57 protein-coding genes (2 of these 57 only partly in view) are annotated in these 57058 nt (G+C 68.0%); 44 read left to right on the top strand and 13 right to left on the bottom strand.

The window, feature by feature from the left end; all coding sequences use genetic code 11:
• The 4 genes from QX204_RS22955 to QX204_RS22940 all read right to left on the bottom strand — a co-directional run.
• Nucleotides 1-861 carry the 5' portion of a potassium-transporting ATPase subunit C gene (locus QX204_RS22955; RefSeq protein ID WP_301902215.1) on the bottom strand. 9 nt of this gene lie to the left of the window's left edge, so the window shows 861 of its 870 coding nt (coding positions 1-861); it begins with the start codon at nucleotides 859-861; its stop codon lies beyond the left edge, outside the window.
• Between the two features lies 1 nt (nucleotide 862).
• Nucleotides 863-2998: a potassium-transporting ATPase subunit KdpB gene (kdpB, locus tag QX204_RS22950; protein ID WP_301902214.1), complete on the bottom strand. Its 2136-nt coding sequence runs from the start codon at nucleotides 2996-2998 to the stop codon at nucleotides 863-865.
• A 1-nt stretch (nucleotide 2999) separates the two neighbouring features.
• On the bottom strand, nucleotides 3000-4670 hold the full coding sequence (gene kdpA, locus QX204_RS22945; RefSeq protein WP_301902212.1) for a potassium-transporting ATPase subunit KdpA: 1671 nt from the start codon (nucleotides 4668-4670) through the stop codon (nucleotides 3000-3002).
• A gap of 83 nt (nucleotides 4671-4753) precedes the next feature.
• A complete protein-coding gene (locus QX204_RS22940; protein ID WP_067449012.1) occupies nucleotides 4754-4837 on the bottom strand; it encodes a potassium-transporting ATPase in 84 nt (27 codons plus the stop codon).
• Between the two features lie 282 nt (nucleotides 4838-5119).
• On the opposite strand from QX204_RS22940, the gene QX204_RS22935 reads away from it, so the two are divergent.
• From QX204_RS22935 to smc, 10 genes are all read left to right on the top strand, one after another.
• The gene (locus tag QX204_RS22935; RefSeq protein WP_301902211.1) at nucleotides 5120-5284 is read left to right on the top strand and encodes a hypothetical protein; all 165 of its coding nucleotides are present in this window, start codon (nucleotides 5120-5122) and stop codon (nucleotides 5282-5284) included.
• Nucleotides 5281-7818: a sensor histidine kinase gene (locus QX204_RS22930; RefSeq protein WP_301902209.1), complete on the top strand. Its 2538-nt coding sequence runs from the start codon at nucleotides 5281-5283 to the stop codon at nucleotides 7816-7818. The genes QX204_RS22935 and QX204_RS22930 overlap by 4 nt, the downstream gene beginning before the upstream one ends.
• A gap of 89 nt (nucleotides 7819-7907) precedes the next feature.
• On the top strand, nucleotides 7908-8615 hold the full coding sequence (locus QX204_RS22925) for a response regulator (protein ID WP_301908083.1): 708 nt from the start codon (nucleotides 7908-7910) through the stop codon (nucleotides 8613-8615).
• A gap of 90 nt (nucleotides 8616-8705) precedes the next feature.
• The gene (locus tag QX204_RS22920) at nucleotides 8706-9149 is read left to right on the top strand and encodes an OsmC family protein (RefSeq protein WP_062986925.1); all 444 of its coding nucleotides are present in this window, start codon (nucleotides 8706-8708) and stop codon (nucleotides 9147-9149) included.
• Nucleotides 9146-9481 carry an acylphosphatase gene (locus QX204_RS22915; RefSeq protein ID WP_301902206.1) on the top strand — a complete coding sequence of 112 codons (336 nt, stop codon included), beginning with the start codon at nucleotides 9146-9148 and terminating at the stop codon, nucleotides 9479-9481. Before QX204_RS22920 ends, QX204_RS22915 begins: the two co-directional genes overlap by 4 nt.
• 31 nt (nucleotides 9482-9512) lie before the next feature.
• A complete protein-coding gene (locus tag QX204_RS22910) occupies nucleotides 9513-10250 on the top strand; it encodes a hypothetical protein (protein ID WP_301902204.1) in 738 nt (245 codons plus the stop codon).
• Nucleotides 10251-11414, top strand: coding sequence for a glutathionylspermidine synthase family protein (locus QX204_RS22905; protein WP_301902202.1), 1164 nt, complete (start codon nucleotides 10251-10253; stop codon nucleotides 11412-11414).
• Between the two features lie 37 nt (nucleotides 11415-11451).
• Entirely contained in the window at nucleotides 11452-11907 is a 456-nt protein-coding gene (locus QX204_RS22900; RefSeq protein ID WP_301902200.1) for a DUF350 domain-containing protein, read from the top strand.
• 87 nt (nucleotides 11908-11994) lie between these two features.
• A complete protein-coding gene (locus tag QX204_RS22895) occupies nucleotides 11995-12489 on the top strand; it encodes a DUF1707 SHOCT-like domain-containing protein (protein ID WP_301902199.1) in 495 nt (164 codons plus the stop codon).
• A 183-nt stretch (nucleotides 12490-12672) separates the two neighbouring features.
• Entirely contained in the window at nucleotides 12673-16305 is a 3633-nt protein-coding gene (gene smc / locus QX204_RS22890) for a chromosome segregation protein SMC (protein ID WP_301902198.1), read from the top strand.
• A 22-nt stretch (nucleotides 16306-16327) separates the two neighbouring features.
• Here the strand turns inward: smc and QX204_RS22885 are convergent, their stop codons facing one another.
• Nucleotides 16328-17248, bottom strand: coding sequence for an NmrA/HSCARG family protein (locus tag QX204_RS22885; protein WP_301902197.1), 921 nt, complete (start codon nucleotides 17246-17248; stop codon nucleotides 16328-16330).
• A 123-nt stretch (nucleotides 17249-17371) separates the two neighbouring features.
• Here QX204_RS22885 and QX204_RS22880 point away from each other — a divergent pair, with 123 nt between their 5' ends.
• On the top strand, nucleotides 17372-18160 hold the full coding sequence (locus QX204_RS22880; protein WP_301902195.1) for a TetR/AcrR family transcriptional regulator: 789 nt from the start codon (nucleotides 17372-17374) through the stop codon (nucleotides 18158-18160).
• On the opposite strand, the gene QX204_RS22875 is transcribed toward QX204_RS22880, so the two are convergent.
• Nucleotides 18144-18533, bottom strand: a complete 390-nt coding sequence (locus QX204_RS22875) for a DUF2237 family protein (RefSeq protein WP_014987060.1) — start codon at nucleotides 18531-18533, stop codon at nucleotides 18144-18146. The two genes, QX204_RS22880 and QX204_RS22875, sit on opposite strands and share 17 nt — an antisense overlap.
• Before the next feature lie 154 nt (nucleotides 18534-18687).
• Here QX204_RS22875 and ftsY point away from each other — a divergent pair, with 154 nt between their 5' ends.
• The 6 genes from ftsY (at nucleotide 18688) to ffh (ending at nucleotide 26745) form a co-directional block, all read left to right on the top strand.
• A complete protein-coding gene (ftsY, locus tag QX204_RS22870; RefSeq protein WP_301902192.1) occupies nucleotides 18688-20112 on the top strand; it encodes a signal recognition particle-docking protein FtsY in 1425 nt (474 codons plus the stop codon).
• Nucleotides 20113-20426: 314 nt separating this feature from the next.
• The gene (locus tag QX204_RS22865; RefSeq protein ID WP_062986933.1) at nucleotides 20427-21773 is read left to right on the top strand and encodes an ammonium transporter; all 1347 of its coding nucleotides are present in this window, start codon (nucleotides 20427-20429) and stop codon (nucleotides 21771-21773) included.
• 5 nt (nucleotides 21774-21778) lie between these two features.
• Nucleotides 21779-22117, top strand: a complete 339-nt coding sequence (locus QX204_RS22860) for a P-II family nitrogen regulator (protein ID WP_056815692.1) — start codon at nucleotides 21779-21781, stop codon at nucleotides 22115-22117.
• Between the two features lie 89 nt (nucleotides 22118-22206).
• The gene (locus QX204_RS22855) at nucleotides 22207-24651 is read left to right on the top strand and encodes a [protein-PII] uridylyltransferase (protein WP_301902189.1); all 2445 of its coding nucleotides are present in this window, start codon (nucleotides 22207-22209) and stop codon (nucleotides 24649-24651) included.
• A gap of 133 nt (nucleotides 24652-24784) precedes the next feature.
• The gene (locus QX204_RS22850; RefSeq protein ID WP_301902188.1) at nucleotides 24785-25099 is read left to right on the top strand and encodes a hypothetical protein; all 315 of its coding nucleotides are present in this window, start codon (nucleotides 24785-24787) and stop codon (nucleotides 25097-25099) included.
• 80 nt (nucleotides 25100-25179) lie between these two features.
• Nucleotides 25180-26745 carry a signal recognition particle protein gene (ffh, locus tag QX204_RS22845; protein ID WP_056811842.1) on the top strand — a complete coding sequence of 522 codons (1566 nt, stop codon included), beginning with the start codon at nucleotides 25180-25182 and terminating at the stop codon, nucleotides 26743-26745.
• A 61-nt stretch (nucleotides 26746-26806) separates the two neighbouring features.
• On the opposite strand, the gene QX204_RS22840 is transcribed toward ffh, so the two are convergent.
• On the bottom strand, nucleotides 26807-27598 hold the full coding sequence (locus QX204_RS22840; RefSeq protein ID WP_062986935.1) for a phosphatidylethanolamine N-methyltransferase family domain-containing protein: 792 nt from the start codon (nucleotides 27596-27598) through the stop codon (nucleotides 26807-26809).
• A 104-nt stretch (nucleotides 27599-27702) separates the two neighbouring features.
• Here QX204_RS22840 and QX204_RS22835 point away from each other — a divergent pair, with 104 nt between their 5' ends.
• The 6 genes from QX204_RS22835 (at nucleotide 27703) to trmD (ending at nucleotide 31834) form a co-directional block, all read left to right on the top strand.
• Nucleotides 27703-28521: a nuclear transport factor 2 family protein gene (locus tag QX204_RS22835; RefSeq protein WP_301902186.1), complete on the top strand. Its 819-nt coding sequence runs from the start codon at nucleotides 27703-27705 to the stop codon at nucleotides 28519-28521.
• Between the two features lie 123 nt (nucleotides 28522-28644).
• Entirely contained in the window at nucleotides 28645-29739 is a 1095-nt protein-coding gene (locus tag QX204_RS22830) for an amidohydrolase family protein (protein ID WP_301902184.1), read from the top strand.
• Between the two features lie 209 nt (nucleotides 29740-29948).
• Nucleotides 29949-30386: a 30S ribosomal protein S16 gene (gene rpsP / locus QX204_RS22825; protein ID WP_301902182.1), complete on the top strand. Its 438-nt coding sequence runs from the start codon at nucleotides 29949-29951 to the stop codon at nucleotides 30384-30386.
• Nucleotides 30386-30628, top strand: a complete 243-nt coding sequence (locus QX204_RS22820; RefSeq protein ID WP_056811833.1) for an RNA-binding protein — start codon at nucleotides 30386-30388, stop codon at nucleotides 30626-30628. The genes rpsP and QX204_RS22820 overlap by 1 nt, the downstream gene beginning before the upstream one ends.
• Nucleotides 30629-31153, top strand: coding sequence for a ribosome maturation factor RimM (gene rimM / locus QX204_RS22815; RefSeq protein ID WP_301902178.1), 525 nt, complete (start codon nucleotides 30629-30631; stop codon nucleotides 31151-31153).
• Nucleotides 31154-31156: 3 nt separating this feature from the next.
• Nucleotides 31157-31834 carry a tRNA (guanosine(37)-N1)-methyltransferase TrmD gene (gene trmD / locus QX204_RS22810; protein WP_301902177.1) on the top strand — a complete coding sequence of 226 codons (678 nt, stop codon included), beginning with the start codon at nucleotides 31157-31159 and terminating at the stop codon, nucleotides 31832-31834.
• Nucleotide 31835: 1 nt separating this feature from the next.
• Here trmD and QX204_RS22805 read toward each other — a convergent pair whose 3' ends face one another.
• Together QX204_RS22805 and QX204_RS22800 are read right to left on the bottom strand one after the other, a co-directional pair.
• Nucleotides 31836-32204: a VOC family protein gene (locus QX204_RS22805; RefSeq protein ID WP_056811825.1), complete on the bottom strand. Its 369-nt coding sequence runs from the start codon at nucleotides 32202-32204 to the stop codon at nucleotides 31836-31838.
• Between the two features lie 402 nt (nucleotides 32205-32606).
• Nucleotides 32607-33452 (bottom strand): helix-turn-helix transcriptional regulator, encoded by an 846-nt coding sequence (locus QX204_RS22800; RefSeq protein WP_301902176.1) that lies wholly within the window; start codon nucleotides 33450-33452, stop codon nucleotides 32607-32609.
• A gap of 97 nt (nucleotides 33453-33549) precedes the next feature.
• On the opposite strand from QX204_RS22800, the gene QX204_RS22795 reads away from it, so the two are divergent.
• The 15 genes from QX204_RS22795 to QX204_RS22725 all read left to right on the top strand — a co-directional run bounded on the left by QX204_RS22795 (nucleotide 33550) and on the right by QX204_RS22725 (nucleotide 49003).
• Nucleotides 33550-35163, top strand: a complete 1614-nt coding sequence (locus QX204_RS22795) for an AMP-binding protein (protein ID WP_301902175.1) — start codon at nucleotides 33550-33552, stop codon at nucleotides 35161-35163.
• A complete protein-coding gene (locus QX204_RS22790; RefSeq protein WP_301902174.1) occupies nucleotides 35163-36776 on the top strand; it encodes an AMP-binding protein in 1614 nt (537 codons plus the stop codon). Before QX204_RS22795 ends, QX204_RS22790 begins: the two co-directional genes overlap by 1 nt.
• A gap of 93 nt (nucleotides 36777-36869) precedes the next feature.
• Nucleotides 36870-38057: an alpha/beta hydrolase family protein gene (locus QX204_RS22785; protein WP_301902173.1), complete on the top strand. Its 1188-nt coding sequence runs from the start codon at nucleotides 36870-36872 to the stop codon at nucleotides 38055-38057.
• A 47-nt stretch (nucleotides 38058-38104) separates the two neighbouring features.
• A complete protein-coding gene (locus tag QX204_RS22780) occupies nucleotides 38105-40489 on the top strand; it encodes a Tex family protein (protein ID WP_301902172.1) in 2385 nt (794 codons plus the stop codon).
• A gap of 27 nt (nucleotides 40490-40516) precedes the next feature.
• Nucleotides 40517-41404 (top strand): hypothetical protein, encoded by an 888-nt coding sequence (locus QX204_RS22775; RefSeq protein WP_301902171.1) that lies wholly within the window; start codon nucleotides 40517-40519, stop codon nucleotides 41402-41404.
• A 145-nt stretch (nucleotides 41405-41549) separates the two neighbouring features.
• Entirely contained in the window at nucleotides 41550-41891 is a 342-nt protein-coding gene (gene rplS / locus QX204_RS22770; protein ID WP_062986944.1) for a 50S ribosomal protein L19, read from the top strand.
• Between the two features lie 107 nt (nucleotides 41892-41998).
• Entirely contained in the window at nucleotides 41999-42742 is a 744-nt protein-coding gene (lepB, locus tag QX204_RS22765) for a signal peptidase I (RefSeq protein WP_301908082.1), read from the top strand.
• Between the two features lie 111 nt (nucleotides 42743-42853).
• A complete protein-coding gene (locus QX204_RS22760) occupies nucleotides 42854-43525 on the top strand; it encodes a ribonuclease HII (protein WP_301908081.1) in 672 nt (223 codons plus the stop codon).
• Between the two features lie 46 nt (nucleotides 43526-43571).
• On the top strand, nucleotides 43572-43877 hold the full coding sequence (locus tag QX204_RS22755) for a DUF2469 domain-containing protein (RefSeq protein WP_011210678.1): 306 nt from the start codon (nucleotides 43572-43574) through the stop codon (nucleotides 43875-43877).
• Nucleotides 43878-43968: 91 nt separating this feature from the next.
• Nucleotides 43969-44325, top strand: a complete 357-nt coding sequence (locus QX204_RS22750; RefSeq protein WP_062986945.1) for a YraN family protein — start codon at nucleotides 43969-43971, stop codon at nucleotides 44323-44325.
• Complete coding sequence (locus QX204_RS22745) at nucleotides 44325-45833, top strand: YifB family Mg chelatase-like AAA ATPase (RefSeq protein WP_301902140.1); 1509 nt, start codon at nucleotides 44325-44327, stop codon at nucleotides 45831-45833. The genes QX204_RS22750 and QX204_RS22745 overlap by 1 nt, the downstream gene beginning before the upstream one ends.
• Nucleotides 45830-47011, top strand: coding sequence for a DNA-processing protein DprA (dprA, locus tag QX204_RS22740; RefSeq protein WP_301902138.1), 1182 nt, complete (start codon nucleotides 45830-45832; stop codon nucleotides 47009-47011). The genes QX204_RS22745 and dprA overlap by 4 nt, the downstream gene beginning before the upstream one ends.
• A 66-nt stretch (nucleotides 47012-47077) precedes the next feature.
• Nucleotides 47078-48001, top strand: a complete 924-nt coding sequence (locus QX204_RS22735) for a tyrosine recombinase XerC (protein ID WP_301902135.1) — start codon at nucleotides 47078-47080, stop codon at nucleotides 47999-48001.
• Nucleotides 48002-48341: 340 nt separating this feature from the next.
• Nucleotides 48342-48707 carry a YidH family protein gene (locus QX204_RS22730; protein WP_301902133.1) on the top strand — a complete coding sequence of 122 codons (366 nt, stop codon included), beginning with the start codon at nucleotides 48342-48344 and terminating at the stop codon, nucleotides 48705-48707.
• A complete protein-coding gene (locus tag QX204_RS22725) occupies nucleotides 48704-49003 on the top strand; it encodes a DUF202 domain-containing protein (protein WP_301902132.1) in 300 nt (99 codons plus the stop codon). Before QX204_RS22730 ends, QX204_RS22725 begins: the two co-directional genes overlap by 4 nt.
• A gap of 103 nt (nucleotides 49004-49106) precedes the next feature.
• On the opposite strand, the gene QX204_RS22720 is transcribed toward QX204_RS22725, so the two are convergent.
• The 3 genes from QX204_RS22720 to QX204_RS22710 form a co-directional block, all read right to left on the bottom strand.
• Entirely contained in the window at nucleotides 49107-49619 is a 513-nt protein-coding gene (locus QX204_RS22720; RefSeq protein ID WP_301902130.1) for a DUF1990 domain-containing protein, read from the bottom strand.
• A 61-nt stretch (nucleotides 49620-49680) separates the two neighbouring features.
• The gene (locus QX204_RS22715; RefSeq protein ID WP_301908080.1) at nucleotides 49681-50163 is read right to left on the bottom strand and encodes a M23 family metallopeptidase; all 483 of its coding nucleotides are present in this window, start codon (nucleotides 50161-50163) and stop codon (nucleotides 49681-49683) included.
• 283 nt (nucleotides 50164-50446) lie between these two features.
• Nucleotides 50447-50698: a hypothetical protein gene (locus QX204_RS22710; RefSeq protein ID WP_301902128.1), complete on the bottom strand. Its 252-nt coding sequence runs from the start codon at nucleotides 50696-50698 to the stop codon at nucleotides 50447-50449.
• Nucleotides 50699-51478: 780 nt separating this feature from the next.
• On the opposite strand from QX204_RS22710, the gene rpsB reads away from it, so the two are divergent.
• The 5 genes from rpsB (at nucleotide 51479) to QX204_RS22685 (ending at nucleotide 55943) form a co-directional block, all read left to right on the top strand.
• The gene (gene rpsB / locus QX204_RS22705; RefSeq protein ID WP_301902126.1) at nucleotides 51479-52369 is read left to right on the top strand and encodes a 30S ribosomal protein S2; all 891 of its coding nucleotides are present in this window, start codon (nucleotides 51479-51481) and stop codon (nucleotides 52367-52369) included.
• 249 nt (nucleotides 52370-52618) lie between these two features.
• Complete coding sequence (tsf, locus tag QX204_RS22700) at nucleotides 52619-53443, top strand: translation elongation factor Ts (protein WP_301902125.1); 825 nt, start codon at nucleotides 52619-52621, stop codon at nucleotides 53441-53443.
• A 168-nt stretch (nucleotides 53444-53611) separates the two neighbouring features.
• Nucleotides 53612-54340, top strand: a complete 729-nt coding sequence (gene pyrH / locus QX204_RS22695; protein ID WP_056811778.1) for a UMP kinase — start codon at nucleotides 53612-53614, stop codon at nucleotides 54338-54340.
• A gap of 49 nt (nucleotides 54341-54389) precedes the next feature.
• A complete protein-coding gene (gene frr, locus QX204_RS22690; RefSeq protein ID WP_056815675.1) occupies nucleotides 54390-54947 on the top strand; it encodes a ribosome recycling factor in 558 nt (185 codons plus the stop codon).
• A gap of 111 nt (nucleotides 54948-55058) precedes the next feature.
• A complete protein-coding gene (locus QX204_RS22685) occupies nucleotides 55059-55943 on the top strand; it encodes a phosphatidate cytidylyltransferase (protein ID WP_301908079.1) in 885 nt (294 codons plus the stop codon).
• Between the two features lie 3 nt (nucleotides 55944-55946).
• On the opposite strand, the gene QX204_RS22680 is transcribed toward QX204_RS22685, so the two are convergent.
• Nucleotides 55947-56324 (bottom strand): LapA family protein, encoded by a 378-nt coding sequence (locus tag QX204_RS22680; RefSeq protein ID WP_301902123.1) that lies wholly within the window; start codon nucleotides 56322-56324, stop codon nucleotides 55947-55949.
• A gap of 101 nt (nucleotides 56325-56425) precedes the next feature.
• Between QX204_RS22680 and rlmN the strand changes: the two genes are divergently transcribed.
• Nucleotides 56426-57058, top strand: partial view of a dual-specificity RNA methyltransferase RlmN gene (gene rlmN, locus QX204_RS22675; protein WP_301902122.1) — the 5' portion only. Its footprint extends 477 nt past the window's final position; the window shows 633 of its 1110 coding nt (coding positions 1-633); it begins with the start codon at nucleotides 56426-56428; the stop codon falls past the right edge of the window.

The raw sequence follows: 57058 nt of genomic DNA, 5'->3' as shown, positions 1-57058 counted from the left end.
GAACGGGTAGCGGGCGTCGAGATCGAGGTTGAGTTCGACGACGTTCACTCGCGGCTCACCGAGGAAACTGAGTGTGCGCCCGTCGGTGTGCGCGTCGAGGATCTCACGGACCTGCGTGGCGGTGATGCCGCGCGTCTTCGCCACCCGCTCGACCTGGATGGCCGCGTACTCGGGGGAGATATGCGGGTCGAGGCCGCTGCCGCTCGCCGTGACCGCGTCGGCGGGCACCGCTGGATCGGCGGAGGCGTCTCCGATGATCGGGATGGTCCGGCCGACCGAGTAGTCCTCACCTTCCTTCGCGCACTCCACGGTGACACCGCGGAACGTGGTGAGGAACGGTTGCGCGGGGCAGAGCTCGTTGACGCTGACCACCTGCACCGGCCGTGACACATCACCATCGGTGTCACGCGGGCCGATCACCGAAAGCACGGAGCCGACACCGTCTTTCGTGCAGAACTGGCGGGTGCCGTCGACCCCCTCACGGTCGCCGACCTCCTTCGAGCGCGCGCACACCGTGGTGAGCAGGCTCGTGCGATCGGCCGAGTCGACGATATCTTCCGGACCGAGGTTGCTCGCGGCGGTGGACAGCGGGTCGTAGCCGTCGCCCGCGGCAGACGGGCGACTCTGGAAGTACTGACCCATCGCCTTGCCGTCGGCGTCGGTGAACGACTGCCCGATCAGGCTGGAACCCACCAGGTCGCCGTCTCGCTCGATGAGCGAGCCGTTGGCCTTGTCGTCGAGCCCGGGCAGCTGCGCGATCGCGAAAACCGCCACGGGATACACGATTCCGGTGATCACGGTCAGCACGAGCAGGGCGCGCAGGGCGGCCAGGTGCTGGCGGATCCAGGTAGACATACGCATTTCAGGACATCCCGGGGAGGAGTTGGACGAACAGATCGATGATCTTGATGCCGAGGAACGGCGCGATGATGCCGCCGAGGCCGTAGATCGTCAGGTTGCGGCTCAACAGCTTCGAGGCATTGCTCGGCCGGTAGTCGACACCGCGCAGCGCCAGTGGAATGAGCGCCACGATGATGATCGCGTTGAAGATGACCGCGGACAGGATCGCCGACTGCGGGCTGGCCAGACGCATGATGTTGAGCGCGTCCAGGCCGGGGAACAGGCCGACGAACAACGCGGGAATGATCGCGAAGTACTTGGCGATGTCGTTGGCGATGGAGAACGTGGTGAGTGCGCCGCGGGTGATCAGCAACTGCTTGCCGATCTCCACGATCTCGATCAACTTGGTCGGGTCCGAGTCCAGATCGACCATGTTGCCCGCCTCTTTGGCGGCCGAGGTACCGGTGTTCATCGCTACGCCCACGTCGGCCTGCGCCAGCGCGGGAGCGTCGTTGGTGCCGTCGCCGGTCATCGCGACGAGTCGGCCACCGTCCTGCTCCTTCTTGATCAGGGCGAGCTTGTCCTCCGGCGTCGCTTCGGCGAGGAAGTCGTCCACGCCCGCTTCGTCGGCGATCGCTTCGGCCGTCAACGGGTTGTCGCCGGTGATCATCACCGTGCGGATGCCCATGCGGCGCATCTCGTCGAAGCGTTCCCGCATGCCCTGTTTGACGACATCCTTGAGGTGGATGACGCCGAGCAGTCGTGGGGTGCCGTCCTTGACCTCACCGACCACCAGCGGTGTACCGCCGGACGCGGAGATGCCGTCGACGATTGCCGAGGCCTGCTCGGGAACCGAACCACCCTGGGCGCGAACCCATTCGATGACGGCGCCGGCTGCCCCCTTGCGCAGTTGGTGCCCGTCGGCGAGGTCGACACCCGACATGCGCGTCTGCGCGGTGAATTCCACCCAGGTGGCACCCGGCAGTTCCCCCGCGCTGCGTTCGCGCTTGTTGAACGTCTGCTTGGCGAACACAACGATCGACCGCCCCTCCGGCGTCTCGTCGGCGAGGCTGGAGAGCTGGGCCGCGTCGGCGAGTTCGTCGTCGAGAATTCCTGGCACCGGAACGAATTCGGCGGCCTGACGGTTGCCGAGGGTGATGGTGCCGGTCTTGTCGAGCAGCAGCGTGTTCACATCGCCCGCGGCCTCCACCGCGCGGCCCGACATGGCCAGCACATTGCGCTGCACGAGGCGGTCCATCCCGGCGATGCCGATGGCCGAGAGCAGTGCGCCGATGGTGGTCGGGATGAGGCAGACCAGCAGCGAGACCATCACGATCCCGGTGATGCCGTGCGCGTCCAGTGCCGAAGTATCAGGCACCCCGGGGCTGTTCGACTTGGCGAAGATCGCCAAGGGCTGCAGCGTGGTCACCGCGAACACGAAGATTATCGTGAGCGCGGCCAGCAGGATGTTGAGCGCGATCTCGTTGGGCGTCTTCTGCCTGCTCGCGCCTTCGACGAGCGCGATCATCTTGTCGATGAAGCTGGCCCCCGGCTCCTGGGTGATCTCGACGACGATCCGGTCCGAGAGCACCGTGGTGCCGCCGGTGACAGCGGAACGGTCGCCACCGGATTCGCGGATCACCGGCGCGGACTCACCGGTGATCGCCGACTCGTCCACCGAGGCGATGCCTTCGACGACGTCACCGTCACCGGGGATGACCTGGCCAGCCTCCACGACGACGAAGTCACCGCGACGCAGTTCGAGCGCGGCGACCCGTTCCTCGACAATTCGCCCACCGGGTGTCCAGTCGGCCAATCGGCGAGCGACGGTGTCGGTCTTGGCTTTTCGCAGGCACTCGGCCTGCGCTTTGCCGCGTCCTTCGGCGACGGCCTCGGCCAGGTTCGCGAAGATGACCGTAAGCCACAGCCAGACGACGATCGCCCAGGCGAAGAAGGTCGGGTCGCCGATCGCCAGGATGGTCGACCACACCGCGCCGATCTCCACGATCAGCATGACGGGGTTCTTCCACAGTGTCCGTGGGTCGAGCTTGCGGACCGCGTCGGGCAGTGAGGTGAGCAGCAGCTTCGGGTCGAGAACGCCCTTGCGCACGCCCTTGGTCCGCGGCGTGACCGGGGATTCGAGTGTGGGAGTTGTCATTTCAGTGAACTCCTTCGGCGAGCGGCCCGAGCGCGAGAGCGGGCAGGAAGGTGAGCGCGACCAGGATCACCGTCACACCGACGACCATGCCGACGAACTGCGGCCGGTGCGTCGGCAGCGTGCCGATCGACGCGGGGGTGGTGCCCTGGCTTGCCAGTGATCCGGCCAGCGCCAGCACGAAGATGATCGGCAGGAAGCGCCCGAACACCATCGCCAGCCCGAGCGCGGTGTTGAACCACTCGGTGTTGCCGGTGAGCCCGGCGAAGGCGGAACCGTTGTTGTTGGCCGCGGAGGTGAAGGCGTACAGCACTTCCGAGAGTCCGTGGGGGCCGCTGTTGAGCATGCTCGCCCGTTGGCCCGGCAACGCCATCGCGACGGACGTGCCGATCAGCACGATCAGCGGGCTCACCAGGAAATAGCAAGCCGCCAGCTTGATTTCGCGCGGGGTGATCTTCTTGCCGAGGTACTCGGGCGTGCGACCGACCATCAGACCGGCCACGAACACCGTGATCACCGCGAGGATCAGCATGCCGTAGAGGCCGGAGCCGACACCGCCGGGCGCCACCTCGCCCAGCTGCATGTTGAACATCGTCATCATGCCGCCGAGGCTGGTGTAGGAATCGTGGAACGAGTTCACCGCACCGGTCGAGGTGAGGGTGGTCGCACCGGCGAAGGTGGCCGAATCGGCTACGCCGAAACGGGTTTCCACGCCCTCCATCGACGCGCCGATCGCGGTCGGCACCGTCCCATGGGCTCGTAGCTGGAAGAAGTTGGTGAGCGTGATGCTGGTCAGGGCGATCGTTGCCATCACCGCCACGATCGCGTAGCCCTGCTTGGTGCTGCCGACCATCCGGCCGAACGTGCGCGGCAACGAGAAGGCGATCACCAGGAGCAGGAAGATCTCCAGGAAGTTCGTCCACGTGCTCGCGTTCTCGAACGGGTGCGCGGAGTTGGCGTTGTAGAAGCCGCCACCGTTGGTGCCCAGCTCCTTGATGACCTCCTGGCTCGCGACCGGACCACCGGTCAGGGTCTGCTGCGCGCCGCCGACGGTCTGGGCGACCTGATCGTGCAGATGGAAGTTCTGGATGACGCCACCGGCGACCAGCACGATCGCGAAGACGAACGCGATCGGCAGCAGGATGCGCAGGGTGCCGCGCACCAGGTCGACCCAGAAATTGCCCAGCTCACCGGTGTGGCGGCGGGCGAAACCGCGCACCAGGGCCACCGCCACCGCCATGCCGACGGCCGCCGAGACGAAGTTCTGCACCGCCAGACCGGCCATCTGTACCAGGTGGCCCTGGGTGGACTCGCCGGAGTAGTTCTGCCAGTTGGTGTTGGTGACGAAGCTGACCGCGGTATTCCACGCCAGCGCCGGGGTCATCTCGGTGCCGGGATCGTCGAGATGCAGCGGCAACGCGCCCTGGACCAGCTGGAAGAAGAACAGCAACAGGATGCCGACGGCCGAGAACGCCAGCACACTGCGGGCGTAGATCGGCCAGGTCTGCTCGACCTCGGGTTTCGCGCCGATGGCGCGGTAGATCAGCCGCTCGACGCGAGAGTGCTTGTCGGCGTTGTACACCCGGAACATGTAGTCGCCGAGCGGGACGTGCACCAGGGCCAGCGTGAGCACCAGGGCCGCCACGAAGGCGATCCCCGCGGTTGTCGTGTTCACCTAGAACCTCTCGGGGAAGAGCAGCGCCGCGACCATGAAGACGGCGACGAGAACGGCCAGGACCAGACCGACAAGGTTCGCGATCACAGCTTCTCCACTCCCCGCTGGATCAGGCCCAGCAGCGCGAAGATCGCCACGGTGAGCACCGTGAACACCACGACAGACATTTCCAACCTCCTTGCGCCCCGAGGTGGAGCACCTAGGCGAGTGAAACGCCGGATCGCGCCTCGGCGTGGCTTCCTTACGACTCCTTAGCGCCGTGGGGCCCGGCCTTTGCGGAATGTTGACGCGCGGGGCGTTCGACGGGTGTGAGGATGCCGTCAAAGCAGGGGCGATACCCGTCAACACTCCGTAAAGATCGAGATCAGGCGATCTTTCCGCAGAGAGAATGGGGCACCGGCTCGCGAAGGGCGCCGCCGGTTCCCTTGTTCACGGAAAGTGAGATCGCGGTGTCTGTAGTGACCCTTGCGGTGATCTTCGGTTTCGTCGGATCGCTGTTGCTGATCCGAGTGCTCGGTCGGCTGAACGCCTCACACGCGCCGATGGTGACCGTCGGTGTGTTGCCGCAGCGTCGGACGGCTGCGGCTCGCGGACACGCGATGATGGACAGGTGAAACGCGGACAACTGCGCATCTACCTCGGTGCGGCGCCGGGCGTCGGCAAGACCTACGCCATGCTCGGCGAAGCCCATCGACGGCTCGAACGCGGTCGCGATGTGGTGGCTGCCGTCGTCGAGACGCACGGACGGACGAAAACCGCGGAACTGCTGGAGGGGATCGAGCGGATCCCACCGACAATGGTCCCCTATCGGGGGACCGAACTGCCCGAACTCGATGTCGCCGCGGTGCTGGCGCGCAAACCCGCGGTGGTGCTCGTCGACGAACTGGCGCACACCAACGCTCCGGGCAGCGCGCACGAAAAGCGGTGGCAGGACATCGAGGAGTTGTTGGCCGCGGGCATCGATGTCATCTCGACGGTGAATGTGCAGCATCTGGAGAGCCTCAACGATGTCGTCGCGCAGATCACCGGCATCGAGCAGCGCGAGACCGTGCCCGATGCGGTGGTACGCGGCGCGGATCAGGTGGAGCTCGTCGATCTCACGCCGGAAGCGTTGCGGCGCAGGCTTTCCCACGGCAACGTCTACGCCGCCGACAAAGTCGATGCCGCGCTGCGCAACTACTTCCGCCCCGGAAATCTCACCGCGCTGCGGGAACTCGCGTTGCTGTGGCTGGCCGATCAGGTCGATGCCGCGCTGGCGAAATACCGGGCCGATCACAAGATCACCGAATTGTGGGAGGCGCGCGAGCGAGTGGTCGTCGCGGTCACCGGTGGGGCGGAATCGGAGACGGTCGTGCGCCGGGCGGGGCGGATCGCGTCCAAGTCCAGCGCCGATCTGGTGGTGGTGCACGTGGTGCGTGGCGACGGGCTCGCGGGCGTGTCGACCGAGCGGATGGCTCGGCTCCGCGAACTCGCGGCCGGGCTCAGCGCGTCGCTGCATACCGTGACCGGCGACGATGTGCCCGGCGCGCTGCTCGAATTCGCCCGTGAGGTCAACGCCACCCAGTTGGTGCTGGGGACCTCGCGGCGCTCGCGCTGGGCGCGGATGCTCGACGAGGGTATCGGCTCCACGGTGGTGCAGCGCTCGGGCAAGATCGACGTACACATGGTGACCCACGAGCAAGCCAACCGCGGTGTGCGAAGGCACTGGCTGCGCCCGCGTCGCCCGGTCACCGCGTGGGTGGCCGCCGTTGTCGTGCCGCTGCTGGTGAGCGGGATCTGCGCTGTGTTCCTCGACGGATATCTGCAACTCGGTGGGCTCAGCGCGGTGTTCTTCGTCGGTGTCGTCGCCGTCGCGCTGTTCGGCGGAGTGGTGCCCGCCGGGTTGTCGGCGCTGCTGTCCGGGCTGTTGCTCAACTGGTACTTCACCGCTCCGCGCTACAGCTTCACCATCGCCGAGCCGGACAATTTCGTCACGGTGGTCGTCCTGCTCATCGTCGCGATGGCGGTGGCCGCCCTGGTCGACGTGGCGGCGAAGCGAACGGTGCAGGCGCGCAAGGCATCCAGGGAAGCCGAGTTGCTGACGCTGTTCGCCGGTTCGGTGCTGCACGGCGCCGATCTGCCGAACCTGCTCGAGCAGGTTCGCGAGACCTACGGGCAGCGTGCGGTGAGTTTGCTGTGCGGCAACCAGAACGTCGCGGGGGTCGGCGTCGACCCACCGACCCGCCCGGCGGAGGCGGAGACCGTGATCGAGGCGGGCGACGCGATGAGCCACCTGCTGCTGGCCGGGCGCCCGATCGCGTCCGGAGAACGTCCGGTGCTCAACGCGGTCACCAACCAGGCCGTCGGACTGGTGCGCCAAGCCAGATTGGCCGACGAGGCCAGCGCGGCTGCCGCGCTCCTGGAAGCCGACCGGTTGCGCCGTGCGCTGCTCTCGGCCGTCAGCCACGACCTGCGCACACCGCTGGCCGGCGCCAAAGCGGCCGTGTCGAGCCTGCGCAGCGACGATGTGGAGTTCTCCGCCGAGGACACCGGCGAACTGTTGGAGGCGATCGAGGAGTCCGTCGACCAACTGACCGCGCTGGTGGGCAACCTGCTCGATTCCTCGCGGCTGGCGGTCGGTGTCGTCAGCCCCCAGTTGCGGCAGGTGTACATGGACGAAGCGGTCCACCGTGCGCTGGTCAGTGTCGGAATGGGGGCGCGTGGCCTGCGTCGCGCGGCGATGGACCGGGTGAAGGTCGACGTCGGTGAGGTGTCGGTGCTCGCCGACAGTGGCTTGCTCGAACGCGTGCTGGCGAATCTGCTCGACAACGCGCTGCATCATTCCGGCCGCGAGACTCCCGTGCGGGTCATCGCCGAACACGACGGCGACAGGGTGTCGATCGCGGTCGTGGACACCGGGCGCGGTGTCCCCCCCGGCACGGAGGAGGACCTGTTCGAACCGTTCCAGCGACTCGGCGACCGGGACAACACCACCGGCGTCGGCCTCGGTCTGTCGGTGGTGCGGGGGTTCGTCGAGGCCATGGGAGGCACGGTGCACGCTGAACCGACACCCGGCGGCGGGCTGACCATGCTGGTCGACCTGCCCTCGGGCGCCGCGCCGGAGGCGAGCGGTGACAGTGTGGCCGAATCCGACGAGACTGGCCGATGACCACTGCGACGCCCGAGCCACCGCGGTTCGCCGTGACAGCCGAGGCCGCCGACGCGATCGAGGCCCCCGACAGCACCACAGGAACGGTGATGACCGACAAGATCCAAGCACCAGCGGCTATCAAGGTATTGGTGGTCGACGACGAACCGCAGATCGTGCGAGCGCTGCGGATCAACCTCTCGGTGCGCGGATACGAGGTGATCACCGCGGGCAACGGGGCTGCCGCGCTGCGCGCCGCGGCGGAGAAGCACCCCGATGTGATCGTTCTCGACCTGGGCCTGCCGGATATGGACGGCATCGACGTGCTCGCGGGGCTGCGTGGTTGGACCTCGGCTCCCGTGCTCGTGCTGTCGGCACGCACCGATTCGGCCGACAAGGTCGAGGCGCTAGACGCGGGCGCCGACGACTACGTCACCAAACCGTTCGGCATGGACGAGTTGCTCGCACGGCTGCGCGCGGCCGTTCGTCGCGGTGCCAGCGCGACCGAGGCCGTCGACCCGGTGGTGGTCACCGACTCGTTCACTGTCGACCTCGTCGCCAAGAAGGTCACCAAGCAGGGTGCGCCGGTGCACCTGACGCCCACCGAGTGGGGGATGCTCGAGATGCTGGTGCGCCATCGCGGAAAACTGGTGGGGCGCAAGGAATTACTGCGTGAGGTATGGGGGCCCGCGTACGCGACCGAGACCCACTACCTGCGCGTCTACCTCGCGCAGCTGCGGCGCAAGCTCGAGGACGATCCGGCCAACCCGCGCCATCTGCTCACCGAGGCGGGGATGGGGTACCGCTTCCAGGAATGAGCGTGCGCCCGGTCACGTGCCCGGAATGCCGACGGTGGCGTGGACGTTCCCAGGCGTAAATCGTCCTCGAGCGAATGGCAGGATCTAGGCATGGCTGAGCAGACCGCACCCGTGACCAACGCCCCCACCGAACTGTGGGTCGAGCGCACCGGAACCCGTGCCTACACCGGGCGCAGCAACCGTGGCGCGGAGGTCTTGATCGCCTCCCAGGGTGTTCCCGGCGCCTTCACACCCGGCGAGCTGCTCAAGATCGCGCTGGCCGGCTGCACCGGGCTCAGCTCGGACCTGCCGTTGTCGCGTCGCCTCGGCGACGAGTTCGACGCCACCATCCGCGTCTCGGGCGACGCCGACCGCGAGAACGAGCTCTACCCGCAGCTCGACGAGGTCCTCGAACTCGACCTGTCCGAACTCGACGAGGCCGCGCGCGAACGACTACTGGTCACCGTGCAGCGTGCCGTCGACAAGGTGTGCACCGTCGGTCGCACGCTCAAAGCGGGCACGAAGGTGACGTTGACCTTCGACATCGACGCATGAGCGAAGAGCCGGTTCGGCTGAGCGCGTGGGTGCACGGCTACGTGCAGGGCGTGGGATTCCGGTGGTGGACGCGGTCGCGCGCACTGGAACTCGGCCTCGTCGGCTACGCGCGCAACCATCGCGACGGTCGCGTCCACGTTGTCGCCGAAGGGCCACGAACGGCGGGCGAGAAACTGCTGGAACTGCTACGGTCCGGCGAAGCGCCCGATGACTCTCGAGCCGTCGGGCACGCGACACATGGTCTGTCCGGGCGTGCTCCCGGGCGGGTAGACCTGGTTGTGGAAAGCTGGGAGCCCGCGCGGGGCGACATGACCGGATTCGAGGAGCGCTAGTGGTGACTGCGGGGGCTAGGGGGCGGCAGCGGTGAGCACACAGAACCCTGGACCGCCCGATCGACCGGAACAACCCTCGAACGGCGAGCCGGGCAGGTCCCCGTGGACGCCACCGGATCCCGGCGCGGGCTGGTCCGCGCCGGAGGCGAGTTCGACCCCGTCCGAGCCCGACGCAGGGGCGACGCCGCCCGCTTTCGGTACCGGCGGGCATCCCGTCGGCCAGCCGCAACCCGGCCGGATGTCGCGGCAGGAACCCGGCGTCACCCAGCCGCGTCCGCCGACCGTCGGCGAGGCACGCGCCAGGGACAAAGCGCGCAGGCAAGCCGACGAGGCCGAGCGAGCGGCGGCCGCGGCGGCGGAGGAGAAGCGGCGCAACCGCAAACGCGTGATGATCGGCGGCGTCGCCATCGTCGGCGTCGCCGCGCTCGTCGGCGGCGGCTACCTCGCCTACCGGGCGATCACCGCACCCGACCAGGTGACGGCCTCGTGCGTGCAGATCGACCAGAACGGGCAGGAAGTCGTTGTCCCCGATGACAAGTGCGGCGACGGCAAGACCAATTTCCGTAGCGAGGGCTCCGGCGGTGCCGGACTGCTGATTCTGGGCTGGCCGCAGTACCGCTACCACTACGGCGGCACACCGACGATCGGCAAGCCGCCGACGGGCGGCACCACGGTGAAACCGCGCAATGCCCAGATCACGACCAAGAGCGGCACCACGGTGCAGCGCGGCGGACTCGGCAGCAAGTCGACCGGCGGGAGTGGGTCGTAGATGCGCCGCAACAAGAGCACGCCACGGCGGGACTGGCAGCAGATCATCGAGAAGCAGGGCCTCGTCTACGGTGCGCCGGGGCGCGATGCCAGCGGTCAGCCGCGGCCGTACTGGGACGAGTCGGTGCACTACGAGTTCTCGATGGACGAGATCCTCGCGCTGGAAGCCGATGTGGAACTGCTCCAGTCGATGTGCCTGCACGCGGTCGAGCACGTCGTCCTCACCGAGCGCTTCGCCGATTTCGGTCTGCCGGAATGGACATGGGGCCCGATCGCCGAATCATGGCGTCGCAGTGACCCTTACGTGTACGGCCGGTTCGACCTGCGCTACGACGCGCGCCGCCCGGCCAAGCTGCTCGAATACAACGCAGACACTCCCACCTCGTTGCTCGAGGCCGCGATCATCCAGTGGCACTGGCTCCAGCAGGTGCATCCCGGTGGCGACCAATGGAATTCGCTGCACGAGAAGCTGGTGGAGCGCTGGACCGAACTGCGCGGCGTGCTGCCCGGTACCGAACTGCACTTCACCTGGTCGGGCGCCGACGCGACCGGCGAGGACAACGTCACCACCGCCTACATGCAGGAGACAGCGGCCGAAGCCGGTTTCGACACCGTCGCGCTGCCGATCGAGGAAGTCGGTTTCGATACCGAGCTGAACCGGTTCGTCGATCTGGCCGAGGCGCCGATCGAGGCGATCTTCAAGCTGTATCCGTGGGAGTGGATCCTCGACGACGACTTCGGCAAGCGCGTGGTCGGTAGCCTGCCCGCGACCGCGTGGGTAGAGCCGCTGTGGACCACGCTGCTGAGCAACAAGGCGATCCTGGCCATCCTGTGGGAGATGTATCCCGGTCACCCCAACCTGTTGCCCGCCTACCTCGACGACCCGCACGAGCTCACCGAATACATTCGCAAACCCAAGCTCGGCCGCGAGGGCGCGAACATGACCATCGTCGGCCCCGGCATGGAGACCGCGACCGGCGGCGTCTACGGCGCCGAGGGGTTCGTCTACCAATTGCTCGACCCGCTCCCGGAATTCGACGGAATGCGACCGGTACTCGGCGCCTGGGTCGTGGGTGACACCGCGGCGGGGCTCGGCATCCGCGAGACCGCGGGCCTGATCACCGATGACGGCGCCGCGTTCGTCCCGCACCGCATCGTCGACTGAAACCACTGACCTCACAACATTGTTCGAAAGGACCACGATGACCGCCCTCGCCCTGGAATCGGGTTATTGGAGTGCGCTCGGTGAAGGCGTCGGCGCCATCATCCTGTACTGCCTGATCGGCCTCGCGCTGATGCTGATCGGTTTCTTCGCCATCGATCTGACCACGCCGGGCAAGCTGCGCGATCTGGTGGTCGCGGGCAAGCCGAACGCGCTCATCGTCTCGGCGGCCGGAATGATCAGCATGGCGTTCATCGTCGTGTTCGCGGTGCTGGCCACCGGCGGCAGCGGCAAGCTGTCGGAAGGTCTGATCGCGGCGATCATCTACGGCCTGGTCGGCATCGTCGCGCAGGTGATCTCGGTGCGGGTGATCGAGAAGGTCACCGGCATCGACATCGGCCGCACCCTGCACGCCGAGACCTACACCCCCGAGGTTCTCGTCGTCGCCGCCGCGCACTTCGCGCTGGGTCTCGTGGTGGCCTTCGCCATCCTCTGAGCCGGTATGAACGGTTGACATCACACTGTGGAGGGTGGACGCTGGAAACCAGCACTCCACCGTGGATGTGACCGAGAGGACGTCGGCATGGATATCACCCCGGGTACGCGCGCGTCCGACGCCGAACGCAACGCGATCGTCGCCCAGTTGGGCACCCACCTGGCCGACGGCAGGCTCGACCTGGGCGAATACGATCTGCGGGTGGCCAAGGTCTACGCGACCGCCACGCGCGACGAACTCGCCGTCGTCCTGTCCGACCTGCCGCCGTTGACGAAACAGCAGCAGGCCGCGGCGCCCGCCGAGCGCGAGTCCGGTACGCGCTTCCCGGTCTGGCAGCGCATCGAGGCGGGCAGCTGGCTCGGCGTCAGCGTGATCGTGCTGGTCATCTGGGGTCTGATCTCGCTCACCGCGGGCGAGCTCACCTACTTCTGGCCGATGTGGGTGATCGGTCCGTGGGGCGCGGTCCTGGTCTTCCGCGTGATCACCGGCTGGGAAGCCACGCCGGGTACCCAGACTCATCTGCGCCGAATCCAGAAGCAGATGAATCACCTGAACCCCCACGGCGGCCCGCACCACCCATGAATCGCGCTCCTTCGTCCGACATGCCGAGGTAAGAACGTCGGTAACTCGTCGGGCGCAGGCAGACTCGACTATCGAGATGACCGCCGCTCGCCCGCGGTAAGCCCACTCGCCTAGGTCTTGCCCGAGTCCCGGGGAGGCGGAGGCGCTAGCATGGTTGCTCGCGCGCAGGAAGGGTCCTTGGTAGTGCATTTGAAGAGTCTGACGTTGAAGGGTTTCAAGTCCTTCGCGTCTGCGACCACTTTGCGCTTCGAACCGGGCATCACCTGCGTCGTCGGGCCGAACGGGTCCGGCAAATCCAATGTCGTGGACGCGCTCTCCTGGGTGATGGGCGAGCAGGGTGCCAAAGCGTTGCGGGGCGGGAAGATGCAGGACGTCATCTTCGCCGGGACCGTGGGGCGGGCGCCGCTCGGTCGCGCCGAGGTGACGCTGACCATCGACAACTCCGACGGCGCGCTGCCCATCGACTACGCCGAAGTATCGATCACCCGGCGGATGTTCCGCGACGGCGCGGGCGAGTACGAGATCAACGGCAGCACGTGCCGGTTGATGGATGTGCAGGAACTGCTGTCCGACTCCGGTATCGGGCGCGAGATGCACGTCATCGTGGGTCAGGGCAGGCTGTCGGCGATCCTGGAATCGCGGCCGGAGGATCGGCGCGCGTTCGTCGAGGAGGCCGCGGGCGTGCTCAAGCACCGCAGGCGCAAGGAGAAGGCGGTCCGCAAGCTCGACGCGATGCAGGCCAACCTCGCCCGGCTCACCGACCTCACCACCGAACTGCGCCGCCAGCTCAAACCGCTCAGCCGCCAGGCCGAGGTCGCCCGCCGCGCGCAGACCGTGCAGGCCGATCTGCGCGACGCCCGGCTGCGCCTGGCCGCCGACGACCTGGTGACCCGCCGTGGCGAGCTGGAGTCACAGCTCAGCAAAGAGGCCTACGCCCGCGAACAGCAGATAAACGTGCAGACCGAACTCGACGCCGCCAATGCCGCGCTCGCGCAGCAGGAGTTCCAGCTGTCGCGGCTCAGCCCCAGCGCCGAGGCCGCCGCGCAGACCTGGTTCCAGCTCTCGGCACTGGCCGAACGCGTGAACGCCACCATCCGCATCGCCAGTGACCGGGCCAGGCACTTGCACACCGAGGCCCCGGTCGGCACCGGCCGCGACCCGGACCAGCTCGAGGCCGAGGCCGATCGGATCGAAGCCGAAGAGGCCGAACTGCGGTACGCGGTCGAGATGGCCACCGAGACCCTCGAAGCCGCGCGCGAAGCCCTCGCCGAGCGGGAACAGGCCGCCAAGGCCGCCGAGCAGGCGCACCTGGCCGCGGTGCGCGCGATCGCCGACCGCCGCGAAGGGCTGGCCCGGCTGTCGGGCCAGGTCGACAACTTGCGCACCCGGGCCCAGTCCGTGGACGCCGAGATCGCGCGCCTGTCCGTCGCCATCGCCGACGCCCGGCACCGCGGTGAGACCGCGCAGGTCGAATACGACTCGGTACAGGACGAACTCGGCGAACTCGACGCGGGCGAGAAGGGCTTGGACGCCCAGCACGAACACGCCGTCGCCGCCCAGGAACTGGCCGACGAGCGCGTGCGGGAACTGCGGGAACTCGACCGGGAGGCGAGCAAGCTGGTTGCCCGGCTCGGTGCCCGCATCGAAGCGCTGGGCATGAACCTGGCCCGCAAGGACGGCGCGGCCTGGCTACTCGAACACGGCGTGAGCGGGCTCGGTGGACGGCTGTCGGGCCTGTTGCGTGTGCAGTCCGGGTTCGAGGCCGCTGTGGCCGCACTGCTCGGTCCGCTCGCCGATGCCATCACCGCCGATACCGCGACCGCCGCCGACTCGGCGGTGCGGGAACTGCGCAGTGGTGACGGCGGTCGGGTGGCGTTCGTCTTCGCCACCGACCGGGCGATACCGGCCGAACGTGCCGCGTTGCCCGCCGGTGCGCAGTGGCTCGCCGACGTGCTCGAAGGCGACGATCAGGTGCGACCCGCGCTGGCCGCGCTCACCGTCGACGTCGTGGTGGTCGATGATCTGGCGACCGCCACCGAGCTCGTCGCCCTGCGCCCGGAACTGCGGGTGGTGACCCGCGACGGTGACCTGGCCGGTGCGGGCTGGGTCGTCGGCGGCTCCGAACGGATGCCGAGCCAGCTCGAGGTCCAGGCCGACATCGACACCGCCACCGCGGAACTGGCGGCGGCGCAACGGCGGGCCGAGGAGTTGGAGGCGGCACTGGCCGGCGCGCTGGCCGAACAGACCGACCGCAAGGACTCCGCCGACCACGCGCTGATGGCGCTGCACGAATCCGATCAGGCGCTGCTGGCGATCTACGACCGGCTGGCCCGGGTCGGGCAGAGTGCGCGCGCGGCGCAGACCGAGGGGGAGCGGCTGGCCACCCAGCGCGCGGAAGCCGAAGCGGCGCGGGAGAAATCACTCGCCTCCCTCGCCGAACTCGAGGACCGGCTGCGTCACGCCGAGATCGAACACGACGGCAGCGACGACAGTTTCGGCGCCGCGAGCACCGAGACCGCGGGCTATGCCCGGGAAGAAGCCGCCGCCGCGCTCGCCGAAGCCCGGACCATGGAGGTCGAGGCTCGATTGTCCGTGCGCACCTCGGAGGAACGCGCGGAATCGGTGCGCGGCAAAGCGGATTCGCTGCGTAGGGCCGCCCGTGGCGAGCGGGAGGCCAGGGCTCGCGCCGAACGTGCCCAGGCGGCTCGGCGCCAAGCGGCCGCCGTGGCCGCGGCGGTCGCCGAATCGGGTAGCAGGATCAAGAACGAACTCGAGCAGGTCGTGGCCACCGCAGCGGCCCGGCGTGACGAATTGGTCCGTCGCCGTGGCGAATGCGCCGCCGCGCTGGAACAGGTGAAGGAACGCGCACGCGCGCTGAACACCCAGCTGGCCCAGCTCACCGACGCCGTGCACCGCGACGAAGTCGCCAAAGCCCAAGCGGCACTGCGCATCGAACAGCTCGAGACGACCATCTCCGAACAGTTCGGCATCGCGCTGGCCGACCTCGTCGCCGAATACGGGCCCGATGTGGTGCTGCCGCCCTCGGCGCTGGAGATGCACGAGTACGAGCAGGCCAAGGAGCGCGGCGAACAGGTCAGCGCGCCGCAGCCGATGCCCTACGACCGGCCGACGCAGGAGCGCCGCGCCAAGCGGGCCGAGAAGGACCTCACCACGCTCGGCAAGGTGAATCCCCTTGCGCTGGAGGAGTTCGCGGCCCTGGAGGAGCGCTACACCTTCCTCGCCACCCAGCTCGAAGACGTGAAGAACGCGCGCAAGGACCTGCTCGACGTGGTCGCCGAGGTCGATGCCCGCATCCTGCAGGTGTTCACCGAGGCCTACGCCGATGTGGAACGCGAATTCGTCGGTGTCTTCGGAAAACTGTTCCCCGGCGGTGAGGGCAGGCTGGTGCTCACCGATCCGTCGGACATGCTCACCACCGGCATCGAGGTCGAGGCCCGCCCACCCGGCAAGAAGGTCAAGCGCCTGTCGTTGCTCTCCGGCGGTGAGAAGTCGCTCACCGCGGTGGCTCTGCTCGTGGCGATCTTCCGCGCCCGCCCCTCGCCGTTCTACGTGATGGACGAGGTCGAGGCGGCGCTGGACGACACCAACCTGCGCCGTCTGATCGGCCTGTTCGAACAGCTGCGGGAGAAGAGTCAGCTGATCGTCATCACTCATCAGAAGCCGACCATGGAGATCGCCGACGCACTCTACGGCGTGAGCATGCGCGGCGACGGCATCACCCAGGTCATCTCGCAACGCCTGAACCGAGCCGAGGTCACCGGCCCCGACCCCGACCCGGTGCCGGCCTCCGCCTGAGGCCGGGTCGGCGACCCGAGTCTCAGTGGCGCCCGTTCGCCGGGACGGTTGCCCCGATCCGGTCAAGGATCTGTACGGTGGCGCCGCGGGCCAGCCAGTCGCTCAGGGTGGTCAGCTCTGGGTACTGGGCGCGCAGGTCCGCGATGTCGGCGTGCCAGCCGCCGGTTTCGCGGATCAGGCGCCAGGTGTTGCCGAGTTGGGGGCCGATCGCGTCGGCTTCCTCCTCGCCGATCTCGCGGTAGTGGACGGGGTGGCCGACGGCGGCGCTGATGGTGGCGGCCGCGTCGACCGGGGTGATGGCGTCACCCGCCAGTTCGAGGGTGCGGGCGTGCCAGGTTTCGGGGTCGGCGAAGGCCAGGGCGGCGAAGGCGCCGATGTCGTCGATGGCGATCATCTGGAGCGGGTGATCGGCGGGGAACAGGTGCGCGTGTTCGCCGCCTGCGCGGATGCCGTCGACGGGCGACCCGTGCAGGAGGTAGTTCTCCATGAAGCGCACCGGGCGCAACACGGTGTAGCGCAGGCCGGACGCCGCCAGGGCCCGCTCGATCTCCTGCTTGCCCCGCTGACCCCACGATCGCGCGTCGCCCATCGTGGCGACGCCGGTGAACACGATCTGCTCGACACCGGTGGCGCGGGCCGCGTCGATCATGGCGGTGCCGCGGCGGCCCTCGGTGTCCTCGCCCCAGCCTTTAACGCTGTAATCGGCTGGGGGGACCAGGAATACGGCTCGTGTTCCGGCTGCCGCGACACGCAGGGATGGCGAGTCGTCGAAGTCGCCGACCGCCAGTTCGGCACCGGCGTCGGCCAGTGCGCGGGCAGCGGGGGAGTCGGGGTCGCGGACCAGAGCGCGAACCTCGTGTCCCTGATCGAGCAATCGGCGGGCGGTCGCGCCGCCCTGCTTGCCCGTCGCGCCGGTGACCAGAACGGGAAGTACTGATGTCATTGCGGAGGAGCTCCGTTTCGTGATCGATGGTGTGCCTACAATCGGGTCAGTCGACCCGTATTCCGGACGGTACGGGTGGGTGCACCCGGTTGACCAGGTCCGGTGCAGGGAAGGCGTAACGAAATGACGGTCGACCACGGCGTGGAACCGGCGATCCGATCCGACGCGCGTCGCAACCGCGCGCTGATCCTGGCCGCCGCGCAGCGGGCGCTCGCCGAGCGCGGCGCCGCGGTGTCGCTGGCGGAAGTGGCCCGCCGCGCGGGTGTCGGCGCGGGCACCGTCCATCGGCATTTCCCCACCAAAACCGCTCTGCTGGAGGCGGTTATGCAACAGCGCGTCGACGGGCTGGCCGCGTTGGCCGCCGAATATCTCACCGATCCGGACCCGGGTGCGGCCTTCTTCGCCCTGTGCACCCACGTGATCGTGACGACGCCCGGCAACAAGGACCTGTGCGACCTGGTGCAATCCGACGACGGCTGGCCCCGCGCGCTACTGCGCGACGCGGGCAACCGCTTCCACCGTGTTCTGGGCGCCCTGCTCGCCTCGGCCCAACGTCAGGGCGCGATCCGCCGCGATGTGGGGATCGCCGATGTGTTGGACATCTTCACCGGATGCGTTGCGATCCAACGACATCGACGCGCCGAGGATCCACTCGCCCCGGCCGTCGTGCTCATCCTCGACGCGCTGCGAACGCGCCCGTCATCCGTAACGGAACTCGCGACAATCGACCGTAACGAAATTGCGGAAAGTAACGAAACCTCGGCACCCTGCCCTGTCTGCGGCGCGCCCGTCCGCCGACCGGGCATCGGAAGACCGGCCCGCTACTGCTCCCCGGCCTGCCGCCAGAAGGCACACCGCCTGCGCGATCTGCGCAACACCCGGGGCGGCGAGGCAGCTAGAGCAGGTCGCTGACGTCGTCGGGGACATCGACCGCGTATTTTCGCAGGATATCCATGGAGATGACCTCCAGCGCGTTCTCGTGGGTTGCGGCCAGGACCACGGGTGCGGCTACGCCGTCCTCGTGGGCGTGCAACCAGCGGACCGCCACCACGCACCAGCGGTCGCCCGGTTGCAGGCCGGGAAAATTGTTCTCTGGGCGGGGGGTGCTGAGGTCGTTGCCGATGGAGGCCTGATGCTCCAGGAATTCCGCCGTCACGACGGTGCACACGGTGTGGCTGCCGAGATCCTCCGGACCGGTGCTGCAGCAGCCGTCCCGGTAGAAGCCCGTGAGAGGATCGGCGCCGCACTCTTCCAGCGGCCCCCCAAGCACGTTTCGATCGGTCACTCCGCCGATCCTATGGGGCAAGCGCCAGAAGTTCCGCAGGACAACGAATCTGTAGTGTTTCCGCCATACCGCGACGCGCCCGGATACGCCTCGTCGACCTGCTGCGCAGACGCCGCCGACGTGCGGTAACTCTCCGCACGAATAGACTCGCCGGGTGAGTTCGCAAGCGTGGATCCTGATCGCCGCGATCGCCGCCGTCCTGTTGGTGGCGCTCGTCGCGGGTTTCGTCCTGTACAAGCGACGCCAGATTTCGCTGGCCCCGCCCGAGCCGGACAAGGAGTTGACGGACCGCTCCGGTGGTTACACCGCGTCCGGGGGGTTCAGCTTCAGCCAGGGCGGCTCGACGGTGACCGAGCCCGAGCCCGTCCCGGAGCGCACCGATACCGACGGCCAACCGCACGTCGGCGACGACGCCGCGATCCCGCGTGACGCCCCGCGCCGCGGCATCACCGATGTTCCGCTGCCCGAGGGCGATGTCGTCGTCGACGAGACCGTGGTGGTCCCCGACGACGCGTCGGCCCTCGACACCACCGCACCGGCCGAGCCCGACACCGAGACCGCGCCTGGGGACACCGCCCCCACGCCGGAAGCGCCTGTCGACACCGCGCCGACGGAGGTCGACCCGGTCACCACCGCGATCGAGGAGATCGACCCCACCACGGGCCGTCTCGTCCGCCTGCGCGGCCGTTTATCTCGCTCCCAGAACGCCGTCGGCAAGAGCCTGCTCGGCCTGCTCGGCGGCGGCGACCTGGACGAGGATTCGTGGGAGGAGATCGAAGACACCCTGGTGCTGGCCGATATCGGCACCGCGAGCACCGCCAAGATCGTCGAACGCTTGCGCGAAGAGATGGCCGCACGCAGCGTGCGCACTCCCGAACAGGCCCGTGCCGCCCTGCGTGACGTGCTCGTCGAGGCACTGCGCCCCGAGCTCGACCGCTCCATCCACGCCCTTCCACACGGCGACAAGCCCGCGATCCTGCTCGTGGTCGGCGTGAACGGCACCGGTAAGACCACCACCACCGGCAAACTGGCCCGGGTGCTCGTCGCCGACGGCCGCCGCGTGCTGCTCGGCGCCGCCGACACCTTCCGCGCCGCCGCCGCCGATCAGCTGCAGACCTGGGGTGAACGGGTGGGCGCCGAGACCGTGCGCGGCAAAGAGGCCGCCGACCCGGCCGCCGTCGCCTTCGACGCGGTCACCGCGGGCATCGACCGCGGCGTCGACGCGGTCCTCATCGACACCGCGGGCCGCCTGCATACCAAGACCGGCCTGATGGACGAGCTGGGCAAGGTCAAGCGGGTCGTGGAGAAGAAGGGCGAGGTCGACGAGGTGCTGTTGGTCCTCGACGCGACCGTCGGCCAGAACGGCCTGATGCAGGCGCGGGTGTTCGCCGACGTCGTCGATATCTCCGGCGTGGTCCTCACCAAGCTCGACGGCACTGCCAAGGGCGGCATCGTGTTCCAGGTGCAGCACGAACTCGGGGTGCCGGTGAAACTCGTCGGTCTCGGCGAGGGCGCCGACGACTTGGCGCCCTTCGAGCCCGGCGCGTTCGTCGACGCCCTGCTCGGGGGCGCCGCGTAGCGGTTTCGTCGATGCCCGTCCGATCCGGCGATCGGGCGGGCATCGCTGTTTTCGGGGGCTGACATCAGGGTTTCGGAGCAACGGCGTCGCGGTGATTCGCCGCGCGAACTCGCGGCGAATCGCACATCCGTACCGACCTCACCGTGAGCTGACAAGCTCGTGCCAACCACGCGAAACGTGGATGCAACACAACAGCGCTATCCGTTCACTCAGGTGAAACACCACAGCTCAACGGATGAAACACCGAGTGGCGACCCTTCTGTACAGGTCCTTTTGCCGTCATCGGCAGGGCCCGAGATGAGGAGGAACACAAGGTGGCATTTCCACTGATCGGCGCACCGGACGCCGGTGACACCGCCTGGATGCTGGCGTCGGCGGCCCTGGTGCTGTTGATGACGCCGGGTCTGGCGTTCTTCTACGGCGGTATGGTCCGTGGCAAGAACGTGCTGAACATGATCATGATGAGCGTCTCCGCGATGGGCCTGATCACCATCCTGTGGTGTCTATACGGCTTCTCGATGGCGTTCGGCGAGGACAAGGGCAAGCTGGTCGGTGATCCGCTCCAGTACTTCGGCCTCAAGGGCGTCCTGGGCGGCGACTATCTAGCGACTACCGACCCCGCGGCCCCCGCCGCCATCCCGCTGTTCGGCACGATCCCGCTCTCGGTGTTCGTCGCCTTCCAGCTCATGTTCGCGATCATCACGGTCGCACTCATCTCGGGCGCGGTCGCCGACCGCTTGAAGTTCGGGTCGTGGCTCGTATTTGCCGGAATCTGGGCCACGGTCGTCTACTTCCCCGTCGCGCACTGGGTGTTCGCCTTCAGCGGCTACACCGGTGAGAACGGCGGCTGGATCGCCAACAACCTCAAGGCGATCGACTTCGCCGGTGGTACCGCGGTCCACATCAACGCCGGCGCCGCCGGTCTGGTGCTCTGCCTGATCCTCGGCAAGCGCAAGGGCTGGCCGAAGACGCCGTTCCGTCCGCACAACCTGCCGTTCGTGATGCTCGGCGCCGGTCTGCTGTGGTTCGGCTGGTACGGCTTCAACGCGGGTTCGGCGCTGAGCGCCAACGGCGTCGCGGGTGCCACCTTCCTCACCACCACGATCGCCACCGCCGCCGCGATGATGGCCTGGCTGCTCGTGGAGAAGATCCGCGACGGTCACCCGACCTCGCTCGGCGCTGCCTCGGGCATCGTCGCCGGTCTGGTCGCCATCACCCCGGCCTGTTCCTCGGTCAACGTGGTCGGCGCCCTGGCTGTCGGTGTCGTCTCCGGTGCGCTGTGCGCCCTGGCCGTCGGCCTGAAGTTCCGCTTCGGCTTCGACGACTCGCTCGACGTCGTCGGCGTCCACCTCGTCGGTGGTCTGGTCGGCACCCTGATCGTCGGACTCGTCGCTACCAGCGAAGCTCCCGCAGGTGTCGATGGACTGTTCTACGGTGGTGGAGTCGAGCAGTTGAAGCTGCAGGCTGTCGGTGCCTTCGCCGTTCTCGCCTACTCGCTGGTCGCCACGGCCATCATCGCGTACGCGATCAAGTTCACGATCGGCCTGCGCGCCAGTGAAGAGTCCGAGGCTGCGGGCCTCGACGAAGCCGAGCACGCGGAAACCGCATACGATTTCGCTGCTGTGGGTGGCACGGCACGCACGCTCGTCAAGGAGGCATGACGAACATGAAACTGGTTACGGCAATCGTCAAACCGTTCACGCTCGAAGATGTGAAGTCCGGGCTGGAACAGGCAGGCGTGCTCGGCATGACCGTCAGCGAAGTCCAGGGCTACGGCCGGCAGAAGGGCCACACCGAGGTGTACCGCGGTGCTGAGTACTCGGTGGATTTCGTTCCCAAGGTCCGGGTCGAGGTCGTCGTGGACGATGCGTCGGTCGAGAAGGTCGTCGAGGTGATCGTGGAGGCCTCGCGCACCGGCAAGATCGGTGACGGCAAGGTATGGGTGACCCCGGTGGACACCATCATCCGCGTCCGTACCGGCGAACGCGGGACCGACGCACTGTAATTCGGTCAGTCACGCACGAGGAATCGATCGAGCGGCGGCCCCGCTCCCACCGGTGAGAACTCCGGTCGGGGCGGGGCCGCCCGCATGAAATGGTGGTGTGGGCTGTGGCACAGCGGAACGGCGGTATTCAGAACAACGGAGCGGCGGATCTGGTCAAGGCCAGGGCGCAGCTGCTCGACGGAGCGGGCACCCGCAATCCGCGGCTCGATCCGGAATCGCTGCGCGAGGCCCTGGTCGACCTGTTCGAACTGTGGCTCACCAGCAAGGGCAGCGAACTCGGCATCACCGCCGACAGCGGCCTGTCGGTCGTGGCTGTCGGCGGGCTCGGACGCCGCGAGATGCTGCCCTACTCCGATCTCGACCTCGTGCTGCTGCACGACGACGTCGACCCGAAGGTGGTCTCCGAGGTCGCCGATCAACTCTGGTATCCCCTGTGGGACGCCCACATCAAGCTCGACCACAGCGTGCGCACCGTGCCGCAGGCGTTGCGGGTGGCCGCCGACGACATGATCGCCGGGCTCGGCCTGCTGGAAGCCCGCCACATCGTCGGCGACCGAGACCTCAGCAATCTGCTCATCGGCGGCGTGCGCCGGGAGTGGCGCACCGGGATCAGGTCCCGCTTCGACGATCTCATCGCCCAGGCCGGCGCACGCTGGCAGCGCAGTGGCGAGATCGCCCATCGCGCCGAACCCGATCTCAAGAACGGTCGCGGCGGGCTGCGCGATATCCAGCTGCTCGACGCGCTCGCGATCGCCCAGTTGACCGACGCCATGCCGGGATTGGGCCCCGAGGTCCCCGGCGGCGGCCTCAAACAGGCCCACCGGCGGCTGCTGGACGTGCGCACCGAACTACATCGGGTCGCCGGCCGGGCCCGCGATCAGCTGCGCGCCCAGGACGCCGACGAGATCGGCGCCGCGCTGCGCATCGGTGACCGTTTCGATCTCGCCCGGACATTGACCGATTCGGCGCGTACGGTGAGCTATTCGTGCGACGTCGGTCTGCGCACGGCCGCCAACGCGCTCCCGCGGCGCGGCCTGGCCCGACTGCGCCGGATGCCGGTGCGCCGACCACTCGATGAGGGGGTGGTCGAGCACTCCGGCGAGGTGGTGCTGGCCAGGGACGCCCGCCCGCAACGCGATCCCGGGCTGATCCTGCGGGTGGCCGCGGCGTCGGCGCAGACCGGGCTGCCGATGTCGGCGACCACGCTCAACCGCCTGTCCGAGGACGCGCCCGAACTGCGCGAACCGTGGCCGAAGGACGCGCTCAACGATCTGCTCGTACTGCTCGGCGCGGGCCGAGGCAGCATCGACGCGGTCGAGGCACTCGATCGAACCGGATTGTGGGGCAGGCTCTTTCCCGAATGGGGCGCGGTCCGCGATCTGCCGCCGCGCGATGCGATGCACACCTGGACCGTCGACCGGCACCTCATGGAGACCGTCGCCTTCGCGAGCAGCCTGAGCACCAGGGTGGCCCGGCCCGACCTGCTCGCGCTCGGCGCGCTGCTGCACGATATCGGCAAGGGGCGCCAAGGCGACCACAGCATCGTCGGCGCCGAACTGGCCACGCATATCGGCCGCAGGCTCGGAATGTGGCCCTCGGACGTGCGTACCCTCAGCGCGATCGTGCGCCACCACCTGCTGCTGCCCGACACCGCGACCCGGCGCGATCTCGACGACCCGGCCACCGTGCAGCACGTCGCCGACGCCCTCGGGGGAGACGTCGGTCTGCTCGAACTGCTGCACGCGCTGGCCGAGGCCGACTCGATGGCCACCGGCCCCGGTGTCTGGGGCGACTGGAAGGCCTCGCTGATCGGGGAACTGGTGCGCCGCTGCCGACTCGTCATGGCGGGCGAGCCACTGCCGCAACCGGAACCGATCGACCCGGAGCTGTTGGACAAGGCCGGAGCGGGCGGCGTCCACGTCAGCCTCGTGCCCGGCGACGGTAAACACACCTTCGTGGTCACGGTGATCGCCCCCGACGAACCCGGCCTGCTCTCCGACGCCGCCGGTGTCCTGGCGCTGCACGCGCTGCGGGTGCTCTCGGCCTCGCTGGGCAGTGCGGGCGATTCGGCGATCAACACCTTCGTGGTGATGCCGAAATTCGGCGACCCGCCGGACGCGGGTCTGCTGCGTCAGGAGCTCATCCGAGCCACCACCGGCGCGCTGAACCTGCCCGAAGTGCTGGCCAAGCGCGAAGCCGAGGCAGTCGGGACCGGGCCGGGTCGCTACGCGCGTGCTGCCCCGCGACTGATCTGGTCACCGGTCAGCACGCCGGGACAGGTGATTCTCGAACTGCGCGCCGACGACCGGATCGGTTTGCTGAGCAGACTGGCAGGCGCCTTCGCCGCGACGGGAGCCAACGTCCGGTGGGCCAAGGTGGTCACGATGGGCTCGGCCGTGGTCGACGCCTTCTGTCTCGAACTGGGCGACGCCGACAGCCCGGCTCTGCGCGACCGCATCGAAAAGGCCGTCCTCGAGGTGGTTCCGCGGCCCGCTCCCGCCCCGCCGCCGACTGCGACAACCGAGGCCGACTGACACCGCAAGGACACAGTTTACTCACTGATTGCTATCAGGTTGCTACACAGCGTGCTCGCGGCCCGATAAGTCGATATGGGACCTATAGCATTCCCCTGGTCCGGCTGTCACTCGTACGAGGGGAGCTGATCCGTTGGCTATCGAAGTCGTTTCCGCGTCGATGATGACCAGCGACGCGACCGCGCACATCGCGCGGTGCGTCGGTGGTGACCTGTGGGTGGTTTCGTGGTTGCCGGGTCGCACCCTCAGTGGTGCGCAGGCGTTGGCCGCGATGACCATCGCCTCGACCGCCGCCCACCATGCCGGCAGTGCCGATTCCGAATGGCTTCGGATCGAGGCGCTCTCGCGGGAACTCGGCCTCACCGGCAGAGAAGCGGTGTACCTGGTGGACATCGAATCGCACGAGTTGCGCCGCACGGCGCCACCGCACGTGCAACATACCGAATAACCTCCATTACCCTGGGAGGGCAATAGACGTCCGACTTCGGTCTGACGACCTGAGACCCTTTCAGATCAGGAGCGCGATCGGTGTTCGAATCCCTGTCCGACCGGCTTACCGGTGCACTGCAGGATCTGCGCGGTAAGGGGCGTCTGTCACCGGCCGACATCGACGCCACCGCGCGCGAGATCCGCCTCGCACTCCTCGAGGCCGACGTCGCGCTGCCCGTGGTGCGCGGCTTCATCGCCAACGTCAAAGAACGCGCCAAGGGCGCGGAGGTCTCCGGCGCGCTCAATCCCGCGCAGCAGGTCGTCAAGATCGTCAACGAGGAACTCGTCGCCATCCTCGGTGGCGAGACCCGTCGCCTCAACCTCGCCAAGAACCCGCCGACGGTCATCATGCTGGCCGGTCTGCAGGGTGCGGGTAAGACCACGCTCGCGGGCAAGCTGGCCAAATGGCTCAAGGGTCAGGGGCACCAACCGTTGCTGGTGGCCTGTGACCTGCAGCGTCCCGGCGCGGTCACCCAGCTGCAGGTCGTCGGTGAGCGCGCGGGCGTGCCCGTGTTCGCCCCGCACGGCGGCACCTCCATCGGTGGCGGCGAGAATCCGCTCGGCATCACCGCGGCCGATCCGGTCGCCGTCGCCGCGGCCGGTATCGAAGAGGCCAAGGCCAAGCAGTACGACGTGGTGATCGTCGATACCGCCGGTCGCCTCGGTATCGACGCCGAGCTGATGCGCCAGGCCGCGGGCATCCGCGATGCCGTGCAGCCGGACGAGACGCTGTTCGTGCTCGACGCGATGATCGGTCAGGACGCGGTCAGCACCGCCGAAGCCTTCCGCGACGGTGTCGGGTTCACCGGTGTCGTGCTCACCAAGCTCGACGGTGACGCCCGCGGTGGTGCGGCGCTGTCGGTACGCAATGTCACCGGTGCGCCGATCATGTTCGCCTCCACCGGCGAGAAACTCGAGGACTTCGACGTCTTCCATCCCGACCGGATGGCCTCGCGCATCCTCGGCATGGGCGATGTGCTCACCCTCATCGAGCAGGCCGAACAGGTCTACGACGCCGAGCAGGCCGAGGAGACCGCGCGCAAGATCGGCAGCGGCGAACTCACCCTCGAGGACTTCCTCGACCAGATGCTGGCCATCCGCAAGATGGGCCCGATCGGCAACCTGCTCGGGATGCTGCCGGGCGCCGGTCAGATGAAGGACGCGCTGGCCGCGGTCGACGACAAGCAGCTCGACCGGGTGCAGGCGATCATCCGGGGCATGACCCGCGCCGAGCGGGACAACCCGAAGATCATCAACGCCTCGCGGCGCCTGCGCATCGCCAACGGTTCCGGGGTGCAGGTCTCCGAAGTCAACCAGCTCGTCGACCGGTTCTTCGAAGCCAAGAAGATGATGGCGATGATGGGTCGGCAGATGGGGATGCCGGGAGCTCGCCGCGGCAACAATAAAAAGGGCGGTAAGAAGGGCAAGAAGGGCGGGCGTGGGCCCACTCAGCCCAAGATGCGCGGTGGATTCCCCGGAATGCCCGCCGGAATGCCGGGCTTGCCGCCGGGCATGGATCTGTCGAACATGCCGCCCGGTCTCGATCAGCTGCCGCCCGGCCTGGAGGGCATCGACCTCTCCCAGCTGAAGTTCCCCAAGAATTGAGTTGTTCGTACTGAAAAGCCGTGGCAGGTGAGTGATCACCTGCCACGGCTTTCTCATCGGCTCAGATCACGCCGGGAATCAACGCTTTGCGGGTGGTCGGGTAGTCGGCGAACTTCTCGCGGTACCACCGGTGGGTGGCGAAGGCGCGTGGCACCAGGTTGCCCGCGGTGATCAAGAAGATCGCGACGCCGGCCAGTGACCAGGTGAGCAGGGCGAATCCGGCCCAGGCGATCAGTTCGCCGAGGTAGGCGGGGCTGCTGACGAAACGGAAGCCCGCGCCGTGCGGGACCCGGTACTCGGCGGCGCCGGGGTTGTTCTTGTCCCGCAGATTGCGCACGATCGCCTCGGACCGCACCAGCAGTCCGAAGCCGCACAGGTACACGACCAGCCCGATCAGGAAACGCGGATCGGTGAGCCAGGCGGTGCCGTACTGGTTGTTGTAGTCGTTGCTGAAGAACGCGCCGTTGAGGTAGCCGTGCAGCGCCGTCACGAACACGCCCGCCGCGACCACCGACACATTGAAACTGCTCGTCTTGCCCGGCACCTGCCGGATGGAGAGCGGGAAGAACCAGCCACGGTTGCCGTAATGCAGCAACCAGATGGCGGCCAGTACCAGCGGCACCGGTTCGAAGCGATCGGGTCCGCTGAGATAGAACACCGCGAACACGACGGTCGCGGGCAGTTCCATCAGCCACCAGCCCAGCTTGGGGTTGAGATTGAAGCCGACCTTGTTCGAGGCGAAGCGGCCGTAGGGGCTCTGCGCGAACAATCCGCCGACGATCACGAACGCGGCGAAGCCGAAGGCGATGGCCAGCACGGTGTCGTAGGTGGTGTTCCCGGTGTACCAGTCCATCGAGATCCTCTTGTCCAACAGGCGCCGGGCACGATCGCCGACGCAAAACTAGAACACGTTCTATCATGGATCGCGCAGGGGAAGCGTGAGTATGGAGGACGTACATGTCGTTGGATCGGACCGACGAGGACCTGCTCGCGGCTGTGCAGGCGTCACCGCGTGCCGTGGCCGCGCACGACAAGACCGCCTGGGTCGCGCTGTTCGCCGAGCAGGCCGCGGTGCACGACCCGTACGGCTCGCGTGAGCACATCGGCCCCGACGCCATCTCGCGCTTCTACAACGTCTTCATCGCGCCGAACTCCATCGCCTTCCGCATCGATCGCGACCTCGTCGCTGGGTACACGGTGGTGCGTGACCTGCACATCGAGACCACGATGTCGACCGGCGCCACCGTCACCGTGCCGATGCATCTGCGCTACGACCTGGTCGGCACCGACGGCGGCTGGCGGATCGCCCGGCTCGCCGCGCACTGGGAGCTGGGGGTGATGATCGCGCGACTGCTGCGCACGGGGCCGTCCGGAGTGCTCGCGGGCGCGAAGCTCGGACCGCAACTCGTCGCCGAGCTCGGCATCGGCGGTGCGATGGGGATGATGCGGGCCCTGCGCGGTGTGGGCGGGTCGGGCAAGCGCCTCGTCCGCCGACTGTTCGCCGCGGCGGCGTCCGGGGACTCGGGTGGGGTGCGGGCGCTGCTCGATGAGCGGACGGTGATCGAGCTGCCGGTCGGGCACCCGATCTCGGTGGCGGAATTCGCCGATCGCGCGCGAGACATGGAGTGGGACAAGATGATCGCCGCGGGACGTACCGTCAGTGTGAGCGTGCGAGTCGGTGCGTCGCGAGGCGTGGCCTTCGTCGATTGCGCGCCGGACCGCCCGCGCATCACCGCGGTGCGGGTCTTTCTCGACGGCGATCCTTCGGACGACTGACCATTTGCCCGGAGGGTGTCGAGCCGACTCCCGCTTCTGCCGCGACGAGCGGTGCCTCGGCGCGTGTGCGTGTGCTGATCGTGCGCGGTAGGTTCGGTCTCAGGCCGACGACTGGAGGTTCGTGTGCATCTGCGTGGTGTGGTTCTCCCCGACGACCGGGAGCGCGACCTCTGGGTCGTCGACGGCAGAGTGACGTTCGAGCCGATGCGCGGTGCCGAAACCCTGTGCGGCGCAGGCTGGATCGTGCCGGGACTGGTCGACGCCCACTGTCATGTCGGAATCCGCTACGGCGGCGGGGACGAGACCCACGAGGGCGCGATCGAGCAAGCCGAGACCGAACGTGACGTGGGCGCGCTGCTCCTGCGCGACGCGGGCTCGCCGATCGACACCCGATTCATCGACGAGCACGCCGAGCTGCCGCGGATCATCCGCGCGGGCCGCCACATCGCCCGGCCCAAGCGCTACATCCGCGAACTCGGCATCGAGCTCGACGACGAACGCGACCTGCCCGAGATCGTCGCCGAGCAGGCCCGCTTCGGCGACGGCTGGGTCAAGATCGTGGGGGACTGGATCGACCGCACCGTGGGCGACCTGCGGCCGCTGTGGAGCGACGACATCCTGAAGCAGGCCATCGACGCGGCCCACGCGAACGGAGCCAGGGTCACCGCGCACGTGTTCGGCGAGGACGCGCTGCCCGGCCTGATCAACGCGGGCATCGACTGCCTCGAGCACGGCACCGGCATCACCGACGACACCATCGAGCTGATGGTGGCCAACGGCACCGCCCTGGTCCCCACCCTGATCAATATCGACACCTTCCCCGGCATCGCCGACAGCGCCACGAAGTTCCCGGTCTACGCGGCCCACATGCGTGATCTGCACCGCCGCGTCCGCGACACCGTCGGCAAGGCCCACGAGGCGGGCGTGCCGATCTACGCGGGCACCGACGCGGGCGGCTCCATCCGGCACGGCCGCATCGCCGACGAGATCACCGCGCTGTCCGGCGCGGGCCTGTCACCCCACGACGCCCTCGGCGCCGCCTCCTGGAACGCCCGCACCTGGCTCGGCCGCCCCGGCATCGACGAGGGGGCCCCGGCCGACTTCGTCGTCTACGCCGACGATCCCCGGGTGAATCCCCAGTCGCTCACCGACCCACAATGGGTTGTCCTGCGCGGCCTGGTGGTGAAGACCCCCGATCCGGTCACCGGGCACCGCTGACTCGGCGTTGCGCGGCGTCAGCGGAGGCGATTTCCGGCCGTCGCGGGTCGTCTGGCAGAATGAACCCTCGTCCTTCCTGGACAGTGTCAGCCCGTCTCCGGTTACGTACCGCGCGGCGGTCACGCACACATGCGCGAAACCGGACCCGCAGACCATGCGGGTCGCTGAATCGCGTGGTGACCAAAACTACCGAAAGAAGACTGAACAGCATGGCTGTCAAGATCAGGCTCACCCGTCTCGGCAAGATCCGCAACCCGCAGTACCGCGTCGTCGTCGCCGACGCCCGCACCCGTCGTGACGGCCGGGCCATCGAGTCCATCGGCCTGTACCACCCGAAGGAAGAGCCTTCGCTGATCCAGATCGACGCCGAGCGCGTCGCGTACTGGCTGTCCGTCGGCGCGCAGCCGACCGAGTCGGTGCAGCGTCTGCTGGAGATCACCGGCGACTGGCAGAAGTTCAAGGGCCTGCCGGGCACCGAGGGCACCCTGAAGGTCAAGGCCGAGAAGACCTCCAAGCTGGACCTGTTCAACGCCGCGCTCGCCGCCGCCGACAACGCGCCCACCACCGAGGCCGTCACCCCCAAGAAGAAGGCCGCCAAGAAGGACGAGGCTGCCGCTGAGGAAGCCGCCACCGAGGCTGCCGAGTAATGACTGCTGTTGTTGCCGATGCCGTCGAACATCTGGTTCGCGGCATCGTCGCCAACCCTGACGACGTCCGTGTCGAGCTGCTCACCGGCCGTCGTGGACGCACCGTCGAGGTACATGTCCATCCTGAAGACCTGGGCAAGGTGATCGGGCGCGGTGGTCGTACCGCGACCGCGCTGCGCACCCTGGTCGCCGGCATCGGCGGCCGTGGGATCCGGGTCGACGTGGTCGATACCGACGCCTAGATGGAACTCGTCGTAGGTCGGGTCGCCAAGTCGCACGGCGTACGCGGCGAACTCGTCGTCGATGTGCGCACCGACGAGCCGGACGTCCGGTTCGCGCCGGGCGTCACGCTGCGCGGCAGGATGCCGAAGTCCTCGGCGACCCGTGACTACACCGTGAAGTCGGCCCGAGAGCACTCGGGCCGGCTTCTGGTGTTCGTCGACGGTATCGACGACCGCACCGCCGCCGACGCCCTGCGCGGCACGTTGTTCGTCGTCGACAGCGATTCGCTGCCGCCGTCGGAGGACGACGACGCCTTCTACGACCACGAACTCGAAGGCCTTCGGGTCGAGTTCGCCGACGGCACCCTCGTCGGCACGGTCACCGAGGTGCTGCATTCGGCCGCGGGCGAACTGCTGTCGGTGCGTGCCGCCGACGACGGTCGCGAAATTCTCATTCCCTTTGTCACCGCCATCGTGCCGACGGTCTCGCTCGCCGATGGACTGGTGGTCATCACACCGCCCGAGGGCCTGCTCGATCCGGAGTAATTCGTGCAACTCGACGTCGTCACGATCTTCCCGGAGTATCTCGAGCCGCTGCGCACCGCGCTGCTCGGTAAGGCCGTCGACAAAGGCCTGATCTCGATCGGTGTGCACGACTTGCGCGACTGGACCCATGACGTGCACAAGTCGGTCGACGACTCGCCCTACGGCGGTGGTCCCGGCATGGTCATGAAGCCCACCGTCTGGGGCGACGCCTTGGACGAGGTGTGTCCCGACGACGCCCTGCTCGTCGTGCCCACTCCGGCCGGTGTGCCGTTCACCCAGGCCACCGCGCAGCGCTGGGCCACCGAGAAACACCTCGTCTTCGCCTGCGGGCGCTACGAGGGCATCGATCAGCGCGTATTCGACGACGCCGCCCGCCGCGTCCGCGTCGAAGAGGTGAGCATCGGCGACTACGTCCTCATCGGCGGCGAGGCCGCGGTGCTCGTGATGACCGAGGCCGTGGTGCGGCTGATCCCCGGCGTGCTCGGCAATCAGCAGTCCCACCAGGAGGATTCGTTCTCCGACGGACTCCTCGAAGGTCCCAGCTACACCCGGCCGGTGTCGTGGCGCGGCCTCGACGTACCCCCGATCCTGCTCTCGGGCGACCACGCGAAGGTAGCCGCGTGGCGCCACGAACAGTCACTGGAACGCACCGCGCGGCGTCGGCCCGATCTGCTGCCCTGACCTATCCCGCGATCACGCGGGTGGTGATACAGAACGGATGGCCTGCGGGGTCGAGCAACACCCGCCAGCGTGGATCCGGTTGTACCGGTGCGGGTTTCGCGCCGATCGCGAGGGCGTGCTGTTCGCACAGATCCAGATCGGCATCGGCGGCCAGATCGAGGTGTACCGCGGCGGTGCCAGGCCACTGCGGCGGATAGTAGTCCGCCACGTGCTGTGCGGCGATGGTCAGTCCCGACGGGATCCGGATCCCGACGCTGTGCGCGTCGTTCCACAGGACACGGCCACCGAGCAGCCCGAGGTAGAAGCGGGCGAGGGACTCGGGGTCGTCACAGTCCAGTGAGAGGCCGGCCAGTTGAAAAGGCTCCGTCATCGGACCGACGGTACCGGGCTGGATGCGCCCCGAGATTGTTTTGTCCCAAAGACATTTGGGTATCCATCGAGGTCATTCGTTGTGTGAACGTCCAAAGTGAGGATTGCTGGTTCCATCCGGAATCGGTTCGGCCCCTGCGTCTTTCGGCACGATCGCCTCCGGTGCGGTGGATCCCAACGAGCGGTGCGTCGATGTTCCCAGTACAAGCATTGCATCCGTAGATGATCGGCCGGTGCCGACGCGCGTGCGGCGCGACGTTCGACGTCGGTGGCTCGCGCCGCCGCGGGCGATCGCGTCCGCCCGGGTGGCCGTTGCCGTGCGTCGAAACATTTGTGTGGCCCGAATGAAAGTGATATATCGCACATACCGGACAGTGGGTCAACGGGCCGGTGCGGCGGCGGTTCAGGGCAGCAAGCCGTGTCGGCGTGCCAGCGATACAGCTTCGTGGCGAGTGCCGGCATCGAGCTTACTCATCGCCTGCCGCAGATAGCTCTTGACGGTTTCGGCGCCGAGTGAGAGCCGAAGCGCCGCTTCCTGATTCGTGCAGCCGAGGGCGATCTGGGCGAGCACATCGAGTTCACGCCGCGACAGTCTCGGCGTCTCGGCGCCGGGCCCGCCGGTCAGCACCCCGGTCAATCGGTCGCACACTCCGGAAAGCCGGTCGCGCAGTGCGAGATCGCCGGTCGCGGTCGCGAGGGCACGGAGTTCGGCGTGGATCTCGCGCAGCTCCTCGGTCACCGCGGGCGTGGACGCGGGCGCCGGCGTCGCGAGGTCGAGTAGTCGAACCCGCCGGTCCACTTCGTCGCGGACGGCGATCTCGGCGGCCAGCCTTCTACCGGCCTGCAGGATCACCTCGGCGGTGCGGTCGCCGAGGGGACTCGCGCCACGAGTGGCCGCGTAGAGCACCGCGCGAGGCCGGTCGGCGACCAGGACCGGCACGGCCATCACCGACCGCAGCCCCTCGCCGACCACTGCGGCGTCGTAGTGGTGGGTGATGGTGGAGGCGCCTCGATAGTCGGCCACCGACGCCGGTCTGCGGTACTCCATGGCCTGTCCGCCGAGCCCGGAGGTGCGCAGCACCGACAGCCCGCGCAGGCCCGTGGTGACGGTGCCCGCGAACTCGGTGAGCAGCAGGGTGTCCTCGTCCACCGCGCCGCCGAACACCACCGGGACGCTCGCCCGGCGCGCCACCCAGCGGATCTCGGCGCGCAGCGCGTCACCGTCGCGCGGGCGCAACAGGGAAGTCATGGATCACCCCTTTTCGGGGGTAGTGGTCGACGTGAGCTATGCCACATTCTAGGTCACACCCGGGCGGCCGTTGCCCGGGCGTTGAGGAGAAGCTGCGATGACTACCGACCTGGACGCGCGGGTGCGCGACCTGCTCGACCGCTACGACGGACCGGAGGCCTGCGCGGCCGAACTGCTCTGCGATCGGCATCCGGCCACGCAGATCGCGTTCACCGTGGTCGAAGCCGATCTGAGCGCGCGCGAGTTGACCTACGGCGAGCTGCGGGAACGCTCGGCTCGGTTCGCCGCCGCGCTGGCCGAACTCGGCGTCGAGCCCGGCGACCGGGTCGCGACGCTGATGGGAAAGTCCGCCGAGCTCGTGGTGGCCCTGCTCGGCATCTGGCGCCGTGGCGCGGTGCACGTTCCGTTGTTCACCGCCTTCGCCGCACCCGCCATCGAGTTCCGGCTGAGCGCGAGTCACACGAAGGTCGTTGTCGCCGACGCCGACCAGGCGCCGAAACTCGCCACGACCGACTCCCGGACGATCATCGTCGGCGACGCTGAGATCCCCGGCGCGCTGCTCTTCGATGATCTGCTCGCCAGGCACCGGCCCGACGATCCGCGCGCGAGGCCGGTGGCGGTCGGCGGCGACGGCCTGCTGGTCCAGTTGTTCACCAGTGGCACCACCGGAACCCCCAAGGGCGTACCGATCCCGGTCCGCGCGCTGGCCTCGTTCCACGCCTACCAGGAATTCGCCCTCGACGTGCGTCCCGAGGACGTCTTCTGGAACGCGGCCGACCCGGGCTGGGCGTACGGCCTCTACTACGCGATCCTGGGACCGCTGGCCACCGGCGCGGGCAGCCTGCTGCTGCACGCGGGCTTCTCGGCGTCGCTCACCTGGGACGTGCTGCGACGCTTCGGCGTCACCAACTTCGCCGCGGCGCCGACCGTCTACCGAGCGTTGCGCGCCGACGCCGATTCGGCTCCGGACGGATTCGCCCTGCGCAGAGCGTCGTCGGCAGGCGAGCCGTTGACCCCGGACGTGGTGGCGTGGTCGCGGCGGACCCTCGGTGTGGCGGTGCGCGATCACTACGGCCAGACCGAGCACGGCATGGTCATCTGCCACGCGTGGCACCCCGCCCTCGATGCCGCCGCCCCGCTCGGTTCGATGGGCCGACAGCTGCCCGGGTGGTCCTGCGCGGTCCTGGCCGAGGACGCCGACGTCGAGGCGGCGCCCGGCGAGTTCGGCCGGGTCGCCATCGATACCGACCACAGCCCGCTGCTCTGGTTCCTCGGCTACCTCGACGATCCGGCACGCACCGCGACCCGATTCAGTGCCGACGGACGCTGGTATCTGACCGGCGACGTCGGTGCCCGCGACGCCGACGGCTGTTTCCGTTTCAGCGCCCGCGACGACGACGTGATCATCATGGCCGGCTACCGGATCGGCCCGTTCGAGGTCGAGAGCGTGCTGGTAATGCACGACCAGGTCGCCGAGGCCGCCGTCGTCGGGATGCCCGACGAACTGCGCGGGGAGGTACTGGAAGCCTTCGTGGTGACCCGCACCGGCACCGAGGGCAGCGCCGAGCTGACCGCCGAACTGCAGCAACTCGTCAAGGACGAGTTCGCCGCCCACGCCTATCCGAGGAAGGTCCACTTCGTGGACAGACTGCCCAAGACGCCGAGCGGCAAGGTGCAGCGTTTCCTGCTGCGCGGCAAGGAGATTCGCTGATGTCCGAACTGAGCTACACCTGTGGTCCGGCCGACACTCCGCTGCTCGGCGACACCATCGGCGCGAACCTCGACCGCACCGTCGCGGCCCACCCGACGCGCGAGGCGCTCATCGACTGTCCCACCGGACGCCGCTGGACCTACCGCGAGCTTGGCATGGCCGTCGATGCCGTCGCGACCGGCCTCACCGCCCAGGGCATCGGCCCCGGTGACCGGGTCGGGATCTGGGCGCCCAACTGCGCGGAATGGCTGCTCGTGCAGTACGCCACGGCGAAGATCGGCGCGATCCTGGTCAATATCAATCCCGCCTACCGCACCAGCGAACTGGACTACGTCCTCAACCAGGCCGGGGTGTGCCTGCTCATCGCCGCACCGGAGTTCAAGACCTCGGACTATGTCGCGATGATCGAGCAGGTCCGGCCGAATTGTCCCGCCCTGGAACAGGTGCTGATCCTGGGCACCGAACAGTGGCAGCAGGTGGTCGAGACGGCGCCCGACGCCCAACGGTTGGCCGCGATCGCCGAGACGCTGTCGGCCGACGATCCGATCAATATCCAATACACCTCGGGAACAACAGGTTTCCCGAAGGGCGCGACACTGAGCCACCACAACATCCTCAACAACGGGTTCTTCGTAGGCGAGCTGTGCGGGTACACCGAAGCCGACCGGGTCTGCATCCCGGTTCCGTACTACCACTGCTTCGGCATGGTGATGGGCAATCTCGCGGTCACCTCGCACGGAGCGGCCGTGGTGATTCCAGCGCCGTCGTTCGATCCGGCCGCGACGCTGGCCGCCGTCGCCGCCGAACGCTGCACCTCGCTCTACGGCGTGCCGACGATGTTCATCGCGATGCTGTCCGAACTCGACAGCGGCGCCGCACCGGAGCTGTCCAGCCTGCGCACCGGCATCATGGCGGGCTCGCCGTGCCCGGTGGAGGTGATGAAACGAGTGATCGACCGGCTCGGCATGGCCGAGGTCGCGATCTGCTACGGCATGACCGAGACCTCGCCGGTCTCCACACAGACCCGACGCGACGACAGCATCGCCCGCCGCACCGCCACCGTCGGCCGGGTCGGCCCGCACCTCGAGGTCAAGGTGGTAGACCCGGCGACCGGGCGCACCGTGCCACGCGGCGAACCGGGTGAGCTGTGCACCCGCGGCTACTCGGTGATGCTCGGCTACTGGGAACAGCCCGACAAGACCGCCGAGGCGATCGACGCCGCCCGCTGGATGCACACCGGCGACATCGGCGTCATGGACGACGACGGCTACCTCTCGGTCACCGGCCGGATCAAGGACATGGTCATCCGCGGCGGCGAGAACGTCTACCCCCGCGAGATCGAGGAGTTCCTCTACACCCATCCCGACATCGTCGACGCCCAGGTCATCGGCGTTCCCGACGACAGATACGGTGAGGAACTCATGGTCTGGATCCGCCTGCGCGAGGGCGCGGAAGTCCTCGATGCCGCGGCCGTGCGAGCCTTCTGCGCCGGTCGCCTCGCCCACTACAAGATCCCGCGCTACGTGCATGTGGTCGACGAGTTCCCGATGACGGTCACCGGCAAGGTCCGCAAGGCCGAGATGCGCGAACTCGCCAGGGAGATTCTCGGCTGAGTGGCTCCGGCGCACCACGATTCGATCCAGCACCGAGCCCCCATCGTTTGCTAGCGTGTTCGCGACAATCCGCTGCTCGCGGCCGGGTTGCGAATGACGATGGGGGAAGCGGTGTTCCGTCGCGTGGTGGTGGTGTCGATGTCGGTCTGTGCGCTGGTCGCGACGAGTGCGGGTGTCGCCGCTGCCGGGCCGGGTGGTGTCGTCGTGCTGCCCGACCCCGGCGGCGCGTTGCCCGTCGGCACGACGACCTTGCACCTGGTCGACGCCGCCCGGCCGGATCCGTTCCAGCCGGACCGCTCTCGGGAGCTGATGGTCTCGGTGTTCTACCCGGCGACCGACGTGGGCCGGTACCCGCGGGCGCATTACGCGTCGACCGAGCTGATTCCGGGACTCGAGCGCGAGCTCGGCACCGAGCTCCCCGGTGCGCTGACCCATGCCCATCGGGACGCGCCCGCACAGGCCGCGGGCACCTATCCGGTGGTGCTGTACACGCCAGGCGGCGGTGTCTCGCGGATTCTCGGCACAGGGCTCGCCGAGGACCTCGCTTCGCGCGGCTATGTGGTGGTGACGGTCGACCACACCTACGAATCCAGCCCGGCGGTCGAGTTTCCCGGCGGCCGGATCGTGCGGCCCGCCGCGGCGCCGAACGGCTTCGACGCGGCCATCCGTGAGAAGTACATCGCCGCGCGTCTGCTCGACCTCCGGTTCGTTCTCGACTCTCTCGCCGGGCTGGCCGCGGGGTCGAATCCTGATGCCGAATCCGATGCCCTGCCCGCCGATCTGGGCCGTGTGCTCGACCTGGACCGCGTCGGCGCCGTCGGTCACTCCTCCGGCGGGTACACCGCCGTCGAAGCGATGCACGAGGACCGTCGCATCGATGCGGCCGTCGACCTGGACGGGCAGATCGGTGTGGACGAGGCGTTCGGTCGCGCGGTGACCGAGGGCGTCGACCGGCCGACGCTGGTGTTGACCAGCAGTCAGATCGAGCAGGTCGGTGATGCCAACCCCTCCCTCGACGCCTTCTGGCAGCGGGCCACCGGCTGGAAACGTCATCTGGCCATTGCCGATTCGGCGCACTACGACTTCACCGATATGCCGTCACTGGTGCCCGCCGTCGCCCGGCCCGCCGCGGCGACCTACATCGGCGCCATCGACCCGGACCGGATGGCGACGCTGGTGCGGGGCTACGTCGCGGCGATGTTCGACAAGTTCCTGCGCGAACGCACCGACACCGTGCTCGATCGACCGATCATCGAACCCGAGGTGACAACAATCCGCTGACCTGGGTGCCAGCGGGGTGTCGGTCATGAGCTGTAGTCTCTGCGGCTGTGACGACAGCGCCCGAGATCGCCGACAGCACGACCACCATCGCCAGCGTAGGCAGGCGGATCGCCGATGAACTGGGGGTGCGTGAGACCCAGGTCCGCGCCGCCGTCGAACTGCTCGACGGCGGTTCGACGGTTCCGTTCATCGCGCGGTACCGCAAGGAGGTCACCGACGGGCTCGACGATGCCCAGTTGCGCCAGCTCGAGGAACGTCTCGGCTATCTGCGTGAGCTCGACGAGCGCCGCGGCGCGATCATCGAATCCATCCGTGGCCAGGGCAAACTCGATCCCGCCTTGCACTCGCAGCTCATGCTCGCCGAGACCAAGGCGCGTCTGGAAGACATCTACCTGCCCTACAAACCCAAGCGCCGCACCAAGGCTCAGATCGCGCGCGAAGCCGGACACGAGCCGGTGGCCGACGCGCTGATCGGCGACCCGACCACCGATCCGGCCGCCTACACCGCCGAACAGCTCGACGGTGCCCGCTCGATCCTGGTCGAACGCTTCGCCGAAGACGCCGACCTGGTCGGTGAACTGCGCGAACTGATGTGGAATCGCGGCCAGGTCACCTCGACGGTGCGCGCGGGCAAAGAAGAGGCCGGGGCCAAGTTCTCCGACTACTTCGAGTTCAGCGAGCCCTTCCACAAACTGCCTTCCCACCGGATCCTGGCGCTGCTGCGCGGGGAGAAGGAGGAGATGCTCACGCTGCATCTCGAAGCCGACATCGACGAGCCCGCGCCTGGCGAGCGCACGATCTACGAGGGCCGCATCGCGGTCGCCTTCGGCATCGCCGACAAGGGCCGACCGGCCGATTCCTGGCTGCTCGACACCGTCCGCTGGGCCTGGCGCACCAAACTGCAGGTGAGCCTGGGGATCGATACCAGGATGCGGTTGCGTCAGGCGGCGGAGAAGGACGCGGTCGATGTGTTCGCCGCGAATCTGCGCGACCTGCTGCTCGCCGCGCCCGCGGGCACTCGCACCACCATGGGCCTCGACCCGGGCTACCGCACCGGCGTGAAGGTCGCCGTCGTCGACGCCACCGGTAAGGCCGTCGCGACCGAGGTCATCTACCCGCACAAGCCGCAGGGGCAGACCGAGAAGTCGCTGGCCGTGCTGGCCGCACTCGTCGCCCGCTTCGGCGTGGAGCTCATCGCGATCGGCAACGGCACCGCCTCCCGCGAGACCGATGCGCTTGCGGTGGAACTGATCTCGCGGATCCCGGAGAACAAGCCGACCAAGATCGTGGTGTCGGAGGCGGGCGCCTCGGTGTACTCCGCCTCGGCCTACGCCTCGGCCGAACTGCCCGATATGGACGTGTCGCTGCGTGGCGCTGTCTCCATCGCCCGGCGCCTGCAGGATCCACTCGCCGAACTGGTGAAGATCGATCCCAAGTCGATCGGCGTGGGCCAGTACCAGCACGACGTGTCCGAGACGCTGCTGGCGCGCTCGCTGGGCGCGGTCGTCGAAGACGCGGTGAACGCGGTCGGTGTCGACGTGAACACGGCCTCGGTGCCGCTGCTCTCGCGCGTGTCGGGTGTTTCCTCGTCGGTGGCGGAAAGCATTGTGGCCCACCGTGATCAGAACGGGCCCTTCCGCAGCCGTACCGCTCTGCTCGAGGTGCCGCGCCTCGGCCCGAAGGCTTTCGAACAGTGCGCGGGCTTCCTGCGCATCCGCGGCGGTGCCGACCCGCTCGATACCTCCGCCGTGCACCCCGAGGCCTACCCGGTGGTGCGTCGCATTCTCGAACACACCGGCCGGGAGATGGCCGAGGTCATCGGCAACACCAGCACCCTGCGTGCGCTGAAGCCGGGCGACTTCACCGACGAGAAGTTCGGTGTGCCCACGGTCAGCGACATCATCGCCGAGCTGGAGAAGCCGGGCCTCGACCCGCGTCCGGAATTCAAGACCGCCGAATTCGCCGCGGGTATCGAGAAGGTCGCCGATCTGAAGCCGGGGATGGTGCTCGAGGGCGTCGTCACGAATGTGGCCGCGTTCGGCGCCTTCGTCGATGTCGGCGTGCACCAGGACGGTCTGGTGCACGTGTCGGCGCTGTCGCACACCTTCGTCAAGGACCCGCGCGAAGTGGTGAAGTCCGGCGACGTGGTGAAGGTGAAGGTCCTCGAGGTCGATGTCGCGCGTCAGCGGATCGGACTCACCTTGCGTCTCGATGACGAGCCGGGCAAGCCCGCGCAGGGGGACAATCGTGGTGGTGGCGGTGCGCCGCGCGGTCAGGGTCGTGGACAGCAAGGCGGTCGTGGTTCCGCACCTGCCCGTAATCAGGGCCAGGCCAGGCAGGGCAACGGCGGCGGCAACCAGCGCAAGCAGGCCGCCGCACCGACTGGATCGATGGCCGACGCGCTGCGCGCGGCGGGCTTCGGCAACAAGTAGGTAGAACTCGAAGACAGGGCGGGCGGCATGCGACGGTGGCTCGAAGACGAGGTGATCGCGCACGGCCGCCTGCCCCTGCTCTGTTTTCTGCTGGGGTTCATCCTCGGCTTCGTGGTGATCCGGGTGAGCGTGCGGATGATCCGGGCGCAGGTGCGCTGGTGGCCGGGCAACGTGAAAGCCGGCGACACCCATATCCATCACATGGTGTTCGGCGTGATCACCGTGCTGCTGTCCGGCATCGGGCTGATCGCCACCGCCGAGGACTCCACCCAGGTCACCTCGAGCGTGCTGTCCGCCGTGTTCGGGATCGGCGCGGCGCTGGTGCTCGACGAATTCGCGCTGATCTTCTATCTGCGTGACGTCTACTGGTCCGAACAGGGCCGCACCTCGGTGGACGCGGTATTCGTCGCGCTCGCGGTGACCGGTCTGCTGTTGCTCGGCGTGCAACCGGCGACGTTTCTGGACTACGACGACTTCCGGACATCCAGCGGTATCGGGGTGCGGGTCGGCGTGGCCATCACGATCGCGGTGAATCTGTTGCTCGCCGGGGTGGTGATCGGCAAGGGCAAGATCTGGACCGGGCTGTTCGGCATGTTCTTCACCCCGCTGCTGCTGATCGGCGCGGTGCGGTTGAGCAGGCCGGGTGCGCCGTGGGCGCGTTGGCGCTACGGGAACCGGCCCAAGACCATGAACCGGGCGATCGAGCGCGAACGGCGGTATCGCCGCCCGGTCATCCGCGCGAAGATCTTCATCCAGGACCTGATCGCGGGCAAGCCCGACGTCGAGCACGCCCGCAAGGCCGCCGAGGTGGAGTTGGCGCGTAAGGTCGTCCCGGCGCCCTCCGCCCCGGCGCCGCACCCGCACCTGCTGCCACGCCGCCGAGCCGAACAGGCCGACGAGCAAGGCCCGATTTAGATCGCGGCTACCCGGTCTGGCACAATGAACCGGTTGCCTTGGACGAGTCATGTCCGAGAGCACTCCTGTTCTGAGCATGAACCGGTCGAGCGCGCGAGTGCCGCCAGGTTCCTCTGTTCACGCAAAGAATCCGAAAAGGTGGAAAATGAACACCCTTGATTTCGTCGACGAGAAGTCGCTGCGTAGCGATGTCCCGAACTTCCGTCCGGGCGACACCCTGAACGTGCACGTGAAGGTCATCGAAGGCTCGAAGGAGCGCATCCAGGTCTTCAAGGGCGTCGTGATCCGGCGTCACGGCGGCGGCATCGGCGAGACCTTCACGGTCCGCAAGGTGTCCTTCGGCGTCGGTGTCGAGCGCACCTTCCCCGTGCACAGCCCCAACATCGACCACATCGATGTCGTGACCCGCGGTGACGTGCGTCGCGCCAAGCTGTACTACCTGCGCGATCTGCGCGGCAAGGCTGCCAAGATCAAGGAAAAGCGCTGATCTCGCAGTAGCACTTCGCAGTACCAGAATTCTTCAGGTAGCCCGGTACCCGACTCACGTCAGGGTGCCGGGCTACTCTGTTCGGCGTGGCAGACGAAAGTGGTTCGGTGTCGGTGTCCGATTCGGGTGACGAAGGCGGACGGCGCAGAAAGAAGCGCGACGACAAGAAGCAGCGCCCGTTCTGGCAGGAGCTGCCGATACTGGTCGTGATCGCGGCTGTGATCGCCGCGCTGATGGTGACTTTCGTCGGCCGGCCGTATGTGATCCCCTCGCAGTCGATGGAGAACACGCTGCTGATCGGTGATCGCATCTACGTCCAGAAGATCAGCTACTACGGTTCCGAACCCGGGCCGGGCGACGTGGTGGTCTTCGTCGGACCGCCGTCGTGGAACGGGCACTACAAGTCGGTGCGCTCCGACAACTCCGTCGTGCGCGGACTGCAGAACTTCCTGTCCTACTTCGGGCTGGTGCCGCCGGACGAGAACGATCTGGTCAAGCGCGTCATCGCGGTCGGCGGGCAGACCGTGCAGTGTTGCGATCCGCAAGGCCGCGTCATGGTCGACGGCAAACCGCTCGACGAGCCGTACATCAAGAAGGATTACCCCTGGTACACCGACCGGCCCAACGCCGTGTACCCGGCGGGTCGGGTGTTCGGCCCCGTGAAGGTGCCCGAGGGCAATCTGTGGGTGATGGGTGACAACCGCAACGAGTCGGCCGATTCGCGCGCCCACGTCAGCGACGATCTGCAGGGCACGGTGCCGGTGGACAACGTCCGAGGCAAGACGGTGTTCAAGATCTGGCCGCCGAACCGCATAGGTCCGGTCAAGACCCAGAACGCGCAAGAGAACTGACACGGTGAGGACGGGCGTTTCGGGTCGAGTGCGTACCCGCGACGCCCAGCGGAACTGACGCGACGGGACAATCGAACTGTGGGGCAGGATCGAACCAGCTGGCCGCCGCGAATGGTGATGCGCCGGGCGGGCGGACTACGCACGCTCGAGGCGGCGCTCGTGCGCGGTGGCCTCGCGCCGGTGGCCGGGGTCGACGAGGCGGGGCGCGGACCCTGCGCGGGCCCGCTGGTGGTCGCCGCGTGCCTGCTGGCGCCCAAGGCCTACGACAAGCTGGCCGGGCTCGACGACTCCAAGAAACTCACGGAGGCGGCTCGTGAGGAGCTGTTCCCGGTGGTTCAGCGATTGTCGCTGGCCTGGAGCGTCGTGGTGGTGCCCGCGTGGGAAATCGACTCGATCGGCATCCACGTCGCCAATATCGAGGGCATGCGCCGAGCCGTCGTCGGCCTCGAACGCACTCCCGGCTACATCCTGACCGACGGATTCAAGGTTCCCGGCCTGCCCGCTCCGTCGCTGCCGGTGATCGGCGGCGACGGCACCGCGGCCTGCATCGCCGCCGCGAGCATCCTGGCGAAAGTGACCAGGGACCGGATGATGGTCGAGCTCGACGCACAGCTGCCCGGCTACGGTTTCGCCGCGCACAAGGGCTACAACACGCCCGAGCACACCGCGGCCCTGCGGCAGCTCGGACCGAGCACCGAACACCGTCGTTCCTGGCGGAATGTGCGCGAGCTCGAGGTGCCCGGAGGTAGCCGAGTGGCTACTCGGGCCGCACATGCGCGATGATGTCAGCAATGAACGCGGCGCTGCTAGCAGGAGGACGTCCCACCCGATGAGTGCTGAGGACCTCGAGAAGTACGAAACCGAGATGGAACTGTCGTTGTACCGCGAGTACAAGGACATCGTCGGCCAGTTCTCGTACGTGGTGGAGACCGAACGGCGCTTCTACCTGGCCAATTCTGTCGAGCTGCGACCGCAGAACGCCGACGGCGAGGTGTATTTCGAAGTGCGGATGAGCGATGCGTGGGTCTGGGATATGTACCGCCCGGCCAGGTTCGTCAAGCACGTTCGGGTGATCACATTCAAGGACGTGAACATCGAGGAGCTGGAGAAGCCGGACCTGCGCCTGCCGGAGTAGTTGTCCACAGGGGCGCGGTTATCCACAGGTTTTCTGTTTGCCCAGCTCGCATGGGTCGGTCGCGCGAGGGCTTGTGGCCATGCTTTCGCTCATGGCACACAAACAGGCGCTCGGCGCATACGGGGAGAAGCTGGCGGCGAACTATCTCTGCGAGACCGGGATGGAGATCGTCGCCCGCAACTGGCGGTGTCGCTACGGTGAGCTGGATCTGATCGTCCAGGACCCGTCGGTCACCGTATTCGTCGAGGTGAAGACGAGGTCGGGGCTGGGGTTCGGTACGCCCGCCGAGGCGGTCACCTTCAGCAAGCAGCAGCGGATTCGGCGGCTGGCGCTGCTGTGGCTGGCCGAGCAGGACGGGCCGTGGCGGCGGATCCGCTTCGACGTCGTCTCGGTGCTGGTCGCGCGCGGGCGCGGGCCGGTCATCGATCACCTCACCGCGGCCTTCTGATGGCACTCGGGCGGGCGTTGTCGGTGGCGGTGACCGGGGTCGACGGACAACTGGTGGAGATCGAGGCCGATATCGGTCAGGGACTGCCCTCGGTGAATCTCGTCGGTCTGCCCGATACCGCGCTGCAGGAATCACGCAATCGGGTGCGTTCGGCGGTGGCTAATACGGGGGAGAAGTGGCCGGACGGTCGCGTGATCCTGGCACTCTCGCCCGCGACCCTGCCGAAGGTGGGCAGTGTTTACGACCTCGCACTGGCCGTTTCCGTGCTCGATGCCTCCGGTGCGGTGCCCGGTGATCGGCTCGTGAAGACGGTGCTGCTGGGGGAGTTGGCGCTGGACGGGCGGGTTCGTCGGGTGCGTGGGGTGCTGCCCGCGGTGATCGCGGCGCGGGCGGCCGGGCTGCCCACGGTGGTCGTGCCTGCCGAGGCGGTGGCGGAAGCGGGGCTGGTCGAAGGGATCGAGGTACTCGGGGCGACGAGCCTGCGGGCGGTGGTGGCATGGCTGCGCGGCGAGGGCAAGCTACTCGAACCCGACGGTGTGGTGCCGGGGGCGCAGACGCCGTGCGGTGACCTCAGTGATGTGGTCGGTCAGGACGAGGCGCGCTGGGCGTTGGAGGTCGCGGCGGCGGGCGGGCATCACCTGTTACTCACCGGACCGCCCGGTATCGGCAAAACGATGCTGGCGCAACGTCTTCCGGGTCTGCTGCCACCGCTGTCGGAAGCGGAATCCCTGGAGGTGACCGCGATCCACTCGATGGCGGGATCGCTCTCGGTAGAGCAGCCGCTGCTCACGCTGGCACCCTTTGTCGCGCCGCATCATTCGACGTCGGTGACCGCGATGATCGGCGGCGGTTCGGGCATGGCCCGTCCCGGTGCGGTGAGCCGCGCGCATCGCGGGGTGCTGTTTCTCGACGAATGCGCCGAGATCGGCACGAAAGTGCTGGAAGCACTGCGGACTCCACTCGAAGAGGGCGAGGTGCGCATCGCCCGCCGCGACGGTGTCGCCCGGTATCCGGCCCGATTCCAACTGATACTGGCAGCGAATCCCTGTCCCTGTGCTCCGGCACGCGATGTCGACTGCATCTGTGCGCCGTTGGCTCGTCGCCGCTACCTGGGCAAACTGTCCGGACCGCTGCTCGATCGCATCGATATCTGGGTCCAGATGCACGGGCAGGCGGGCGCGACGTTCGGCGACGAGCAGGCCGAGAGCAGCACCACGGTGGCCGCGCGCGTCGCCGGAGCCAGAGCCCGCGCCGCGCAGCGGTGGAGTGCGGACGGGTGGACGACCAATGCCGAAGTGCCGGGCCATGTCCTGCGCAAGCGATTCATGTTGCCACGGGAATCGATCGCGCCGATCGAGACGGCTTTACGGCTGGGGCGAATGTCGGCTCGTGGCGCCGACCGGGCGATCCGGGTCGCCTGGACGGTCTGTGATCTGCGCGACGGGGAGATGCCCACCGTGCAGGATGTGATGTCGTCGTTGAACTTCCGGCAGCGGGGTGCGCAATGAGTGGGTTGCGTGCGGTCGGTGACGTGGTGGATCTGGATGGTGATCGGGACGAACGCCGGCTGGCCTGGGTGTACCTGTCGCGGGTGGTGCAGGGGCCGTGCGCCCCGCTGTCGGCATTGATCACCTCGGTGGGGGTGCGTGAGGCCGCCCGTGCGGTCCGCGAGCACGCGTTGCCCGCGGCCTTGCGTGGCCCTACCGCCATGCGGCGCGAGATCGACTCGGCGGCAAAAGATTTGGAAACCATGGCGCGCCTGGGCGGACGGGTCATCACCCCTGACGACGAGGAATGGCCCGGCTGGCGGATGCTCGGACTCGACCAACTCGACACCGAACGCGATCGTGAGGCCGCCGTCCCGCTCGTGCTGTGGGCGCGCGGGCCCCTCTCCCTCCAGACCGCGTCCGAACGTGCTGTCGCGGTGGTCGGTTCGCGGTGTAGCAGTGGATACGGATTGCAGGTAGCGAGCGAGATCGCGTGCGACCTGGCCGGTCGGGGGTGGACGATCGTTTCCGGCGCGGCCTTCGGTATCGATGCCGCGGCGCACCGCGCTGCGCTGGCAGTCGGCGGGACCACCGTGGCGGTCCTCGCCTGCGGGGTCGATCGGCCATATCCGGCTCAACACGACCGTCTACTCGCTGCGATCGCCGAGAGCGGCCTCGTCGTCAGCGAATACCCGCCGGGTATCTCGGCCCAGAAACACCAGTTCCTCGCCCGGAACCGGTTGATCGCCACGCTCGGGGACGGTGTTCTGGTAGTCGAAGCCGGCCTTCGCAGCGGTGCCCGCAACACCGTGAAGTGGGCCCGCAGGCTGGGCAGACCGGCGATGGCTGTCCCCGGACCCGTCGGCTCGGCCTCCTCGGCAGGCTGTCACCGCATGATCAGAGAGGGCGAAGCCCTTCTGGTAACCCGCGCCGAGGACATCATCGACGAAGCGGGCCCCCTCCGCCTCCCGGTCGCGGAAGGTCAGCCGGTGGATACCGCCGCCCACCTCCGCGGCGCGGAAGCCGAAATCTATGCGGCTCTCCCCGCCATCGGCTCGCGCGTACCCCGCGAACTGGCTCAACAATGCGGCCTGGACCTGGCCACCGTCCGGGCGGTCCTGCCGAGCCTGGAACTCGCCGAATTGGTCGGCTGCGACTCCGGCGGATGGTTTCGGACTTCCGGTCGACGGGCGAGCTGACGGCGGCTCCCGGCAGGGGCGGCGTGGTGGGTTGCGCGGGGGGAAGGGAAGGGTGACGGTTGGGTCATGGATGTGCTGCCTGATGATCTGACCGCGTTGCTCACCGAGTTCGGGCGGCATCTGCGGTTGGGGCGGAATCGGTCGGCGCATACGGTGCGGGCGTACCTGGGAGATGTGCGCTCGCTGCTCGAGCATCTGTACGCGCGGTCGGCGGATTCGGCGATACGGGAGCTGGATCTGCCGCTGTTGCGATCGTGGCTGGCCGAGCTCGCGGCGGCGGGAGTGGCGCGGACGACCTTGGCCCGACGTGCCTCGGCGGCACGGACGTTCACCGCATGGCTCACTGAAACCGGTCGGCTCGGTATCGATCCGGGTTTGCGCCTGCAGGCCCCGAAAGCCCATCGCGTGCTGCCTGCGGTTCTAGGCCGCAATCAAGCCGAACAGGCGATGGGTGCGGCGGAATCCGGAGCGGCGCAGCAGGATCCGATGGCACTGCGGGATCGCCTGATCGTGGAGATGTTGTACGCCACCGGAATTCGTGTCAGCGAGCTGTGCGGACTCGACATCGATGACATAGATCGGGAGCGCCGCCTGGTTCGCGTGCTCGGCAAGGGCAACAAGGAACGCTCGGTGCCGTTCGGTGGTCCCGCCGACACTTCACTCGACGCCTGGCTCCGCGCCGGTCGCCCGTCCCTGGCCAACGACCACTCCGGCCGCGCTTTGCTGCTCGGTCAGCGTGGCCGTCGACTCGACCAACGCCAAGCCCGCACCGTCGTCCACGAGGTCGTCGCCGCCATCCCGGGCGCCCCCGACATGGGCCCCCACGGCCTCCGGCATACCGCCGCCACCCACCTCCTCGAAGGCGGCGCCGACCTCCGCGTCGTCCAGGAACTCCTCGGTCACGCCAGCATGGCCACGACCCAGCTCTACACCCATGTCTCCGTCGAACGCCTCAAACGAGTCCACGACCAAGCTCACCCCCGCGCCTGACCGTCGCGGACGTGCTCGATGCCGAGACGTCGCAGGTCGTAGGCATCCGTGGCAACCGCGCTGGGACCAAGCCGATCGCGAGCCGGGCGAGGATCTTCGGCAGGTCCTGTGCCACGCCCGCTTCGAGACCGGGTCCGGGGAACGAGTCCGGTGCGGGATTGCGCCGCGCCTGGGAGCAGAACGGCAACGGGGGCGGAGCCGCGGCATCGAGTGGCCGAACGACCGAACGTGGGCGACATAGTGGCGACCAGCTCGGCGGCGACATGGTGCACGCCCCGCTCGCAACGCTCACGAGCGAAGGGATCGCGGTAGCGCATGATGGGGAGAGGAGGTGGTGGTAGTGACCTTGCCCGAGGTCGGGGCCGAATCCGAGGACGGCGAGGAGGAGGTCGACTACCGGTTCACCCTCGCCAATGAACGCACGTTCTTGGCGTGGATCAGGACCGCGCTCGGTCTGCTCGCCGGCGGCGTCGCGGTGCACGCCCTGGTCCAGCCGACTCGGTTGGCCGGTTTCGCCGGTGTGATCTCGATGATCTGCCTGATCATGGCGCTGGCCGTAGCGCTCGCCGCCTTCCGGCACTGGCGCCGGGTGAACCTCGCGATGCGCGCCGGGGAACCGCTGCCGGGAACGGCTCTGGTTCCCGTTCTCTCGGTCGGGGTCGCGGTGGTCGCCGCACTCGCCTGCCTAGCGGTAGTGCTGTCGTGACCGCACCGACCCTCGCGATGGAGCGCACTGCCCTGGCCTGGCGGCGCACGTCCCTGGGTGCCGCCGCCTGCGCCCTGCTCCTCGTCCACGAAGCAACCACCGACGGTCGGCCGACGTGGGTGCTCCCACTCGCGGCCGCCGCGGTCGCGCTTCTCCTGGCGGTCGTGGGTTGGTTCCGCGGCCGCGCACTCGACCGCGGGCGTGTGGGCGCTGGTCACCGATTCGTCGGGATCACCGCCCTCGCCGTCGCGACCGTATCCTTGATCGCCGCGGTCGCGGTGCTGCTCGAGGGCTAGCGCGACCGGCTCGGCTCCCCGCGACCCGTCCGGCGTCTGGCGTCGCCGCTACGTCACCATCTCGGCCCGCGACATCGAGCGGAAGGGCTGAGCCTGTGACGCTTCAGCTGTTGGTGGGCAAGGTATTCAAGTAGCGGTGGGCGAACCAGCGCTGGATCAGGCGGACGACAGGGCCGCCCAGACGGACATACCAGGCGCCGGGCTTGGAGAAGGCGGCGACCAGGCCGTACACGGTGTCGTCGGTGGCGTCGTACTCGACGGCGAACAATTCCTCGCCGACTTCCGGATGACCGGGCAGGGTGCCGTAGGCGAAGCCTCGGCGGTCGGGTTCGTCGAGGACGTAGACCACGCGGCAAGGCGCGCTGAATCTCAGTGGCCAGATCCGGAGGACGACCGTCAACTCGGTTCCGGGCCGCGCGGTGTCGGTGTCGGCGCCGCGAAAGATGCCGACGCCCTTCTGTATCCCGAAGTCGAGGATGTGGGTTTCCGCACGCTCGAACAGGTCGCGACCGTGGCCGATCCGACGCCGATGCCGGAACCGGTGATATCCGTCGGGCATGGTGGCGCGGGTGGCACCGACCTCGGCGTAGGTGAAGGGCGCTGGTTCCTCGGGCACGTCTCGATTGTCGTCTCCGGAATGCCGGCGTAGGGCCCGGCCGGTGGAGTGGTTCGTCACGTCACGGTTGCAGCGGTTTCAGGCGGACCGGCACCTCGTGCAGGAGTCCGAGCGGGTCGACGTATTCACGCCGATTGTGGGCACCGGACTCGCGGCGGGCACCCCAGTGCAGGCAGGCCGTGACCGGACACCCCTCGTGTCCGGCCATCAGCGTTCCGATCGGCGCGCCCTTGCTCAACCGGCTTCCCACGCTCGTCTGCGCCCGCACCGGTTCGTAGGTGGTGCGCAACCCGCCCGGATGATCGATGGACACCACCGATTTGCCTGCCACGTCCCCCGCGAACACCACGATGCCCTCGCCCGCCGCCAGCACGCTCTGCCCGACGACGCCCGCCAGATCGACGCCACGATGCCCCGGCAACCAATTCCGCTCCGGTTTGTCGAACTTGCGTTCCACCGTGGGCCGCGGCCGCAACGGCCAACCGAACTGCCCGGCTTCGGCGGCATCGGCCGGTACCGCACCACTGAGAACAATCGCCACCAGGCAGACGACGCCCAGGACCCGCCCGAAGACCGACCGCACCAGGCGCGCCGCACGACGCGCCTTCCCGGGTCTGCGAGGCCACTCGTCGGGGTCGGGCACCGCAGACGGGGACCGATGGGGCCGGCGACCGCGCGTCGGTGCATCCCGCCCGGTATCGGGCTTCCTGCCGCAGTCGGTCACCCCGAGGCGTACCGAGGTGTCGGCCGTCGGGGAATCGAGGTGGGGAAAGCGAGTCGGCATCGTCGGCCGGGCATCGAGCTTCTCGAACATCGCCGCCACGACCTCAGCGATGCGGCCGCGGCGTAGGCACACGCTGCTGCGCCGCCAGCACCCGCACCATCTCCCGCAGAACCGCGGGCACTTCGGCCGCCGACCCACTGCCACTCCCGGCCCGCACCACGATCTCGATCCCCGATCGGGCACCTGTGCGCTGCTCGTCACCGTGCGCTCGGGCGGGAGCGGAGTTGAGATCATGCACCGTCACCCGCACCGGAACCGGCGCGGGAACAAGCTCGCGCCGTGGCACAACGATCATGGGCACCACGGTCGGCGCCCGACCGCAGATGCCCGTGGCCCTGTTCTTCGATGGGAGGGCCTGCGCTTCGAGCCGTGTGCCTGTCGAGGTCGGCCCGTTTCGGAGCTGGGGCGTTACCGGGACCGTGCCGGGCACGGCCGCACCTTGCGATGGGAGAATCGGCCGACCGGTCCGCTCGGGTGGCCGGGCGAGCACAACGGGTCCCCCCGGGCCGCTTCCCGCGCACCTCGGGTGGTCGGCATCGACCGTAGGTCGAGTGGTCGGCGGAGCGCCGATATCGGGATGCGCAGCCGCAGGCGCGGCAGCGACACCAGCTGCGCAGAGCAGCGGAAACGTAGTGATCAGGGTGCGTGTCAACGTGTTCATGTCCCAACTCTGGGCGCTGGGCAACCCTGCCGGGACAACGATTTCGGGATTGTGGACAACTTTCCCGCTTGTGGATATCGCCCACTTCATCCGTGAAGGGCGGCCGTTGCCCGGGGGCGATTTCGGACCTGGCCCTGGTCCGCGTAGACTGAACAAGCGGTTTGTGCTCAGCAGCCATTGCGTGTGCACAGCACGGACCGACTTCGCGCGCCACCCGTGCTCGTCCATCCGGTCGTCGCTCGCAAAGCAGACGGTCCGCGAGGGCATGTCAGCGCGAGTTCTCCATCGGATGAACAGGGAAATCGTCGGCTGGTCCCGGATTCTTCGAATCGGGTCCGGCGGTTTCGGTGGCGCCAGGGCAGTCGATCGCCGATCGACCGCGACAACCGGCAACGAAAGAGAGATACGAAGGCTATGCCTGTCGTAACTATGAAGCAGCTGCTCGACAGCGGCGCGCACTTCGGCCACCAGACTCGTCGGTGGAACCCGAAGATGAAGCGGTTCATCTTCACCGACCGCAACGGCATCTACATCATCGACCTGCAGCAGACGCTGACCTTCATCGACAAGGCCTACGAGTTCGTCAAGGAGACTGTCGCCCACGGTGGCACCGTCCTCTTCGTCGGTACCAAGAAGCAGGCCCAGGAGTCGATCGCTTCCGAGGCGCTGCGCGTCGGAATGCCCTACGTCAACCAGCGTTGGCTGGGTGGCATGCTCACCAACTTCTCCACCGTGCACAAGCGCCTGCAGCGCCTCAAAGAACTCGAGGCGATGGAGCAGACCGGTGGCTTCGAGGGTCGTACCAAGAAGGAAATCCTCATGCTCACGCGTGAGATGACCAAGTTGGACCGCACCCTCGGCGGTATCCGTGACATGGCCAAGGTTCCCTCGGCCATCTGGATCGTCGATACCAACAAGGAGCACATCGCCGTCGGCGAGGCGCGCAAGCTGAACATCCCGGTCATCGCGATCCTGGATACCAACTGCGACCCCGACCTGGTCGACTACCCGATCCCGGGTAACGACGACGCGATCCGTTCCGCCGCACTGCTCACCAAGGTCGTCGCCTCCGCGGTGGCCGAGGGCGTGCAGGCCCGCGCGGGCCAGGCTTCCGGCGACGCGAAGCCCGAAGCCGGCGCAGGCGAGCCGCTGGCCGAGTGGGAGCAGGAGCTCCTGTCCTCGGCGACCCCGGCTGCCGAAGCCGATGTCGCTGCCGCGACCGAGGCCCCCGCCACCGAGACCCCGGCCGAGGCCGAGGCCGAGGTCAAGGCCGACCCGGCACAGCACACCCCGGCCGACTTCTGAGCTGACCGGTAGCGCACTGTTCACCTTGCCGACCCGTCTGAATTCAGATGCGGTCGGCAAGGTGGCGTAATACCCGAACAAGTAAGTGCATGGCCTCGGCCGAGATATCTTCGCTGGTTTCTCGGCCGCCTCGATCTGGACTGACCAGAGGGTGCGACGAAGGAGTGCCCGCCGGGAAGGAAGATCGAGGCCCACAGGGCCGAGAATCCGCGGCGCCAGCCGCCAAAAATTACAGGAGGCTCGCCCCCGATGGCGAACTACACCGCTGCTGATGTGAAGCGGCTCCGGGAGCTCACCGGCTCCGGCATGATGGACTGCAAGAACGCGCTGGCCGACTCCGACGGCGATTTCGACAAGGCTGTCGAGGTGCTGCGCATCAAGGGCGCCAAGGACGTCGGCAAGCGTGCCGAGCGTGCGACCGCCGAGGGTCTGGTCATCGCCAAGGACGGCGTCATGGTCGAGATCAACTGCGAGACCGACTTCGTCGCCAAGAACGCCGAGTTCCAGCAGCTGGCCGACGCGATCGTGACCGCGGCCGCCGCGGGCAAGCCGGCCGACCTGGACGCCCTCAAGGCGCTCAAGCTGACCGACGGCACCGTTGACGACGCCGTGCAGGCGCTGTCGGCCAAGATCGGCGAGAAGCTGGAACTGCGTCGCGTCGTGTCCTTCGACGGCCCGGTCGCCACCTACCTGCACAAGCGTGCTTCGGACCTGCCGCCCGCCGTCGGCGTGCTGGTGGAGTACGAGGGCACCGGCGACGGCGCTGCCGACGCCGCGCGTGCCGCGGGCATGCAGGTCGCCGCGCTCAAGGCCAAGTACCTGACCCGCGAGGAGGTGCCCGCCGACGTCGTCGACGCCGAGCGTCGCATCGCCGAGGAGACCGCGCGCGAAGAGGGCAAGCCCGAAGCCGCGCTGGCGAAGATCACCGAAGGCCGCGTGAACGGCTTCTTCAAGGACGTCGTGCTGCTCGAGCAGTCCGCCGTCACCGACTCCAAGAAGACCGTCAAGGCGCTTCTGGAAGAGGCGGGCGTGACCGTGAAGCGTTTCGCTCGTTTCGAGGTCGGCCAGGCCTGATCCGCCTGAATTCCACGAAAAGCCTCTTCGGCGCGGTGTGATGCCGCGCTGGAGGGGCTTTCCTCGTCGATCGACCGACCCCACTTCTGGGTGACCGCAACCTGATAGGGCAGGATGGATGCCGCCTGCTCGCCCCGCTCTCGACCTCGCCGAAGGAGACCGACACCCATGACCGACCCGGGTAACGACCGCCCTGGATACCACCGGGTGCTGCTCAAGCTGGGTGGGGAGATGTTCGGTGGCGGTGGGGTCGGCCTCGACCCCGACGTCGTGCAGACGGTGGCCGAGCAGATCGCCGAGATCGTCGAGACCGGCGTGCAGGTGGCCGTGGTGATCGGCGGCGGCAACTTCTTCCGCGGTGCCGAGCTGGAGGAACGCGGCATGGAGCGGGCCCGTTCCGACTATATGGGCATGCTCGGCACCGTGATGAACAGCCTCGCCCTCCAGGATTTCCTTCAGCAGCAGGGTGTGGACACCCGCGTGCAGACCGCCATCACGATGGGCCAGGTCGCCGAGCCCTACCTGCCGCTGCGCGCCAAGCGCCACCTCGAGAAGGGCCGCGTCGTGATCTTCGGCGCGGGCATGGGCATGCCCTACTTCTCCACCGACACCACCGCCGCCCAGCGCGCGCTGGAGATCGGCGCCGATGTGGTGCTGATGGCCAAGGCGGTCGACGGCGTGTTCGACGCCGACCCGCGCGTCGACCCGAATGCGAGCATGTTCACCGAGATCACCCACAAGGAAGTGATCGAAAAGGGCCTGAAGGTGGCCGATGCCACCGCGTTCAGTCTCTGCATGGACAACCAGATGCCGATGCTGGTGTTCAATTTGTTGATCAAGGGCAATATTGCCCGCGCGGTCGCCGGTGAACCCATCGGCACCCTGGTTCGGTCGTGACCCCGCACCCGCGGACGATGACGATGACGACGCTGTGGAGGATTCGGTCGTGATTGATGAAGCGCTCTTCGATGCCGAAGAGAAGATGGACAAGGCCGTCACGGTGGCGAAGGACGACCTGGGCAGCATCCGTACCGGTCGCGCCAACCCGGGCATGTTCACCCGCGTGCTGATCGAGTACTACGGCTCGCTGACGCCGATCACCCAGGTCTCGAGCATCACCGTGCCCGAGCCGCGCATGGTCGTGATCAAGCCCTACGAGCAGAGCTCGCTCGGTCTGATCGAGAACGCCATCCGCAACTCCGACCTCGGCGTGAATCCGACCAACAACGGTGACATCCTGCGCATCTCGGTGCCGCAGCTCACCGAAGAACGTCGCCGCGAGATGGTGAAGATGGCCAAGAGCAAGGGCGAGGACGCCAAGGTCTCGATTCGCAACGTCCGCCGCAAGGCGATGGACGAACTGAGCCGCATCCAGAAGGATGGCGAAGCGGGTGAGGATGAGGTCGGGCGCGCCGAGAAGGAGCTCGACAAGACCACCGCCAAGTACGTGACCCAGGTCGACGAGCTGGTCAAGCACAAGGAAGCCGAACTGCTCGAGGTCTGAGCGCCAGATCTCGCCAGTCCCGCTCGTGCGGGGGATGAACGGAACGACGAGTTGAGCGACGGGACAATCGTGGCCGAAGACGCCGCCGCCACCGGGGCGGCACCGGATCCCATGCCGGACAAGGTCGAGGAGACGGCGACCGCGGCCACGCCGCAGGACGAGCAGCCGCCTGCCCCGGCCTCACGGGCCGGGCGCAATCTGCCCGCGGCGCTGGCTGTCGGGCTGACGCTCGGGCTGTCGCTGATCGCGATCCTGCTGTTCGTCCCGAAGGTGTTCATCGCGGTCGCGGGTCTCGGTGTGGGAGTCGCGACCTGGGAGGTCACCAAGCGGCTGCGCGAAGCGGACGTGCTGGTGCCGCGGATTCCGCTGCTGGTGGGCGGTCAGGCGGTGTTCTGGCTCGGCTGGCCGTGGGGGGCGAGCGGGGTGCTCGGCGCGTTCGCCGCCACCGCGCTGGTGTGCATGGTGTGGCGACTGTTCGATCACGGACTCGGTACCGCGCCGAAGAACTTCCTGCGTGACACCGCGATCGCCGTGTTCACCCTCGCCTGGATCCCCCTGCTGGCCTCGTTCTCGACGTTGCTGCTGCTCGAACCCGACGGCAATCTGCGGGTACTCACGTTCATGATCCTGGTCGTGTGCTCCGATGTCGGCGGCTATGTCGCCGGTGTGCTGTTCGGCAGGCATCCGATGGTGCCCGCGATCAGTCCGAAGAAGTCGTGGGAGGGGTTCTGCGGTTCGCTGGTGTTCAGCGTGATCGGCGGTCTGCTGACCGTCACGCTGCTGCTCGAGGCCAACTCGATGATCGGTGTCGTGCTCGGTGTCGGCCTGGTGGCCGTGGCGACCATCGGTGATCTGATCGAATCGCAGATCAAGCGGGAACTCGGCATCAAGGACATGGGGACGCTGCTGCCGGGGCACGGCGGCATCATGGATCGCCTCGACTCGATGCTGCCCTCGGCGTTCGTCTCCTGGCTGGTCCTCAGCGCGCTGATCTGAGCGTCACGACCTCTTGGCGGCGTGCCGCAGCTGCAGGATGCGAACCCCGCCGACCAGGCCCATCACCAGCGCGCCCGCGATCACCGACAGCAACACGGTGACGCCGAGCGGCAGTTCGAAGTGCCAGAACAGCAGGTTGGTCCGGACCTTGTCGAGATTCTGGATGATGAAGATCAGCAAGACGATGCCGAGCAGGGCCGCAGCCAGCAACGCGATCCAGGTGTAGCCGGTGCGCGATCCGTGCACGGCGTCGCGCGGGGCAGAGACCGGTTCGGTCGCCGGCTTCGCGGGTTCGGCGGGCTTGCTGTGCTTGCCGGTGAGATCGGTCGGCGGCGGGTCGTGCTCGGCCGGTGACGCACCGGATTCTGCGTGTGTACTCATAGTTCGATCATTGCCGACCGCTATCGCTCGTGCACGCATCTTGTCGATAACGTTGCCCGGCGTGGAGACCATGACGGCGCGTTTGGGACAATGGTGAAACTATGGCCATCTCCCTGCCCCTCGTGTTCGATGCCCCGCGCCGCGGCATGCCACCGCGCCACCTCGCCGATCTCGACTCGGACGAACGCAAGGCCGCGGTGCAGGAGCTGGGATTGCCGAAGTTCCGGGCCGACCAGTTGGCCCGCCAGTACTACGGTCGCCTGCAGTCCGATCCGGCGCTGATGACCGACCTGCCCGCCGATGTGCGCGCGAAGGTCGGCGAGACGCTGTTCCCGCCGCTGCTGTCGGTGGTGCGCAATATCGCCTGCGATGAGGGCGATACCCGCAAAACGCTGTGGAAGGCGCATGACGGGACGCTGTTGGAGAGCGTGCTCATGCGCTACCCCGACCGCAATACGCTGTGCATTTCCAGCCAGGCCGGGTGCGGTATGGCATGTCCGTTCTGCGCGACCGGACAGGCGGGGCTCACCCGTAACCTGTCGACCGCGGAGATCGTCGACCAGGTGCGCGCGGCCGCGGCCGATCTACGCGACGGCGAGGTGCACGGTGGTCCGGGCAGGCTGTCCAACATCGTGTTCATGGGGATGGGCGAGCCGCTGGCCAACTACAAGCGGGTGGTGAACGCGGTTCGCCGGATCACCTCGCCCGCTCCCGACGGACTCGGCATCTCGCAG

Source organism: Nocardia sp. PE-7 (assembly GCF_030486425.1).
Lineage (GTDB): Bacteria > Actinomycetota > Actinomycetes > Mycobacteriales > Mycobacteriaceae > Nocardia > Nocardia salmonicida_A.
The sequence above is the reverse complement of the archived record's forward strand: the minus strand, read 5'-3'. Positions and strand labels throughout refer to the sequence as shown.

What these genes read in the sequence shown, in the direction of transcription:
- QX204_RS22785 (WP_301902173.1), top strand. Translation starts at nt 36,870, where the DNA reads ATGACGATGGGGGAAGCGGTGTTCCGTCGCGTGGTGGTGGTGTCGATG.
- QX204_RS22750 (WP_062986945.1), top strand. Translation starts at nt 43,969, where the DNA reads ATGGCACACAAACAGGCGCTCGGCGCATACGGGGAGAAGCTGGCGGCG.
- QX204_RS22760 (WP_301908081.1), top strand. Translation starts at nt 42,854, where the DNA reads ATGGTGATGCGCCGGGCGGGCGGACTACGCACGCTCGAGGCGGCGCTC.
- QX204_RS22800 (WP_301902176.1), bottom strand. Translation starts at nt 33,452, where the DNA reads ATGACTTCCCTGTTGCGCCCGCGCGACGGTGACGCGCTGCGCGCCGAG.
- QX204_RS22925 (WP_301908083.1), top strand. Translation starts at nt 7,908, where the DNA reads ATGACCGACAAGATCCAAGCACCAGCGGCTATCAAGGTATTGGTGGTC.
- QX204_RS22880 (WP_301902195.1), top strand. Translation starts at nt 17,372, where the DNA reads ATGACGGTCGACCACGGCGTGGAACCGGCGATCCGATCCGACGCGCGT.
- QX204_RS22805 (WP_056811825.1), bottom strand. Translation starts at nt 32,204, where the DNA reads ATGACGGAGCCTTTTCAACTGGCCGGCCTCTCACTGGACTGTGACGAC.
- pyrH (WP_056811778.1), top strand. Translation starts at nt 53,612, where the DNA reads ATGACCGACCCGGGTAACGACCGCCCTGGATACCACCGGGTGCTGCTC.
- QX204_RS22855 (WP_301902189.1), top strand. Translation starts at nt 22,207, where the DNA reads ATGGTGGTGTGGGCTGTGGCACAGCGGAACGGCGGTATTCAGAACAAC.
- dprA (WP_301902138.1), top strand. Translation starts at nt 45,830, where the DNA reads ATGAGTGGGTTGCGTGCGGTCGGTGACGTGGTGGATCTGGATGGTGAT.
- QX204_RS22685 (WP_301908079.1), top strand. Translation starts at nt 55,059, where the DNA reads ATGCCGGACAAGGTCGAGGAGACGGCGACCGCGGCCACGCCGCAGGAC.
- kdpB (WP_301902214.1), bottom strand. Translation starts at nt 2,998, where the DNA reads ATGACAACTCCCACACTCGAATCCCCGGTCACGCCGCGGACCAAGGGC.
- QX204_RS22835 (WP_301902186.1), top strand. Translation starts at nt 27,703, where the DNA reads ATGTCGTTGGATCGGACCGACGAGGACCTGCTCGCGGCTGTGCAGGCG.
- rimM (WP_301902178.1), top strand. Translation starts at nt 30,629, where the DNA reads ATGGAACTCGTCGTAGGTCGGGTCGCCAAGTCGCACGGCGTACGCGGC.
- QX204_RS22915 (WP_301902206.1), top strand. Translation starts at nt 9,146, where the DNA reads ATGAGCGAAGAGCCGGTTCGGCTGAGCGCGTGGGTGCACGGCTACGTG.
- QX204_RS22820 (WP_056811833.1), top strand. Translation starts at nt 30,386, where the DNA reads ATGACTGCTGTTGTTGCCGATGCCGTCGAACATCTGGTTCGCGGCATC.
- QX204_RS22900 (WP_301902200.1), top strand. Translation starts at nt 11,452, where the DNA reads ATGACCGCCCTCGCCCTGGAATCGGGTTATTGGAGTGCGCTCGGTGAA.
- QX204_RS22680 (WP_301902123.1), bottom strand. Translation starts at nt 56,324, where the DNA reads ATGAGTACACACGCAGAATCCGGTGCGTCACCGGCCGAGCACGACCCG.
- QX204_RS22860 (WP_056815692.1), top strand. Translation starts at nt 21,779, where the DNA reads ATGAAACTGGTTACGGCAATCGTCAAACCGTTCACGCTCGAAGATGTG.
- QX204_RS22895 (WP_301902199.1), top strand. Translation starts at nt 11,995, where the DNA reads ATGGATATCACCCCGGGTACGCGCGCGTCCGACGCCGAACGCAACGCG.
- QX204_RS22710 (WP_301902128.1), bottom strand. Translation starts at nt 50,698, where the DNA reads ATGATCGTTGTGCCACGGCGCGAGCTTGTTCCCGCGCCGGTTCCGGTG.
- QX204_RS22885 (WP_301902197.1), bottom strand. Translation starts at nt 17,248, where the DNA reads ATGACATCAGTACTTCCCGTTCTGGTCACCGGCGCGACGGGCAAGCAG.
- rpsP (WP_301902182.1), top strand. Translation starts at nt 29,949, where the DNA reads ATGGCTGTCAAGATCAGGCTCACCCGTCTCGGCAAGATCCGCAACCCG.
- QX204_RS22745 (WP_301902140.1), top strand. Translation starts at nt 44,325, where the DNA reads ATGGCACTCGGGCGGGCGTTGTCGGTGGCGGTGACCGGGGTCGACGGA.
- QX204_RS22790 (WP_301902174.1), top strand. Translation starts at nt 35,163, where the DNA reads ATGTCCGAACTGAGCTACACCTGTGGTCCGGCCGACACTCCGCTGCTC.
- QX204_RS22920 (WP_062986925.1), top strand. Translation starts at nt 8,706, where the DNA reads ATGGCTGAGCAGACCGCACCCGTGACCAACGCCCCCACCGAACTGTGG.
- QX204_RS22940 (WP_067449012.1), bottom strand. Translation starts at nt 4,837, where the DNA reads ATGTCTGTCGTGGTGTTCACGGTGCTCACCGTGGCGATCTTCGCGCTG.
- QX204_RS22755 (WP_011210678.1), top strand. Translation starts at nt 43,572, where the DNA reads ATGAGTGCTGAGGACCTCGAGAAGTACGAAACCGAGATGGAACTGTCG.
- rpsB (WP_301902126.1), top strand. Translation starts at nt 51,479, where the DNA reads ATGCCTGTCGTAACTATGAAGCAGCTGCTCGACAGCGGCGCGCACTTC.
- tsf (WP_301902125.1), top strand. Translation starts at nt 52,619, where the DNA reads ATGGCGAACTACACCGCTGCTGATGTGAAGCGGCTCCGGGAGCTCACC.
- QX204_RS22795 (WP_301902175.1), top strand. Translation starts at nt 33,550, where the DNA reads ATGACTACCGACCTGGACGCGCGGGTGCGCGACCTGCTCGACCGCTAC.
- QX204_RS22775 (WP_301902171.1), top strand. Translation starts at nt 40,517, where the DNA reads ATGCGACGGTGGCTCGAAGACGAGGTGATCGCGCACGGCCGCCTGCCC.
- QX204_RS22735 (WP_301902135.1), top strand. Translation starts at nt 47,078, where the DNA reads ATGGATGTGCTGCCTGATGATCTGACCGCGTTGCTCACCGAGTTCGGG.
- QX204_RS22840 (WP_062986935.1), bottom strand. Translation starts at nt 27,598, where the DNA reads ATGGACTGGTACACCGGGAACACCACCTACGACACCGTGCTGGCCATC.
- rplS (WP_062986944.1), top strand. Translation starts at nt 41,550, where the DNA reads ATGAACACCCTTGATTTCGTCGACGAGAAGTCGCTGCGTAGCGATGTC.
- QX204_RS22905 (WP_301902202.1), top strand. Translation starts at nt 10,251, where the DNA reads ATGCGCCGCAACAAGAGCACGCCACGGCGGGACTGGCAGCAGATCATC.